At 71.9% G+C, this 54268-nt stretch carries 57 protein-coding genes and 7 pseudogenes; 39 read left to right on the top strand and 25 right to left on the bottom strand.

From position 1 onward, the window contains the following. Window positions 1-28: 28 nt before the first annotated feature. Window positions 29-793, top strand: coding sequence for a carboxypeptidase regulatory-like domain-containing protein (locus ACQY0Z_RS06420; RefSeq protein WP_439811949.1), 765 nt, complete (start codon window positions 29-31; stop codon window positions 791-793). 84 nt (window positions 794-877) lie between these two features. Here the strand turns inward: ACQY0Z_RS06420 and ACQY0Z_RS06415 are convergent, their stop codons facing one another. The 3 genes and pseudogenes from ACQY0Z_RS06415 to ACQY0Z_RS06405 all read right to left on the bottom strand — a co-directional run. After that, on the bottom strand, window positions 878-1249 hold the full coding sequence (locus ACQY0Z_RS06415) for a DUF6479 family protein (protein ID WP_189897714.1): 372 nt from the start codon (window positions 1247-1249) through the stop codon (window positions 878-880). Between the two features lie 243 nt (window positions 1250-1492). Next, window positions 1493-1618, bottom strand: a pseudogene (locus tag ACQY0Z_RS06410) (ArsR family transcriptional regulator); the annotation flags it as partial. 198 nt (window positions 1619-1816) lie between these two features. Further along, window positions 1817-2130, bottom strand: a pseudogene (locus tag ACQY0Z_RS06405) (cytochrome P450); the annotation flags it as partial. A 142-nt stretch (window positions 2131-2272) separates the two neighbouring features. Here ACQY0Z_RS06405 and ACQY0Z_RS06400 point away from each other — a divergent pair. The 3 genes from ACQY0Z_RS06400 to ACQY0Z_RS06390 all read left to right on the top strand — a co-directional run bounded on the left by ACQY0Z_RS06400 (window position 2273) and on the right by ACQY0Z_RS06390 (window position 3948). Further along, window positions 2273-3001, top strand: coding sequence for a TetR/AcrR family transcriptional regulator (locus tag ACQY0Z_RS06400; RefSeq protein WP_439811948.1), 729 nt, complete (start codon window positions 2273-2275; stop codon window positions 2999-3001). 125 nt (window positions 3002-3126) lie between these two features. Continuing rightward, window positions 3127-3507, top strand: coding sequence for a MerR family transcriptional regulator (locus ACQY0Z_RS06395; RefSeq protein WP_254588204.1), 381 nt, complete (start codon window positions 3127-3129; stop codon window positions 3505-3507). A 237-nt stretch (window positions 3508-3744) separates the two neighbouring features. Beyond that, entirely contained in the window at window positions 3745-3948 is a 204-nt protein-coding gene (locus ACQY0Z_RS06390) for a cold-shock protein (RefSeq protein WP_006134583.1), read from the top strand. A 133-nt stretch (window positions 3949-4081) separates the two neighbouring features. Here the strand turns inward: ACQY0Z_RS06390 and ACQY0Z_RS06385 are convergent, their stop codons facing one another. Both ACQY0Z_RS06385 and ACQY0Z_RS06380 read right to left on the bottom strand, forming a co-directional pair. Beyond that, window positions 4082-4972: a serine hydrolase gene (locus ACQY0Z_RS06385; protein WP_254588205.1), complete on the bottom strand. Its 891-nt coding sequence runs from the start codon at window positions 4970-4972 to the stop codon at window positions 4082-4084. Continuing rightward, complete coding sequence (locus ACQY0Z_RS06380) at window positions 4969-5934, bottom strand: LysR family transcriptional regulator (RefSeq protein WP_347225587.1); 966 nt, start codon at window positions 5932-5934, stop codon at window positions 4969-4971. The genes ACQY0Z_RS06385 and ACQY0Z_RS06380 overlap by 4 nt, the downstream gene beginning before the upstream one ends. Window positions 5935-6019: 85 nt before the next feature. Between ACQY0Z_RS06380 and ACQY0Z_RS06375 the strand changes: the two genes are divergently transcribed. Then, window positions 6020-7648 (top strand): penicillin-binding transpeptidase domain-containing protein, encoded by a 1629-nt coding sequence (locus ACQY0Z_RS06375; protein WP_439811947.1) that lies wholly within the window; start codon window positions 6020-6022, stop codon window positions 7646-7648. A 34-nt stretch (window positions 7649-7682) separates the two neighbouring features. Next, the gene (gene bla / locus ACQY0Z_RS06370) at window positions 7683-8597 is read left to right on the top strand and encodes a class A beta-lactamase (protein ID WP_439811946.1); all 915 of its coding nucleotides are present in this window, start codon (window positions 7683-7685) and stop codon (window positions 8595-8597) included. Window positions 8598-8607: 10 nt separating this feature from the next. On the opposite strand, the gene ACQY0Z_RS06365 is transcribed toward bla, so the two are convergent. After that, window positions 8608-8928, bottom strand: coding sequence for an antibiotic biosynthesis monooxygenase family protein (locus tag ACQY0Z_RS06365; RefSeq protein WP_028959568.1), 321 nt, complete (start codon window positions 8926-8928; stop codon window positions 8608-8610). A 54-nt stretch (window positions 8929-8982) separates the two neighbouring features. Then, window positions 8983-9711 carry an SCO2400 family protein gene (locus tag ACQY0Z_RS06360; RefSeq protein ID WP_439813404.1) on the bottom strand — a complete coding sequence of 243 codons (729 nt, stop codon included), beginning with the start codon at window positions 9709-9711 and terminating at the stop codon, window positions 8983-8985. 126 nt (window positions 9712-9837) lie between these two features. Between ACQY0Z_RS06360 and ACQY0Z_RS06355 the strand changes: the two genes are divergently transcribed. Further along, a complete protein-coding gene (locus ACQY0Z_RS06355) occupies window positions 9838-10059 on the top strand; it encodes a hypothetical protein (protein WP_439813403.1) in 222 nt (73 codons plus the stop codon). Between the two features lie 474 nt (window positions 10060-10533). On the opposite strand, the pseudogene ACQY0Z_RS06350 reads toward ACQY0Z_RS06355, so the two are convergent. Next, window positions 10534-10773: pseudogene (locus tag ACQY0Z_RS06350) on the bottom strand (SCO2400 family protein); the annotation flags it as partial. A gap of 306 nt (window positions 10774-11079) precedes the next feature. Between ACQY0Z_RS06350 and ACQY0Z_RS06345 the strand changes: the two are divergent. The 5 genes from ACQY0Z_RS06345 to ACQY0Z_RS06325 all read left to right on the top strand — a co-directional run bounded on the left by ACQY0Z_RS06345 (window position 11080) and on the right by ACQY0Z_RS06325 (window position 15235). Beyond that, entirely contained in the window at window positions 11080-12210 is a 1131-nt protein-coding gene (locus ACQY0Z_RS06345; RefSeq protein ID WP_381726890.1) for a sugar ABC transporter substrate-binding protein, read from the top strand. 95 nt (window positions 12211-12305) lie between these two features. Next, on the top strand, window positions 12306-12512 hold the full coding sequence (locus ACQY0Z_RS06340; protein ID WP_439811945.1) for a DUF4287 domain-containing protein: 207 nt from the start codon (window positions 12306-12308) through the stop codon (window positions 12510-12512). A 66-nt stretch (window positions 12513-12578) separates the two neighbouring features. Continuing rightward, complete coding sequence (locus ACQY0Z_RS06335) at window positions 12579-13526, top strand: RNA polymerase sigma-70 factor (protein WP_439811944.1); 948 nt, start codon at window positions 12579-12581, stop codon at window positions 13524-13526. A 101-nt stretch (window positions 13527-13627) separates the two neighbouring features. Beyond that, a complete protein-coding gene (locus ACQY0Z_RS06330; RefSeq protein ID WP_439811943.1) occupies window positions 13628-14842 on the top strand; it encodes an NAD(P)/FAD-dependent oxidoreductase in 1215 nt (404 codons plus the stop codon). 102 nt (window positions 14843-14944) lie between these two features. Further along, window positions 14945-15235 (top strand): SCO4225 family membrane protein, encoded by a 291-nt coding sequence (locus tag ACQY0Z_RS06325; RefSeq protein WP_189897698.1) that lies wholly within the window; start codon window positions 14945-14947, stop codon window positions 15233-15235. Between the two features lie 232 nt (window positions 15236-15467). Here ACQY0Z_RS06325 and ACQY0Z_RS06320 read toward each other — a convergent pair whose 3' ends face one another. From ACQY0Z_RS06320 to ACQY0Z_RS06300, 5 genes are all read right to left on the bottom strand, one after another. After that, a complete protein-coding gene (locus ACQY0Z_RS06320) occupies window positions 15468-17540 on the bottom strand; it encodes an ATP-binding SpoIIE family protein phosphatase (RefSeq protein ID WP_254587992.1) in 2073 nt (690 codons plus the stop codon). Window positions 17541-17626: 86 nt separating this feature from the next. Continuing rightward, on the bottom strand, window positions 17627-17878 hold the full coding sequence (locus ACQY0Z_RS06315; protein ID WP_347225582.1) for a hypothetical protein: 252 nt from the start codon (window positions 17876-17878) through the stop codon (window positions 17627-17629). Between the two features lie 119 nt (window positions 17879-17997). Continuing rightward, a complete protein-coding gene (locus ACQY0Z_RS06310) occupies window positions 17998-18582 on the bottom strand; it encodes a TerD family protein (protein ID WP_189897693.1) in 585 nt (194 codons plus the stop codon). A gap of 103 nt (window positions 18583-18685) precedes the next feature. Further along, window positions 18686-19450: a polysaccharide deacetylase family protein gene (locus ACQY0Z_RS06305; protein ID WP_439811942.1), complete on the bottom strand. Its 765-nt coding sequence runs from the start codon at window positions 19448-19450 to the stop codon at window positions 18686-18688. Between the two features lie 236 nt (window positions 19451-19686). After that, a complete protein-coding gene (locus tag ACQY0Z_RS06300; RefSeq protein WP_033276627.1) occupies window positions 19687-19857 on the bottom strand; it encodes a hypothetical protein in 171 nt (56 codons plus the stop codon). Between the two features lie 135 nt (window positions 19858-19992). Between ACQY0Z_RS06300 and ACQY0Z_RS06295 the strand changes: the two genes are divergently transcribed. Further along, entirely contained in the window at window positions 19993-20166 is a 174-nt protein-coding gene (locus ACQY0Z_RS06295) for a CsbD family protein (RefSeq protein ID WP_189897690.1), read from the top strand. Window positions 20167-20332: 166 nt separating this feature from the next. On the opposite strand, the gene ACQY0Z_RS06290 is transcribed toward ACQY0Z_RS06295, so the two are convergent. Next, on the bottom strand, window positions 20333-21049 hold the full coding sequence (locus ACQY0Z_RS06290) for a translation initiation factor IF-2 (RefSeq protein ID WP_189897688.1): 717 nt from the start codon (window positions 21047-21049) through the stop codon (window positions 20333-20335). Window positions 21050-21210: 161 nt separating this feature from the next. Between ACQY0Z_RS06290 and ACQY0Z_RS06285 the strand changes: the two genes are divergently transcribed. The 5 genes from ACQY0Z_RS06285 (at window position 21211) to ACQY0Z_RS06265 (ending at window position 27209) form a co-directional block, all read left to right on the top strand. Next, entirely contained in the window at window positions 21211-22119 is a 909-nt protein-coding gene (locus tag ACQY0Z_RS06285; protein ID WP_439811941.1) for a polyphosphate polymerase domain-containing protein, read from the top strand. After that, window positions 22116-22799 (top strand): DUF4956 domain-containing protein, encoded by a 684-nt coding sequence (locus ACQY0Z_RS06280; protein WP_439811940.1) that lies wholly within the window; start codon window positions 22116-22118, stop codon window positions 22797-22799. Before ACQY0Z_RS06285 ends, ACQY0Z_RS06280 begins: the two co-directional genes overlap by 4 nt. Continuing rightward, the gene (locus ACQY0Z_RS06275) at window positions 22799-24673 is read left to right on the top strand and encodes a CotH kinase family protein (protein WP_439811939.1); all 1875 of its coding nucleotides are present in this window, start codon (window positions 22799-22801) and stop codon (window positions 24671-24673) included. Before ACQY0Z_RS06280 ends, ACQY0Z_RS06275 begins: the two co-directional genes overlap by 1 nt. Before the next feature lie 203 nt (window positions 24674-24876). Continuing rightward, entirely contained in the window at window positions 24877-25629 is a 753-nt protein-coding gene (locus ACQY0Z_RS06270) for a response regulator transcription factor (protein WP_189897681.1), read from the top strand. Beyond that, the gene (locus ACQY0Z_RS06265) at window positions 25626-27209 is read left to right on the top strand and encodes a HAMP domain-containing sensor histidine kinase (RefSeq protein ID WP_439811938.1); all 1584 of its coding nucleotides are present in this window, start codon (window positions 25626-25628) and stop codon (window positions 27207-27209) included. Before ACQY0Z_RS06270 ends, ACQY0Z_RS06265 begins: the two co-directional genes overlap by 4 nt. A 10-nt stretch (window positions 27210-27219) precedes the next feature. Here the strand turns inward: ACQY0Z_RS06265 and ACQY0Z_RS06260 are convergent, their stop codons facing one another. Beyond that, the gene (locus ACQY0Z_RS06260) at window positions 27220-27984 is read right to left on the bottom strand and encodes a DUF3152 domain-containing protein (protein ID WP_189897677.1); all 765 of its coding nucleotides are present in this window, start codon (window positions 27982-27984) and stop codon (window positions 27220-27222) included. Between the two features lie 258 nt (window positions 27985-28242). On the opposite strand from ACQY0Z_RS06260, the gene ACQY0Z_RS06255 reads away from it, so the two are divergent. The 6 genes from ACQY0Z_RS06255 to ACQY0Z_RS06230 all read left to right on the top strand — a co-directional run bounded on the left by ACQY0Z_RS06255 (window position 28243) and on the right by ACQY0Z_RS06230 (window position 33238). After that, complete coding sequence (locus ACQY0Z_RS06255; protein ID WP_189897675.1) at window positions 28243-28935, top strand: response regulator transcription factor; 693 nt, start codon at window positions 28243-28245, stop codon at window positions 28933-28935. A 53-nt stretch (window positions 28936-28988) separates the two neighbouring features. After that, a complete protein-coding gene (locus ACQY0Z_RS06250; protein ID WP_189897758.1) occupies window positions 28989-30470 on the top strand; it encodes a sensor histidine kinase in 1482 nt (493 codons plus the stop codon). Then, window positions 30467-31012: a hypothetical protein gene (locus tag ACQY0Z_RS06245; protein WP_254587331.1), complete on the top strand. Its 546-nt coding sequence runs from the start codon at window positions 30467-30469 to the stop codon at window positions 31010-31012. The genes ACQY0Z_RS06250 and ACQY0Z_RS06245 overlap by 4 nt, the downstream gene beginning before the upstream one ends. Before the next feature lie 100 nt (window positions 31013-31112). Continuing rightward, entirely contained in the window at window positions 31113-31820 is a 708-nt protein-coding gene (locus ACQY0Z_RS06240) for a formylglycine-generating enzyme family protein (RefSeq protein WP_439811937.1), read from the top strand. Between the two features lie 88 nt (window positions 31821-31908). Next, window positions 31909-32592, top strand: coding sequence for an 8-oxoguanine DNA glycosylase OGG fold protein (locus ACQY0Z_RS06235; protein WP_381727666.1), 684 nt, complete (start codon window positions 31909-31911; stop codon window positions 32590-32592). Between the two features lie 142 nt (window positions 32593-32734). Then, window positions 32735-33238, top strand: a complete 504-nt coding sequence (locus ACQY0Z_RS06230) for a lamin tail domain-containing protein (RefSeq protein WP_028959550.1) — start codon at window positions 32735-32737, stop codon at window positions 33236-33238. A gap of 437 nt (window positions 33239-33675) precedes the next feature. Here the strand turns inward: ACQY0Z_RS06230 and ACQY0Z_RS06225 are convergent, their stop codons facing one another. Continuing rightward, a complete protein-coding gene (locus tag ACQY0Z_RS06225; RefSeq protein ID WP_439811936.1) occupies window positions 33676-35544 on the bottom strand; it encodes a TerD family protein in 1869 nt (622 codons plus the stop codon). Window positions 35545-35600: 56 nt separating this feature from the next. Next, complete coding sequence (locus tag ACQY0Z_RS06220; RefSeq protein WP_439811935.1) at window positions 35601-35741, bottom strand: hypothetical protein; 141 nt, start codon at window positions 35739-35741, stop codon at window positions 35601-35603. Window positions 35742-36272: 531 nt separating this feature from the next. On the opposite strand from ACQY0Z_RS06220, the gene ACQY0Z_RS06215 reads away from it, so the two are divergent. The 4 genes and pseudogenes from ACQY0Z_RS06215 (at window position 36273) to ACQY0Z_RS06200 (ending at window position 39067) form a co-directional block, all read left to right on the top strand. Continuing rightward, a complete protein-coding gene (locus ACQY0Z_RS06215; RefSeq protein ID WP_189897666.1) occupies window positions 36273-37211 on the top strand; it encodes an SRPBCC family protein in 939 nt (312 codons plus the stop codon). Beyond that, window positions 37208-38383 (top strand): zinc-dependent alcohol dehydrogenase, encoded by a 1176-nt coding sequence (locus ACQY0Z_RS06210; RefSeq protein ID WP_439811934.1) that lies wholly within the window; start codon window positions 37208-37210, stop codon window positions 38381-38383. The genes ACQY0Z_RS06215 and ACQY0Z_RS06210 overlap by 4 nt, the downstream gene beginning before the upstream one ends. Window positions 38384-38434: 51 nt before the next feature. Next, window positions 38435-38707 (top strand): annotated as a pseudogene (locus ACQY0Z_RS06205) (type II toxin-antitoxin system RelE/ParE family toxin); the annotation flags it as partial. Between the two features lie 9 nt (window positions 38708-38716). Next, entirely contained in the window at window positions 38717-39067 is a 351-nt protein-coding gene (locus ACQY0Z_RS06200; protein ID WP_019524234.1) for a helix-turn-helix domain-containing protein, read from the top strand. A 723-nt stretch (window positions 39068-39790) separates the two neighbouring features. Here the strand turns inward: ACQY0Z_RS06200 and ACQY0Z_RS06195 are convergent. Continuing rightward, a complete protein-coding gene (locus ACQY0Z_RS06195; protein ID WP_189897663.1) occupies window positions 39791-40546 on the bottom strand; it encodes a GntR family transcriptional regulator in 756 nt (251 codons plus the stop codon). 80 nt (window positions 40547-40626) lie between these two features. Here ACQY0Z_RS06195 and ACQY0Z_RS06190 point away from each other — a divergent pair. Together ACQY0Z_RS06190 and ACQY0Z_RS06185 are read left to right on the top strand one after the other, a co-directional pair. Then, window positions 40627-40904: pseudogene (locus ACQY0Z_RS06190) on the top strand (hypothetical protein). A 315-nt stretch (window positions 40905-41219) separates the two neighbouring features. Beyond that, window positions 41220-42011, top strand: a complete 792-nt coding sequence (locus ACQY0Z_RS06185) for an IS5 family transposase (protein WP_189905111.1) — start codon at window positions 41220-41222, stop codon at window positions 42009-42011. Here ACQY0Z_RS06185 and ACQY0Z_RS06180 read toward each other — a convergent pair. Continuing rightward, window positions 41968-42513: a hypothetical protein gene (locus ACQY0Z_RS06180; RefSeq protein WP_439811933.1), complete on the bottom strand. Its 546-nt coding sequence runs from the start codon at window positions 42511-42513 to the stop codon at window positions 41968-41970. The two genes, ACQY0Z_RS06185 and ACQY0Z_RS06180, sit on opposite strands and share 44 nt — an antisense overlap. 574 nt (window positions 42514-43087) lie before the next feature. Here ACQY0Z_RS06180 and ACQY0Z_RS06175 point away from each other — a divergent pair. The 4 genes from ACQY0Z_RS06175 to ACQY0Z_RS06160 are packed head-to-tail and all read left to right on the top strand — an operon-like array spanning window position 43088 to window position 44625. Continuing rightward, window positions 43088-43357 (top strand): hypothetical protein, encoded by a 270-nt coding sequence (locus tag ACQY0Z_RS06175; protein ID WP_189897660.1) that lies wholly within the window; start codon window positions 43088-43090, stop codon window positions 43355-43357. Beyond that, window positions 43326-44057: a GntR family transcriptional regulator gene (locus ACQY0Z_RS06170; RefSeq protein WP_189897658.1), complete on the top strand. Its 732-nt coding sequence runs from the start codon at window positions 43326-43328 to the stop codon at window positions 44055-44057. The genes ACQY0Z_RS06175 and ACQY0Z_RS06170 overlap by 32 nt, the downstream gene beginning before the upstream one ends. Next, the gene (locus ACQY0Z_RS06165) at window positions 44054-44359 is read left to right on the top strand and encodes a hypothetical protein (RefSeq protein ID WP_189897656.1); all 306 of its coding nucleotides are present in this window, start codon (window positions 44054-44056) and stop codon (window positions 44357-44359) included. Before ACQY0Z_RS06170 ends, ACQY0Z_RS06165 begins: the two co-directional genes overlap by 4 nt. Before the next feature lie 14 nt (window positions 44360-44373). Beyond that, window positions 44374-44625, top strand: a complete 252-nt coding sequence (locus ACQY0Z_RS06160) for a hypothetical protein (RefSeq protein ID WP_189897654.1) — start codon at window positions 44374-44376, stop codon at window positions 44623-44625. 6 nt (window positions 44626-44631) lie between these two features. Here ACQY0Z_RS06160 and ACQY0Z_RS06155 read toward each other — a convergent pair. Continuing rightward, a protein-coding gene (locus ACQY0Z_RS06155; RefSeq protein ID WP_439811932.1) for an IS5 family transposase occupies window positions 44632-45467 on the bottom strand; the annotation gives its coding sequence in 2 pieces (ribosomal slippage) (window positions 44632-45117 and window positions 45120-45467; 834 coding nt in all). A gap of 398 nt (window positions 45468-45865) precedes the next feature. On the opposite strand from ACQY0Z_RS06155, the pseudogene ACQY0Z_RS06150 reads away from it, so the two are divergent. Further along, window positions 45866-46313: pseudogene (locus tag ACQY0Z_RS06150) on the top strand (tyrosine-type recombinase/integrase); the annotation flags it as partial. A 47-nt stretch (window positions 46314-46360) separates the two neighbouring features. Here ACQY0Z_RS06150 and ACQY0Z_RS06145 read toward each other — a convergent pair. Further along, window positions 46361-46672 carry a hypothetical protein gene (locus ACQY0Z_RS06145; RefSeq protein WP_189897650.1) on the bottom strand — a complete coding sequence of 104 codons (312 nt, stop codon included), beginning with the start codon at window positions 46670-46672 and terminating at the stop codon, window positions 46361-46363. A gap of 803 nt (window positions 46673-47475) precedes the next feature. Between ACQY0Z_RS06145 and ACQY0Z_RS06140 the strand changes: the two are divergent. Both ACQY0Z_RS06140 and ACQY0Z_RS06135 read left to right on the top strand, forming a co-directional pair. Further along, a pseudogene (locus ACQY0Z_RS06140) lies at window positions 47476-47838 on the top strand (pyridine nucleotide-disulfide oxidoreductase); the annotation flags it as partial. 310 nt (window positions 47839-48148) lie between these two features. Continuing rightward, a complete protein-coding gene (locus ACQY0Z_RS06135) occupies window positions 48149-48682 on the top strand; it encodes a DUF5994 family protein (protein WP_007453348.1) in 534 nt (177 codons plus the stop codon). Here ACQY0Z_RS06135 and ACQY0Z_RS06130 read toward each other — a convergent pair. Beyond that, window positions 48650-49045: a DUF5994 family protein gene (locus ACQY0Z_RS06130; protein ID WP_203550461.1), complete on the bottom strand. Its 396-nt coding sequence runs from the start codon at window positions 49043-49045 to the stop codon at window positions 48650-48652. The genes ACQY0Z_RS06135 and ACQY0Z_RS06130 overlap by 33 nt on opposite strands. 315 nt (window positions 49046-49360) lie before the next feature. On the opposite strand from ACQY0Z_RS06130, the gene ACQY0Z_RS06125 reads away from it, so the two are divergent. Together ACQY0Z_RS06125 and ACQY0Z_RS06120 are read left to right on the top strand one after the other, a co-directional pair. After that, window positions 49361-49951 (top strand): DUF5994 family protein, encoded by a 591-nt coding sequence (locus ACQY0Z_RS06125; RefSeq protein ID WP_033276641.1) that lies wholly within the window; start codon window positions 49361-49363, stop codon window positions 49949-49951. 5 nt (window positions 49952-49956) lie between these two features. After that, window positions 49957-50238 (top strand): hypothetical protein, encoded by a 282-nt coding sequence (locus ACQY0Z_RS06120; protein ID WP_033276642.1) that lies wholly within the window; start codon window positions 49957-49959, stop codon window positions 50236-50238. Here ACQY0Z_RS06120 and ACQY0Z_RS06115 read toward each other — a convergent pair. The 3 genes from ACQY0Z_RS06115 to ACQY0Z_RS06105 form a co-directional block, all read right to left on the bottom strand. Then, window positions 50235-51275 (bottom strand): fatty acid desaturase family protein, encoded by a 1041-nt coding sequence (locus ACQY0Z_RS06115; protein ID WP_189897649.1) that lies wholly within the window; start codon window positions 51273-51275, stop codon window positions 50235-50237. The two genes, ACQY0Z_RS06120 and ACQY0Z_RS06115, sit on opposite strands and share 4 nt — an antisense overlap. Before the next feature lie 100 nt (window positions 51276-51375). Next, window positions 51376-51897 (bottom strand): DUF5994 family protein, encoded by a 522-nt coding sequence (locus tag ACQY0Z_RS06110; RefSeq protein ID WP_037640747.1) that lies wholly within the window; start codon window positions 51895-51897, stop codon window positions 51376-51378. Between the two features lie 393 nt (window positions 51898-52290). Then, window positions 52291-54018, bottom strand: coding sequence for a SpoIIE family protein phosphatase (locus ACQY0Z_RS06105; protein ID WP_439811931.1), 1728 nt, complete (start codon window positions 54016-54018; stop codon window positions 52291-52293). Between the last annotated feature and the right edge of the window lie 250 nt (window positions 54019-54268).

Here is a 54268-nt window from a genome sequence, read left to right as displayed (position 1 = left end):
CCTCCGGCGTACAGGGAGCCCCTCCACGATGAACAGGTCCAGCAAGGCAGCGGCCGCCGTGTTGACGGCGGCCGGGATTCTCACGGGCGGGTGGCCGGCCGCCCCGCCTTCCGCGGCGGCAGGCGAGCGCGTGCTCTGGGGGTCCGTGACGATCCCGCCCGGACGGGACGGCATCGTCGAGGCGTCAGGGCTGTCCGGTCCCGTGCTCGGCCTCGGTTCCAGCCTGACGCTGACCGCTCCGGCCGGGGCGAAGGCCACCGCCGTACCGCTCACCGTCGCCGGCTACCGGGGCGAGGTGGCCGCCGACGGCCGTACCGCCGCGTACACCGCCACGTCGGCGGAGAGCCCGTGGCGGACCGGCACCTTCCCCTTCGTCCTCGCGGTGCCCGCCGACGCGGTGCCGGGGACGCGGCTGGACGGGTGCTTGATGCGGCTCGCGGACGCGGAGGGGGTGACGCGGGCGAGCGGGGGGTGCCAGGTGACGGTGGGGCTTCCGTCGCCGGTGCTGTCCCGGCCCGAGTCGGGGGTGCCGCTGGGGTACCGGCCGGCCGCGTCGGGCACGGCGTACCCGGGGGCGCGGGTGACGGTGTCCGACCAGGACGGGAACGAGGTGTGTGCGGACACGGCGGGGGCGGACGGGTTGTGGAGCTGCGCTCCCGGCCGTGATCTGCCCGCGGGGGCGAACCGGTTGCAGGCGACGGCGACGCTGAACGGCGTGTCGGCGTCGAGCGAGCAGATTCAGATCACGGTGGGTCCACCGACCCCGGAGGCGTCGACGGTCCCGCCCCGCTGAAACGGCGCGCGAACGGCAGGTCAGGGCGCCCAGCCTCGGGAACCGCCGGTCGGCCAGGCACCCGTGCCTTCCGGAACCGGCACCTCACACGTGACCCGGCCCCCCGCTCCCGAACGCCCCGCTGGACCCCGGCAGCCACCGTTTCCTCTTCTGGTCCTTACCGGTCCTCGTACTCGCGTGATGCAACTCGTACGGCATCAGCCGCGAGCCGCTGCGCGGCGTGAGCGGTATCTCGTCCGGCTCCCGCATCTCCCGCATCTCCCGCACCGCCCCGCCGTCCGGCAGCTTCGGCTGCTCGTCGGGCTGGGGCCGGGGGGACTCCTGGTCCATGTACCGCATTCCCACACGGACGGCCCAGACCAGGCCACCTGCCACGATGATGCCGCCGATGAAGGCCGCTGCCACGGCCCACTGGTGGGTGTCGGCGGCCAGCTGTACAAGCGTTGCCGTGTTCATGTTTCCGAGTATGGACCAGGAAATGTGATAAAGCTCCCGCTATGTCCGAATCGGCGGCGCCACCCGCTCGGCCCTCCCCGAGGGGCGGCGCCCCGCACCGGGTGGCAGGCTGCGGCCAGAGGAAGGCCGGGACGGGCCGTCGCGTCCCCACGTGTGCAGCTCGGGGCCCGGCCCCGGCCTTCCCGTCTCCGCCGGTTCCGGCTGCGTACGCGTCCCGGCGACCGGCTCCCGAGCCTCCGCCGCCCGCCAGATGCCGATCTCGCGCGGCAGCGCGCTGACGTACGTGCGGTTCTCCACGAGCGCCGCCACGATCCGCATCCGGTGTGGGTTTCCCAGCGCGGTCAGGATCTTGTGCAAAGCGTCACCCATGGGGCGCCGGCGGCGGGACCTCGGGCTTCTGACACGTCTCGGGGTCGGACGGTGGACGTCTCGGGGTCGGCTCCGGGAGGCCCCGAGAAGTGCCGTGTCAGCCGAGGTGCACGGGGAGTGCGGTGAGCCCCCGCAGTAGCGTGCCCGCCCGCCAGGTGAGCGACTCCGGATCGGCGTCGAGGGCGAGATGAGGGTGCCTTCGATGCGGGGGCGCAGCGCGGCGATCCGGCCGGGAGTGAAGTGGTTCGCGACCACCGCCGCAGCCGGGTGTGGTGCGGCGGGTCGCTCTCCAGCGTGTTGCGGCCGACCGCGTGCCCGCCGTCGGACTCCCAGCCGGCCGAGGGCCGGATGTCGTTCCGCAGCCGGGGATCCGTGAGTGCCGTCCGTACCGCCTCCCGGGCCACCACCGGCCGGGCGCCCCCGCTTCCGGGGACGTGCACCCGGTGCACCGGCCCCTCGGCGCGGAGGGCGGCGAGCCGCTCGAAGGGGAAGGGTGTCGGCGCCCACTCCAGGGGCGCCGGTCCGTCGGTGCTGTGAGCGCGCGCGGTGCGGTTCTCTCCGCTCGGCGAACTGTGAAACGGGGAGCAGTCCCCACTTGTCGCCGGGACGATGGCGTCCGCCCGGGGAGCGCTCCCCGGTTCGTGCGGAGGATCCATGAGCGTCGGTGAGGGACCCGAGGGGTCCGGTGCGCCCCGGCTGCGGCGGGACGCGCGGCGGGACCGGGAGCGGCTGGTGGAGGCGGCGCACGCCGTGTTCGCCGAGCAGGGGCTCGAGGCGCCGCTGGACGTGATCGCGCGACGCGCCGGGGTCGGCAACGCGACGCTCCGCCGGCACTTCCCCACCCGGGCCGCGCTCGTGGACGCCGTGTTCCGCGACCCCCTCACGGGGACCATGGAGGCGGGTGAGCGTGCGCGCCGCGCGCCCGACGCGTGGGCCCGTCCGGCGGAGTATCTGGACGCCGTGTTCGCCACCCTTGCGGCCGATCGCGGCACCAACGACCTGATGACCACCCGTCTGCCGGACGTCGAGACGCTCGGCGCCGTCCACGCGCACAACCGCGAGACGGTCGACGTGCTGCTGGAGCGCGCCCGAGCGCAGGGCAGCGTCCGCGCGGACGTCACCACCGAGGACCTGCTCTTCGCCCTGGCGGCACTGGGCCGCGCCGTGCCGCCGCTGGCCGTCGCCGCCGGCCCCGACGCCTGGCGCCGCCCCCTGGCCCTGTTCCTCGAAGGGCTGCGCGGCCCCGCGGCCGGGCCCCGCCCGCGGCCGGGACGGCCGCTCGACGAGGAGGAACTGGGTCAGGTGCTCGGGGAAAGGGGCCCGCACCGGGCCCGCCCCCCGGACGGGTCAACCGGCGGGGTCGCCGCGCGCGGCAGGCCGTAGGCGAGGGCGGCCGAGGACATCTGCACGCGCCACGACAGATTTTCCGTCGAGGCGACTAGAGTTTGACGGTGGGGAACCTGTCCCCGTGGCGGACCGTGACCGCTGTGGTCCGCGGAAAGGTGCGTATGCCCTCGGAAAGTCAGCCGTACGCCGACGGCCGGCAGCCGGACCAGGACCGGCCGCCCGTCGCCGACCGGCTCGACGACGACCACTTCCCGGCCTACACCATGGGCAGGGCCGCGGAACTGGTCGGAGCGACTCCCGCGTTCCTCCGCGCTCTCGGTGAGGCGCGGCTGATCACCCCGACCCGCTCGGACGGTGGTCACCGGCGCTACTCGCGCCACCAGCTGCGGCTCGCCGCCCGCGCCCGCGAGCTCGTCGACCAGGGCACCCCGGTGGACGCCGCGTGCCGGATCGTGAGCCTCGAGGACCAGCTGGAGCAGGCCGAACGGATGAACGAGGAGCTCCGCCGGCAGGGTGCCGACACGGTCCAGGGACACCGCTGAAAATCTGTCCCGGCCGGCGCAGAATTTCCGTCGCGCCCGCGCGAAATTCCTTTCGCTAAACATGCCGTCCGGGTTTATCCAGTGATTTTCCTCGCTTGCCGAGAACATTTTCCGTGCTAGGCTGACGTCAGTTGCAGTTGTGGTTGCCAGTTTGAACCGGTTCTCCGGGCAGGTGATCATCGCGACGATGTAGGGATTCGTGAAGTGCGATTCCCGCACTGTCTCAGGAGAAAAATTATGGCCACCGGTACGGTCAAGTGGTTCAACTCGGAAAAGGGCTTCGGCTTCATCGAGCAGGACGGCGGCGGCGCTGACGTGTTCGCCCACTACTCGAACATCGCCACCTCGGGCTACCGCGAGCTCCAGGAAGGCCAGAAGGTGACCTTCGACGTCACCCAGGGCCAGAAGGGCCCGCAGGCGGAGAACATCGTTCCTGCCTGACCTTCCTGACCTGCACGCAGGTTTGGATGAGCGGGTGCTCGCACGTTACGTGCGGGCACCCGCTTTTCGTTTGTTCACGGACATCTTTTCCGTACGTTTTCCGCCGCTTCCCGCGTGACGATCGCCGTCACGATCAGCGGGACGAGCGGAACGCCCTCGCCCGCAGCGCGTCCACCGCGATCCGCGCCGCCGTGCCGATCACCGCGTCGGCCGCCGGAAGGGTCGCCGCCGTGTGCGCGGTCCGGGTGAAGACGGCGACCGCGTAACGGCCCCCGTCGGGATACTCGACCACGCCCACCTCGTTGCGCAGGGTCGGCAGACTGCCGGTTTTCCCGGCGACATGCACGTCGTCGAAAGGAAAACCCGAGGCCAGACGGTGCGGCCACACCTGAAGCCCCATGATCCGCCGTATGGCCGCGCCATGCTCCGGGGTGCACGCCTCGTCCCGCCACACCGCGCCCAGCAGCCGGGTCATGTCCCGCGGGGTGCTGCGGTTGGTGCGCTCCGGGTCCAGCGCCCGCAGCCGGCTCACCACCCGTGGATCGGCCAGCGCCCGCGCGCCCTCGGGCCCGGCGTCCTCCTTCACGGTGGCGAGCATCTCGCCGAAGGAGTGCACGGCCCGCGTCCGCGTGAGGCCCAGCCGGGCCGTCGTCGCGTTCACCGCGTCCAGACCCACCCGGCGCAGCAGCAGATCGGCGGCCGCGTTGTCGCTGACCGCCATCATCAGATAGGCGAGGTCACGCAGGGACATCCGGGCCGCGTCCAGCATCGCCGCCACCCCCGTCGGCCCCGCCGTCCGTTCCTCCGGCCCGCACTCCACCTGCTCGGCCAGGTCCAGCGCGCCCCGCGCCGCCTGCTCGTGCAGCGCGACCAGCAGACACAGCTTGTGGACGCTCGCCGTGCACACCGGCTGGTCGGCCCCGGCGTCGAGCTGCTCGCCGGAGTCGATGTCGAGGGCGTGCAGCCAGCCGGTGACCCCGGCGTCGGCGAGGGCCGCGTGGATGCGGGCGACGGCGTCCGTCACAGCCAGTACTCCGATGCCGGTCGCAGATGCAGGGGACGGGCCGGCACGTCGGGGACCGCGCCGGCGGCGGTGCGCAGGGCGTGCGTGGCCGCCTCCGCGAACGCCTGCACGGCGGCGTCACCACGCCCCTTCGGCCAGGCCGCGGAGTGCCGCAGCGCGGGCGCCCCGCCGGTCAGCGGCCGCCACACGACGTCCGCCTCCCCGTTCCCCTGCCCCGACGGGGCCGCGTCACGCGGGCACAGCGCCACCGCCCCCGAGGACAGCACCAGGCCCCGGACGAAACTGGCGCCCTGGCCGTGACGTACGGCGGCGGGGGTGAAGCCGCCGCGGGCGCAGGTGGTCAGCAGCTCGTCGTAGAGGGCGGGGGCCGCCGTGCGGGGGAAGAGGATCAGGTCGCGGCCGGACAGCGCGGGCAGCGGGACCTCGTCCAGGCCGGCCGCCGTGGCGGCGGGCAGCAGCACGCCCAGCTCCCTGCGCAGCACCGGGCCCAGCTCCAGACCTGTCACGTCGCACGGGTGGTGGACGACGCCCACGTCCAGGTCGTGCGCCGCGAGCCGGTCGAGCTGCTGGGCCGTGGACAGCTCGTGCAGCTCCAGCTCCAGTCCCGCGTGACGGTCGCCGAAGTCCGCGAGCAGGGCGGCCACGGTCTCGCCGGAGAGGTCAGGGGGCAGTGCGGCGCGCAGCAGTCCCGTCTCGCCGTCGCGCACCCGGCGGGCGGCGGCGAGGAACGACTCCGTGCGGGACAGCACCTCCCGCGCCTCCGCCAGCAGCAGCGTCCCGGCCTCCGTGATCCGCACCTGACGGCTGGTGCGCTCGAACAGCCGCACGCCCAGCTCCCGTTCGAGCCGCTGCACGCGCTGCGAGAGAGGGGGCTGGGCCATGCCGAGACGGGCGGCGGCGCGGCCGAAGTGTGACTCTTCGGCAACAGCCACGAAGCACTCCAAGTGCCGCACCAGGTCCACGACCAGTAATCATATCGAGTATTTATCAGTCCATGATTGATAGCGGACTTGGACGGACGGCCCCTGACGCTGCTGTGGTCGGGGCATGAACACGTTTCCCGACTTCCCCCCTGTCCGTCCCCGCCGTCGTCCTCGCACGGCGGTCAAGGCGCTCGTCGCCGTCTCGGCGGTCGCCGCGGTCGCGGTCGGCGGCGCCTGGGCCGCCGGGCTCGGCCCCTTCGCGGACGAGTCAGGACCCGACCCGGAGGCGGTGGCCGAGGCCCGCGCGTTCCTCGCCGACTGGGCCGCCGGACGCCTCCCGGACGCCGCCGCCCGCACCACCGGGCCCGACCGCGCCCAGGAGGTGCTGAGCAGCTTCACCTCCGGGCTCGACATCGAGAAACCCGTGCTCACGGCAGGGGAGCCCGTGGAGGACGAGGAGTCCGGCGGGCACGCCGTCACCGTGCCGTACACCGCGCGGATGCCCGTCACCGGCCTCGGCACCTGGACGTACACCGCCGAACTGCCGCTGCGGGAGCGGGGCGGCGAGTGGAAGGTGGACTGGCGGCTGTCGCTGGTGCACCCCCGGCTCAGCGGGACGGAGAAGTTCCGCCTGGAGCGGGAGGAGGCCGAGCCGGTCCGCGCGAACGACCGCGCCGGCCGCACCCTGTCGGCGGCCGCCCATCCCTCCCTCGGGCCGGTCCTCACCCAGCTCGCCGGCTCCACGCCCGGCGGAGGCCCGCGCGGGGCGGTGCTCCTCGTCGACCGCGTCACCGGGGAGGTCCGCCGCACCGAGGCGACCTTCGGCTCCGCCACGCCGAAGGACGGGGGGCCCCTGCGCACCACCCTCGACGCCCGCTGGCAGGCGGCCGCCGAGCAGGCCCTGGAGAAGGCCGGCGGGAAGAACGCGGCGCTGGTCGCCCTGCGCGTGGACGACGGTCAGATCCTCGCCGTGGCCAACTCCCCGGCGGACGGCTTCAACCGCGCCGTCTCCGGCACCTACGCCCCCGGCTCCACCTGGAAGATCGTCACCAGCAGCGCCCTGCTGCTGAAGGACGCGGTCGCCCCGGACGACGTCGTGGACTGCCCCCGCTACCTCACCGTCGGGAAGCGGTTCCAGAACGTGGAGACGTCCGCCCACCCGGGCGCCACCTTCCGCAAGGCGTTCACCGAGTCCTGCAACACCGCCTTCATCGGCCTGCGGAGCCGGCTCGGCGACGGCGAGCTCGGGGAGGTCGCGAAGCGGTACTTCGGGGTCGGCCAGACCTGGCACGTGGGCGTCCCCTCGTACGACGGGTCCGTGCCCGAGCCGCGCGACGCGACGGAGAAGGCCGCGTCGATGATCGGGCAGGGCCGGGTGCAGGCCAACCCGCTGATCATGGCGTCGGTCACCGCGACGGCCGTCTCCGGCCGCTTCCACCAGCCCGTCCTCGTCGCCGGCACGGAGGACACCACCAGGACCGAGCCGCTGCCGCCCCGCGTCGTGGATCAGCTGCGCACGCTGCTGCGCGCCACGGTCACCGAGGGCACCGCGCGCGCCCTGGCCCCGCTGGCCGGTGAGATCGGAGGGAAGACCGGCACCGCCGAGGTCTCCGACGCGCAGGATAACAACGGCTGGATGGTCGCCCACCGCGACGGGGTCGCCGTGGCCTGCGTCGTCGAGGAGGGCGTCACCGGCAGCGGCTCGGCCGGACCCGTGCTGCACGCCCTGCTCTCCGCCGCGCCCCGCTCCTGAGCCACGCCCCCACGATCGAAGGAAACGTCCCGTCATGACCGCCCGTCTCTCCCGCCGCTCCCTGCTGCTGACCGCCGCCCTGGCCCCCGTGGCGGGCTGCGCCACCGACGCCCCGGACCGCGCCCCGGCCGCCGGAGCCTCCCCCGGCAGCGGCACACCGTCCCCGGTCAGCCCCCGGAACCTCGCCGCGCTGGAACGCGAGTACGGCGCCCGGCTCGGGGTGTTCGCCGTCGACACCGGCACCGGCGCCACCGTCGTCCACCGCGCCGAGGAGCGCTTCGCGCTCTGCTCCACCTTCAAGACCCTCGCCGCCGCCGCGGTCGTGGACCACCGCCCCGGCGCCCGCCTGGACGAACGGATCCCCTACGGCACGGCCGACCTGGTGCCGTACTCGCCCGTCACCGAGAAGCACACCGGGGAGGGCATGACGCTGCGGCAGCTGTGCGACGCGGCCGTCCGCTACAGCGACAACACGGCCGGCAATCTGCTGCTGCGGGACATCGGCGGCCCGCGCGGCCTCACCGCGTACGCGCGCCGGCTGGGCGACCGGGTGACCCGGCTGGACCACATCGAGCCCGAGCTGAACGGCAACCCGCCCGGCGACCCGCGCGACACCACCACGCCCCGCGCGATCGCCGCCGACTACCGAGCCCTGGTCCTCGGCGACGCGCTGCCCGCAGCCGGGCGCGCCCTGCTCACCGACTGGCTGGTGCGCAACACCACCGGCGACCGCCGCATCCGGGCGGCCGTGCCCCGCGGCTGGCGGGTCGGCGACAAGACCGGCGGCGGCGAGTGGGGCCGGGGCAACGACGTGGCCGTGCTGTGGCCGGACGCCGGTGGTGCGCCGCTGGTGCTGTCGGTGCTGACGGAACGCCCCGACCGCGCCGCCACCCCCAGCGACGAGCTGGTGGCGGAGGCGGCGCGGCGCGTGCTGGACGTATGGAGGTGACGTCCGCCGGTCAGTCCTGGCGGGGCGCCGCCTGCTGGACCACCTCGAAGGACCACAGGGTGGCGCCGGTGGCCGCCGGACGCGGCTTGTCGCCCTGCGGTCCCGCGTGGGCGGCCTGGCCGCGCCCGTCCCTCCAGCGCTCGAAGTCCTCCTCGCTGCGCCAGCGGGTGTAGACGAGATAGGTGTCGGTGCCCTCGACCGGGCGGAGCAGCTCGAACCACTCGAAGCCGTCCGAGCTCTCCACCGCCCCGGCCCGCGCGGCGAACCGCTTCTCCAGCGTCTCGCGCTGGTCCTCCGGCACGGTGAGTACGTTGATCTTGACGACGCTCATGCCGCGATTGTCCCGCAGCCGCCGTGCCGGCCGCCGGTCGGGGCGGCGGCTCGGTCAGCCGAGGCAGATCACCAGCAGGCAGAGGCGCGGGTCGCGCGGCTGCTCGGCGGTGGGCGGCGGGGTGCTGGGCGCCGGCTGCGTGGCCTCGTCGTCGCCCTGGCCCGAGCCGCCGTCGCCGCCCGTGTCGCCGCTCCCGCCGCCGTCGTCCGAGGAGGGCGGGGGCGAGGAGGGCTGCGCGGGCGTCGTCGAGCCGCCGGAGCCGGGGGCTCCGCCGCCGGTGTCCTGGCTCGTCCCGGACCGGTCGCCGGAACGGGAGACCGACTCGGACGCGTCCGAACGTCCCCCGGTGGGCACCTCGGTGGCGGCGGCGCCGTCGGTGTGGGTGCCGGACGGCGGCGCGGTCGTGGTGGGCGCGGCCTCGGGACGCGCCGGGCTGCGGCGGCCCTCGGCCTGCGGCGGCGCCGCCGAGCGCTCCGGGGCGACGGACGGGGTGCCGGCCGTGTCGTCCGTGGTGCCGCCGGCGCCGCCCATGCCGTGCAGGTCGGGCGCGGTGGCGGCCTGGGTACGGTCCGTGCCGCCCCGGTCCGTCGAGGCGAGGGTGATGCCGCCGCCGACGAGCGCCACGGCCGTGGCGACCAGGGCACGCCGCTGCGTCTTCTTCCACCGCGCCAACTGCCGCCGCCGCGCGGCACGCCCGGTACCGGCGCCTGCCGGCAGGGCGGCGCGGTCGCCGGTCTCCTCGGGGTGCGCGCCGGCGTCGGGCCGCGCGGGCGCGGCGAACACGGCGGTCTCGGCCCGGCGGGCGGGGAGGACGGAGTGTATGCCGACGGCGGGGGTGGCGGCGGGGTCGGCGGGGCGCGGGGTGTCGCGGAACCGCGTCGTCTCGGCGGGACGTGCGGTGCCGGTGGGGTGCGGGGTCGCACCCGGTCGTCCGGTGCCTACGGGGCGCGGGGCCTCGTACGACTGTCCCGTGCCGACGGGGTGCGGGGCGTCGCCCGCCCGCCCAGTACCGACGGGGTGCGGGGCGTCGCCCGCCCGCCCAGTACCGACGGGGTGCGGGGCGTCGCCCGGCCGTCCGGCGCGGACGGGGTGCGGTTCGCCGCCCGGCCGCCCGGCGCCGACGGGGCGTGAGGCCTCGTGCGGCCGTCCCGTGCCGACCGGACGCGGGGTTTCCCCGGGCCGTCCCGCGCCGACGGGCCACGTGGTGTCGGCGGACCGAGGGATGTCGAGGGGCCCCGTCGCGCCGATGGGCTGCGCGGAACCGGCGTGCCGTGCGGCCTCGTTGGTCCGCGTCGCTCCGGTGGACCGTGCAGTGCCTGAGGGGCGCGGGATCGCACCCGGCCGGGCGTTGGCGGGGTGGGAGGCGTCGCCCGGTCGTCCGGCGTCGGCGGGCCGCGGGGCGTCGCCCGGCCGTCCGGCGTCCGTCGGCCACGTGGTGTCGATGGACCGTGCGCCGTCGCGGGGCCCCATGGCCCCCGCGGATCCCATGGCCCCGGCGGGCCGCGCAGTTCGCGCGGAATCGACCGGCCGCGCAGGGCCGTTGGGCCGTGCGGAGCCGGCGTGGCGTCCCGTCTCGCCGGGCCGCGAGGTCTCCCCGGACCGTGCGGAACCGCCGGGCCGCGCCGCCTCGTTGGCCCGCGTCGTCTCGGCGGACCGCGCCGGAGCGGTGAACCACCCTCCCTCCGCGGGCCCTTCGCCGGCGGCGCCGTGGGCCGTGCGTGCCGCCTGTCCGGGGACGCGGTGGCCGCCCACCACGCCGGGGGCGATGTCGGGAGCGTAGGCGCCGCAACCCGGGCAGACCAGGGCGCCGTTCAGATGCCGGCGACACGTGGAGCAGTAGTCCATCCGCTGTCTTCCTGAGGTGTCGTACCGGGTGTCCGCGCAGGCGCGGCCGGCCCGGTCCGGGCAGGGGACAGCCACGCTAACCACGCCCATGCCGCGCTGTGTGCAGTCTCTGTGCCGCTCCTGCGCACATTCTCGGCGTGCCAGGGGAGAAGGTCGTGAGCGCACGTGCCGCACCACCGCACAACGGACACACTGCTGAGCAACGTTCTGGGCCCGGCCGGACGTCGGCCCCGACGCCGTACCGCGTGCCGCGTCGGCCGTCCAGCTCCACCCCATGCCGCACGCCCCGCCCGGAAGGCCCCCACTGTGAAGCCCCGTACCACCGCTGCCGCCGCACGCCGTTGTGCCCTGCTGCTGACCGCTTCCCTGACGGCCCTCTCCCTCACCGCCTGCGGTGCGCTCGGATCGGAGGACGACGAGACCCCGGACGCGCGCGCCGACTACGACATCACCGTGGGCCTGCTCCTGCCCGACCGGGACACGGCGCGGTTCGAGAAGTTCGACTACCCGCTCATCAAGGAGCGCATCGCCTCGCAGACGAACAAGCAGGGCGAGGTCGTCTACGCCAACGCCGAGGGCAGCAAGGAGAAGCAGAGCGAGCAGTTCCGGCAGATGATCGGCCGGAAGGTCGACGTCATCCTCGTGGACGCGGTGGACGCGGCCGCCGTCGCGCCGGACGTGCGCCTGGCCAAGCGGGCGGGCATACCCGTCATCGCCTACGACCGGCTCGCCGAGGGCCCGGTCGACGCGTACGTCTCGCACGACAACGAACTCGTCGGCCAGGTGCAGGGACGCGCCCTGGTCAACGCGCTCGGCGAGCAGTCCCAGAAGAAGAAGGTCGTCATGATGAACGGCGAGCCCGCCGACCCGAACACCGCGCTGTTCAAGAAGGGCGCGCTGGGCGAGCTGAGCGGGGCGGTCGACATCGCCGCGTCGTACGACACCAAGAAGTGGCTGCCCGAGGTCGCGGCGGAGAACATGCGCAAGGCCATCAAGGAGGTCGGCGCGGGGAACGTCGCCGCCGTCTACTCCGCGAACGACGGCATGGCCGGCGCGGTGATCGAGGAGCTGCAGAACGCCGGCCTCAGCCAACTGCCGCCCGTCACCGGGCAGGACGCGGACCTGGAGGCGGTGCGGCGGGTCGTCTCGGGCACGCAGTACATGACGGTGTACAAGTCCTTCCTGCTGGAGGCGACGGGGGCCGCGGACATGGCGGTGGCGAAGGTGCAGGACCGGGCGATCCAGTTCGACGCGCTCGCGCGGGACACGATCGACAGCCGCTCGCAGAACGACATCCCGGCGATGCTGGTGCCGGTGGTCGCGCTCACCCGGGAGAACATCGAGGACACGGTGATCGCGGACGGCGTCTACTCCGTCCAGGACATCTGCACCCCCGCGCACGCGGACGACTGCGCGGAGATCGGCCTCACCGGCTGAGGTGACGCAGGTCACGGCAGTGCTCCGCTCAGTTCTCGTCCTTCCTCCGGTCTTCATGGCGTAGGTGTCCGCGAGCGGAGGAAGGACCGGTCGTCATGAGCGCACAGGTGAAGGGCCCCGCCAGTTATTTCCCGTCGATCGAGAAGAAGTACGGCCGCCCCGTGGCCGAGTGGAAGGAGCTGATCCGCTCCTCGCCGCTGACCCGGCACATGGAGCTGGTCACCTGGCTCAAGACCGAGCACGGCCTGGGCCACGGGCACGCGAACGCCCTGGTCGCCCACACCCCCGCGGAGAAGGGGTGACCGCGGGGCGCGGCGGCCGGGCGTAAAGGCGGGCGCGGACGCGCGGGGCGTGCCTAGGATCGCGGCATGTCTGCGCCCACGAGCGACGTGAACCGGTTCCTGGCCGCCAAGCCCCGTCTCGAGGCCATCGCCTACCGGCTGCTCGGCTCCGCGAGCGAGGCCGAGGACGCCGTGCAGGAGGCGTATCTGCGCTGGCAGGCCGCGGACACCGGGCGGATCGAGGTGCCCGAGGCGTGGCTGACGAAGGTGCTCACCAACCTCTGCCTCAACCAGCTCACCTCGGCCCGTGCCCGGCGCGAGACGTACGTGGGGCAGTGGCTGCCCGAGCCGCTGGTCGCCGGGGACCCGATGCTGGGGCCCGCCGACACCGCCGAGCAGCGGGAATCGGTGTCGTTCGCGATGCTCGTGCTGCTGGAGCGGCTGTCGCCGGACGAGCGCGCGGTGTACGTGCTGCGGGAGGCGTTCGGCTACCCGCACAGGGAGATCGCCGAGATCCTCGACGTCAGCGAGGCCGCCAGCCAGCAGATCCTGCACCGGGCGCGGAAGCATGTGGCGCAGGGCAAGGCGCGGCGGGAGATCGACGAGGCCGAGGCGCGGCGGATCGTCGAGGAGTTCCTCGCGGCCGCGACCAGCGGGCGGACCGAGCCGCTGGTCGCGCTGCTCACGCGGGACGCCGTCGCGGTGGGCGACGGCGGCGGGAAGGTGCCGGCGCGGGCCAAGGCGTTCGAGGGCGTCAAGGCGGTGGCCACGTTCCTGCGCGGTCTGTTCAAGCCCGGTCCCGGCAAGCGGGCCGTGGCGGGCGGGTCGCCCGAGCTGTACGCGACCACCGCGAACGGCGATCCGGCCGTGGTGGCGGTCGTCGACGGCCGGGTGATCGGGGTGATGTGCCTGGAGGTCACCGAGGACGGCATCGCGGCGGTCCGCAGCCAGGTCAACCCCGACAAGCTGGAGCGCGTGACGGAGCGGTGGGCCGCCGTCGACCACGGGGAGCCGCTGATGAGGGACGTGTACTGACGCACACGAGGTTGGTGTGATGTAGGTCACATGGTGAAGGTGTCAGGGTTCGGCGGGCTGCCCGGTTCAAGGGGCGAACCAGTCGACGACAGGAGCCTGCCATGCAGCACCGCATCATCGTCCTCGGAGCCGGATACGCCGGAGCCTCCGCCGCCGGACGCCTGGCCAGGCGGCTGCACCGCGACGACGTCTCCCTCACCCTCGTCAACGCCGAGCCCGACTTCGTCGAGCGGGTCCGCAACCATGAGCTGGCCACCGGCCGTGAGCTCCCGCACCGGCCGCTGGCCGACGTGCTCGCCGGGACCGGCGTCGCGCTGAAGGTCGCCCGGGTCACCGCCGTCGACGTCGACCGCAAGGTCGTCGCCGTCACCGGCGACGGCGGCGCCGAGGAACTGGCGTACGACACCCTCGTCCACGCCCTCGGCAGCCGCTGGGACGACCACGGCGTGCCGGGCGCCGCCGAGCACGCGTACGAGATCGCCGGGCGGGCCGGCGCGCTGCGGGTGCGCGAGCGGCTGGCCGGGCTCACCGCCGGGCAGCCGGTGGTCGTGGTGGGCGGTGGCCTCACCGGCCTGGAGGCGGCGACCGAGATCGCCGAGTCGCGTCCCGACCTGGAGGTCACCCTCGCCGCCCGCGGAGGCCTCGGCGACTGGCTGTCGCCCAAGGGGCAGGGGCATCTGCGGGCGGTGTTCGGCCGGCTCGGCATCACCGCGCGCGAGCACGCCGAGGTCACGGCCGTGGAGGACGGCCGCGTGGTCACCGCCGACGGGACGGTCCTGCCGTCCGCGCTCACCGTGTGGACCGCCGGGTTCGCCGTCCACCCGATCGCCCGCGCCACGACCCTGGAGGTCGGCGACAGCGGGCAGATCGTGGTCGACGACACCATGCGGTCGGTCTCGCACCCGGACGTGTACGCGGTCGGCGACGCGGCGCTGGTGCGGGGGCCCGGCGACAAGCCGCTGCGGATGTCGTGCGCGACCGGCACGCCTACCGCGTGGCAGGCCGCCGACGCGATCGCGGCCCGTCTCACCGGCGGGAAGATGCCGCACGTGCCGCTGCGGTACTTCAACCAGTGCGTCTCGCTCGGCCGCAAGGACGGACTCATCCAGTACGTGACCGCCGACGACCGCGCGAAGAACGCGGCACTGACCGGCCGCTTCGCGGCCCTCTACAAGGAGATCATCTGCAAGAGCGCGGCCTGGGGAGTCGCCCACCCGACCCTGGGCATCCCCAGCCGCCGTCGCCGGATCACGCACCCCGCCCCGGCCGAGTCCACGACCGCGGCCCCGGCCCCGGCACCGGAAACAGCGGCCTGACCACGCCTCAAGGCCCGTGTCCGCGGCGGGCCTTGGGGGGTGTAGGCGCCCGGCCCCGGGGAACAAGGACAGCCCCACCACCGCCAGGTGAGGAGTCCTCCCATGCCCGGACGCCCGCTCCTGAACCGCCTCTACGGCGACGCCTTCGCCCTCACCTACCTGGCCGTCTGCGCCGCCCTGACGGTCTGGGCGCTCGCGGCCGGCACGGCCGAGCACGAGGACGCGTCCCTGGCGGGCGTGATCCCGGTCCTCGCCACGGCCCCGGTCAGCATCGCCGCCCTGGCCCTCCCGGGCGGCGCGCCGACGTTCGTACTGGCGGTCATGCTGGGCGCACTGGTCAACGCGGCGGCCATCACCTGGTGTTCACGCCGCCTGCGAGGCGGGAAGCGCTGACGTGAGGGACGGCGGGCCACACCGGCAGCCGGCCCGCGCGCGCCGCCGTCAACTGCGTTGCACCTGGCACATGTGCCCAGGCACGACGGACACGGCAGCCTGCGCCGGCGCGCGCTGCAAGGCGCTGTTGGGCGGCGGTCTGTTCGGCGCCGTGGTGACAGCACCCGCACCCGGCGACGGAGTCGCCCGCGCATCGAGGGGACGGCCGGTGTCGGCCGACACGGCGGTCCCCTCAGACCGCCGCCGTGTCGAACACGTCCATCCCCGCGAGGACGTCCTCCGGGGTCTCCTCGCCCAGGCGTTGTTCGGACCAGATCGTCTTGTCCTCGCGGCCGTGGCGGACGCCCCAGTGGGCGCTGAGGCGCATCACGATGTAGAGGCCCCGGCCGCCCTCGTCGCCGGTGCGGGCGTGGCGGAGGTGGGGGCCCGCGCTGCTCGCGTCCGTCACCTCGGCCAACAGGCGTTCCCCGTCGTGGATGAGGCGCAGCCGTACCGGCCCCTCGCCGTGCAGGATCGCGTTGGTGACGAGTTCGCTGACGATGATCTCCGTGGTGAAGGCGCGCTCGGCGAGGTCCCAGGCGGCGAGCTGCTGGCCGACGAGGCGGCGGGCCGTGCCGACGACGGAGGCGTCCGCGGGCAGCGTCCAGTCGGCGACCCGGTCGGGCGGCAGGCACTCGGTGCGGGCGAGGAGCAGGACGGCGTCGTCGTACCGGGAGGGCGCCATGCGGTAGAGGACGGTGTCGCACAGCTCCTGGAGCGGCCGGGACGGGGTGGCCAGCACGTGTTCCAGGCGGTGCACGGCGTCCGTGTCGCCGTCGCCGTCCCCCTCGGAGCCCAGCAGCCCGTTGGTGACGTGCGCGATCAGGCAGCCCGGCGGGAGCTGGGTGACCGCCGGGGCGAACGCGGCCCCGCCCTCCGCGCCCAGCGGCGGGCCGAGCGGCACGTCCACGTCGATGGGCGAGCCGTCCGGGTCGACCAGGATCGGCGCGGGGTGTCCGGCCCGCATCATGACGCAGCTCCGGGAGACCGGGTCGTAGACGGTGACCGCGCAGGTCGCCAGGTAGGGGTGCGTCACACGCGAGTCGGTGAGCTGTCCGGCGACCTCGTCCAGGTGGGTCAGCACCTCGTCGGTCTCCAGGTCCTGCAGCGCCAGGGTGCGCAGCGCGACCCGGAGCTGCCCCATGGTGGCCGCCGCCTCGATACCGTGCCCGGCGACGTCCCCGACGACCAGCGCCACCCGCGTCCCGGACAGCGGGATGACGTCGAACCAGGCCCCGCCCGCGCTCTCCGGCAGGTACACATGCGCGGTCTCCACCGCCGAGAGCCGCGGGGTCACGCCCGGCTGGAGCCGCCGCTGGAGGGCGGACGCCACCGCGTGCTCGCGGCGGTAGCTGCGCGCGTTGTCCAGGTGGACGGCGGCGGTCGCGGCGGCCTGCCGGGCCACGTCCAGGTCGGCCTCCTCGAAGGCGTCGACCCGGCTGCGGAACAGCGTCAGCAGCCCCAGCACCGTGTCCCGCGCGGTGAGCGGCGCGACGATCATGGAGTGGACCTTCCGCCCCAGCAGGGCGAAGCCGTCCGGGTCCGTCTCCAGCCACGGGTCGTCCGGGGTGACCTGCACCAGCCGCTCGCGCGCGTCGCTGAGGGCCTGTGTGAACGGCGTCGGGAACGGGAAGGGACGGCTGTCGCCGGTGCGCCGGGACGGCTCGACGGAGTCCGGGGCGGCGAACGCGACCCGGCGCAGCGGCACGGACGTCGGCAGGGGACCGGACGGGGGCGCCGCCCCGGTGGGGTCGTCGTCGAGGAGGTCCACGGCCGCCGCGTCGGCGAAGGCCGGGACCAGCGCCTCGACCAGGGCGTCCGCCGTGGCCTGCACGTCGAGAGTGGAGCCGACGGTCCGGTGCACGGTGCTGAGCACGGCGAGGCGGTCGGCCGCGGCCTGCCGCTCGGTCACGTCCTCCACCACGCCGACCACTCCGGGGCCGTCACGCAGCGGGAACAGCGACAGCTCCGCGGCGAGCGTCCGGTGCGGGTCGGACGGGGACCGTCCGCGCAGCAGCCGGCCGCGCACCGGCTCGCCGGTGGTGAGCACCTCGTCGATGAGGTGGTCGAGCTCCGGCTCCATGCCGGGCGCGAAGTCCCGCACGTGGTGGCCGACGACGTCGTCCACGGGAAGGCCGTGCACGCCGCGCGCGGACGGGTTGTACCGGACGACCTTGCGGTCGGCGTCGAGAACGAACAGACCCTGGGGCGAACCGGCGAACAGCGCGTCCAGCACCGCGGCGTCGTCGACGTGGCCGTCCGGCACGGCACACTCCCTTCGCGGGGTCATCCCCCTCCGGGCCTTCTCTCACCTTCTCGCATCACCCGCGCGCGGCAACTCGGCCGGACGGGTCAGCGCGTCCGCAGCACCGGCACCGCCACGTCGTCGCTGCGGTGCGCGCTGCGCCGTACGTCGTCGACGAGCACGTCGGCGAGGCCCTCCGCGTCCAGGTCGCCGGCGTCCTCCGGCCGCACGTCCACCGTCGAGCTGGAGACGGCGGCCGGCCCGCTGCGCGGCAAGCTGATCGGGCTGCCCGGCCGTCCCGGCTGGGGCGTCTGGTACGCCGTCGCCGACACGGGCGTCGACCGCCTGGGACGGGTCACCGTGCACGACACCGAAGGCCGGGTCCACACGCCCTTTCCCTGACGGGGGATGGCGGGGGAGGGCGGCCACGACACCCCCCAGCCGGTGTCGTGGCCGCCCGTGTCTCTTCCGTACCCGCTTACTTGCTGACGGCGAACCGCATCAGGGCGTGCTCGTCGCCCTGCTTGATCTTGCCGGTCTCGTTGATCACCTGGAGCTTCCAGCTGTTGCCGACCTTGACGGCCTTGGCGACGGCGCAGCCGTTGTCCTGGCTGAGCATGCTCGGCCAGATGTCGGCGACCTGCTGGGTGCTGCCGCCGGTGGCGTCGTAGACCTTGAAGCTGATGTTGCGGGCCTTCTGGAAGGAGCTGCCCTTCTTGTAGGCGGCCGCGACGAACACGATCGAGGTGATCGCGCCGGGCAGGCGGGAGAACTCGACGGTCACCGTCTCGTCGTCCCCGTCGCCGTGACCGGTCTGGTTGTCGCCGCTGTGCAGGAGGGAGCCGTTGCCCATCGGGTCGAGCGAGTCCAGGCCGGCCAGGCGGACCGGGTCGCTGCCGGACATGGCGATGGCGATCAGGTCGAGGTCCGTACCGGTCTTGCGGCGCAGCTTGCCGAGCACTCCGCCGCTGGAACCGGCGGTCGGGTCCCAGGAGACCCCGATGGAGAGGTGCGTGACCCCGTCCAGGTCCGCGGGGCCGTCTTCCTTGGTCAGCGTGATCATGAACGAGCCATCCTTCGTCGACGGGTGTACGGCCTTGAGTCTGCCTGGCGCCGCTCCATCCTGAACAGGCGGGTCTGCCCTGAAACGCGATCGTTGCGGGTGCTCAACGCACCGGGAAACCGAAGGAGTAGCCCTGCTCCTTCAGCCAGGGCAGCACGCGGCGCAGCGCCTCGACGGTCTGCGCGCGGTCGCCGCCCGCGTCGTGGAAGAGGATCGTCGGGCCGTTGGGCAGCTCCCGCTGCACGGTCTCGACGATGGAGTCGGCGCCCGGCTGCTCGAAGTCCTTGGTGTCGACGTTCCAGCCCAGGGGGCGCATGCCGCGGGAGGCGGCGACGGCGCGGCTGTGCGGGGTGAAGGCGCCGCCGGGCGCCCGGTAGTAGAGGGGACGGACGCCGCCGGACGCCTCGGTGATCACGCGCTCGGCGTCGAGGATCTCCTTCGACTGGTACGCCTCGGACTTGCGGTCCATGGAGGTGTCGTGGGAGACGGAGTGGTCGCAGAGGACGTGCCCGTCCGCGACGATCTCCTTGACCAGGCCGGGGTGGGTCTGCGCCTGGATGCCGGTGAGGCAGAAGGTGGCCTTCACCCCCTCCTCGCGGAGCAGCTCGAGGACCTGGGGCGTCCAGCGGGGGTCGGGGCCGTCGTCGATGGTGATGTTGACGCCGCGCGGGCCGGCGTCGGAGGCGTGCGCGATCGTGGGGGAGACCCGCTTCACGGCGGCGGGCTTCGCGGACGCGCCGGCCTGAGGGGCGCCGCTGACGTCGGCCTGGGCGGTGTACACCGAGGCGCCGACGGCGAGCATCGTCACCCCGAGGGCGGCCCCGACCACCTTGCCGTACCAGCCCCGTCCACCGCTGTGCCGCGCCATGACCCGCCCCGCTTTCCTGCTGCCGCTCGTCTCCTGGGTCCCGGACTTCTCCGTGAACCACTGGGCAGGACGGGAGACGGACGTCCCCGGATGCGTCCGTTACGGAGCACGGACATGTCCGGGGACGTTCGCGGACAGAAGCGGGGACGCCTGGGCGGGCGCCTGAGCGGACCGGGGGCCCGGTCACCATGGTGACCGGGCCCCCGAGGGGTGGTGCGGCGTCGCGGTGCGGCGCGTCACCAGCGGTACCAGCGGCCTCGGCCGCCGCCCGCGTTGGTGGAGCGCATGACGAAGCCGAGCAGCCAGATCACGAGGACCGCGATGGCGATCCACCACAGGACCTTCACGGCGAAGCCGGCGCCGAACAGGATCAGGGCAAGAAGCAGAACGAGCAGCAAGGGAACCATAGTTAACGACCTCCTGCCGCACCGTTTGCCCTCACTCCGCAGCCGCACACCTCGCAGCCACCTTGTTTGTGAAGGAGGGGTGAGGGCACTCGTGGGGCCACGACACAGTGCCGAACCCTACGAGGAGGCTGTTCCGTGAGTGCCGGTGAGAAGGCCAAGGCGAAGACCGAGCAGGCGCAGGGCAAGGCCCAGGAGGCCGTGGGCCGCGCCACCGGGAACGAGCGCATGGAGGCGGAGGGCCAGGCCACGAAGAGCAAGGGCGACGCCCGCGAGGCCAAGGAGAAGACCAAGGACGCGTTCAAGCACTGACACGCTTCCGACACGCCCGCGTGGGGCCGCCCCGGTGCGCAGCCGGTACGGCCCCACGCGGGCGTGTGCGGTGCAGGTGCGCCGGGTGGCGGAAGCCCCCGAGGAAAGCCGGTGCTTCTTCGTGATGCGCCCGCGGGGCGATGGCCGCTCGACGAGTCGAGTGGGCTCAGTGCGGCGGCGGCGCCGGGTGCAGCGCGTCGTCCACCGAGCAGCCTCCTTCGCCGGGCATGCGCCGGACGCGGGGCGGGGTCCAGGTGCTCGTTCCGCCGGGGGCGACGACGGCGAGGACGCAGTCCACCGGTTCGTGAGGGTCGGCCGGTGGTGACAGGACGATGCCGACGCGTCCGTTCTCCGTCTTCACCTCGGTCGTGATCGACGGGTCCATGTCCAGCGCGGCGAGCGCCCGACGTACCTCGGCCTCGTCCACCCGGCCGCCCTCGGGCACCCGCGGCAGCTTCTCCTCCAGTGCCACCTGCGGCACCTCGGGCGGCGGGCCGAAGCCGAGCGGGAGGCCGCCGGGGCAGGCGACGTCCCGGGCCTCCTCACCCCACTCCGCCCCGGGCGACACCCGCAGGGCGAAGCAGCGCCGCACGGTGACCTCCTCGACGTCGAACCAGCCGTTGTACGCCGAGCCGGACGTGCGGACGACCAGTTCCACCCCGTCGCCCTCGTGCGTGGACGTGCCCTTGACGCGCAGCACCTCCACCGTCGACGCCGGCCGCCCCACGGCCTCGGCCGTACGCGGACGCGGACCGTGGAGCCGCTGGCCGGCGTGCGTCGCCGTCTCCCGCGCGGCGTCGGTCGCCTCCTCCTCGGACGACCGGATCACCCCGCAAGCCGTAAGGGCCGGCAACACCGGGGCGAGCAGCACGAGTCGACGCATGCGCCCACCCTTTCGCGCACTCGTCCGCCGGACATCCGTACGCCTACTCGGATTCATATCCAAGACTCCGGGAATCGACCCGTGTTTTTCATCGACTCCTCATCCGCCGTTGGTTGCGTGTGCGAGTCCGTTCGGTCCGAGAGTGACGAGTGAGGAGGCGCATGGTGTTCCTGTCGAAGGCAGCCCCGGCACAAGAGGGTCAGGCGGTCGGCGAGGAACCGTTGCACGTGGCCAGCAGGCTGCACGCCTTCAACCGGTTCGAGCTGAAGTACTTGGTCCCGGTGGAGCAGGCGGCCGAGATCCGGGACGAGCTGGCCGAGCGGATGGACCGCGACGAGCACAGCCCGGTCGGCGGCTACGGCGTGTGGAGCCTGTACTACGACACCCCGGAGCTGCGGTTCTACTGGGAGAAGATCGAGGGCCTGAAGTTCCGGCGCAAGCTCCGCATCCGGCACTACGGCGACCTCGCCGGCGTCACCGACGACTCCCCCGTCTGCGTCGAGATCAAGCAGCGGGTCAACCGGGTCACCCAGAAGCGCCGCATCACCCTCCCCTACGGCACGGCCCGCCGGCTGTGCGACGACCGGGAGCTGATCGAGCACTCGCCGAAGGAGAGCGCCTTCGTCCAGGAGGTCCTCGAACTGGTCGTGCGCCTCAATCTGCGGCCCGTGGCGATCACCGGCTACCAGCGCGAGGCCCTCGTGGGCCGGGACGCGGACACGGGTCTGCGGGTCACCTTCGACCGCCGGATCCGCGGCCGTGACCGGGACTTCCACTTCGGGGTCCCGACGCCCGAGAACCGGTTCACCATCCCGCCGCACATGGCGGTCATGGAGGTCAAGGTCAACGAGCGCACCCCGCACTGGATCACCGACCTGGCCGCCCGCCGCAACCTCAACCTCGTCCGCATCTCGAAGTACGTGCAGTCCGTCGAGGCGTTCGGGCTCGCCCCGCGCTCGGTGTTCCACATCGACGAGTCGGACTGCCCCCCGCCCACCCCCACCGACGAAACGCCGCTCGCCCAGCGGCCGGCGCGGCCCACCGCGTCCCCGAAGGCAGGAACCCCGTGAACTTCGATCTCCAACTCCAGGAACTCAGCGGCACGTTCAGCGTGGCCGACGTCGTCGCCGCGATGGCGCTGTCGTTCATCCTGTCCACGCTGATCGGCTACACGTACCGGTACACGCACCGGAACGTCTCCTACAGCCAGTCCTCCGTGCAGACGCTGGTCGTCGTCGGCATGGTCGTCGCCCTGATCATGCTGGTCGTCGGCTCGAACCTGGCCCGCGCGTTCTCGCTGGTCGGCGCGTTGTCCGTGGTCCGTTTCCGTAACGCGGTGAAGGAGACCAGGGACGTCGGCTTCATCTTCCTGGCCATGGCGATCGGCATGGCCTGCGGCGCCCGCTTCTACACGCTCGCCGCGGTCGGCGCGGTCGTCATCTGCGCCGTCGTCCTGGTGATGTTCAAGTTCAACTGGTTCGCGCTGAACGTCCAGCGTCAGGTGGTCAAGGTCCAGGTCCCCGCCGGGGACGACCACACCCCGCAGATCCGTGACGTCCTCATCAAGTACACCAGCGAGTTCGAGCTGGTCAGCACGGAGACCATCCGCGGCGGCGCGCTCACCGAGGTGTTCTACACGGTGCGGCTGAAGAAGGGCGCCGAGCCGGGCGACCTGGTCGCGGCCCTGCAGGAACGTACGGCGGGTCAGCGGGTCACCGTGCTCACCGGTTACGACACGACGGACCTGTGATGAGCGGCGGGACGAGCGCGCGGCGCGGGCGACGGCTGCGTGACCGGCTGCCCGTCCGGCTGCGCCACCACTGGAAGCCGGCCGCGTCCCTGGGCGTCGGAGTCGTCTGCCTGGTCTGGGCGTTCGGCGACGCGCGGGTCTCCCCGTACGTGACGTCGTCCTCGCGGGCCGAGGCGGACATCATCGTGGACGACGTGCGCGGCACGGTCGACCTGTACGACGCCTCGGTGCCGCACTCCATCGAAGTCACCTATCGCCAGGACGACTTCGACAAGATGATGAAGGAGTTCAAGGAGGACGGCACCAAGGACTACATCGAGGCCGACCTCGTCATCGACGGAGTCGCCCTCGATGATGTGGGGCTCCGCCTCAAGGGCAACTCCACCCTCCAGTCTCTGCGCGGCGACAGGGGCATGCCCGGTGGCGGCCGGGACCTGCCCGAGGGCGCGCAGGAGGCACCGGGCCGCGCCGGCGCCGAAGGCGGCGCCGGCGGGCCCGGCGGCACAGGCGGCGCGGGTGGCGAGGGTGGCGCGGACGGCCAGGGTGGCACAGGAGGCGCGGGTGGCGCGGACGGCGAGGGTGGCGCAGGCGGCGCGGGAGGTGCGGCCGGTCCCGGCGGCATGGGCGGCGGGATGACGCAGTACGAGCTCTCCGCCGAGAAGCCCGAGGAGCTGCCCTGGCTCGTCAAGATCGACGAGTACATCGAGGGCCGCGCCTACCAGGGCGAACGCGAGATCTCCCTGCGCCCCGGCGTCGACGGCCAGGTCCCGCTCAACGAGGCCCTGTCCCTCTCCCTCACGGACGAGAGCGGCCAGAAGGCCGAGCGCTACAGCTTCACCCGCTTCACGGTGAACAACCGCCCCACCGTCACCCGCCTGATGGTGGAGGCGCCGGACACCGAGTACGCGGAGGAGGTCGCGGACGGCAACGGCGTCCTCTACAAGGCGCGTGCGGGCAGCAGCTTCACGTACCGCGGGGACGACCCCACCGAGTACGAGAGCGACTTCAAGCAGCTCAACAAGAAGGGCAGCCAGGACCTCGAACCGGTGATGCGGCTCATCAAGTGGGTCGACGGCGCCACGGACGAGGAGTTCGCCCGCGACCTCGACACGTACGTCGACGTCGAGTCGCTGGCGTCGTACGTCGCCACGCAGAACCTCCTGCTGAACTTCGACGACATGGCCGGGCCGGGCAAGAACTACCTGCTCTGGTACGACCTGGACACCAAGAAGTTCTCCGTCCTGGGCTGGGACTACAACCTGACGTTCAGCGGCGACGCCACCGCCGGGCCGGACGACTCCGTCGGCATGGGCGGGGGCGGGATGCGCCCGGGGGCCGGGAACGGGGGTGCCGGAAACGGGACCGAAGGCGGGACGGCCACCGGCGGGACCGGCGCGCAGGAGCCCCCGGCCGGCGGTGCGATGCCGTCCGGTGTCCCGGAGATGCCGCAGGACGGCATGCCCGAGGGGCTTCCGGAAGGCTTCCCGGAAGGTATGCCGGAGGGCTTCCCCGGCGGTACGGCCGGCGACGGCGGCACCGCGGCGGACGGCGGCACCGGTGACGACGACGGCGCCGAAGCAGGCGCAGGCCCCGGTGCCGGACGCGGCGGCGGCCCCGGTTTCGCCGAGCACCCGCTGAAGACCAGGTTCCTGGCGTCCGACGCCTTCGACGAGGTCTACAAGAAGGCGTACCGCGAGCTGTACGAGACCTTCTACGCCTCCGGCACCGCCGAGAAGCAGCTGCGGACCCTCGCCGAGCAGGCCCGCGCCGCCGGGGCGGACTCCGACGAGCTGGACACCGCGGTGACCCGGCTCACCACGACGGTCACCGAACGCGCCAAGGCCCTGGCCGCGGACAAGGACGTGACCGGCTGAACCCCCGGCGTCCCGGACCGCTCCCTTCCCCCCGAGGGCGTGTCCGGGACGCCGGGCCATATCCACCCGGTGTTCACAGCCTCGCTCCCCGCGTTCACAGCTTCGCTCCCTACGATGACGCCGCCCCACGCCGCCCCACGCCGCCCCACCGTGCCACGCCCCCGCCGCGTGCCCCGCACCCGTAGCCGCCGAGGTGTCCTCCCGTGACCGACCAGCTTGCCCACCCCCGTACGCCGACCGCCGGTCACACGGTCCTCGTCGTGGAGGACGACGCCAGCATCCGCACCCTGCTCACCTCCGCGCTCACCGCGGCCGGGTACGGCGTGCTCAGCGCGGCCACCGGACAGGAGGCGCTGGGCCTGGCCCTCGACCGCCGTCCGCACCTGATCGTCCTCGACGTGATGCTGCCCGACACCGACGGCTTCCGGCTCACCCGCGACCTGCGCGCACGGGGCGTCTACACCCCGGTGTTGTTCCTCACCGCCCGCGGTGACGTGGAGGACCGGATCATCGGCCTCAGCTCGGGCGGCGACGACTACGTCACCAAGCCCTTCCACATCCAGGAGGTGCTGCTGCGCATCCGCGCCATCCTGCGCCGCAGCAACGCCCCGGCCTCCGTCACGGGCACCGCCCCCGCCCTGCGCTACGCCGACGTCACCCTGGACGAGGCCACCCGCGAGGTACGCCGCGGGGACCGCCCCGTGCGGCTGTCGCCGACCGAGTTCCGCCTGCTGGCCTGCCTGCTCGCCCACCCGGAGCGGGTGCTGGAGAAGGCGGAGATCCTCCAGCAGGTGTGGCAGTACGACTTCTCCGGCGACACCCGCATCGTCGACACGTACATCAAGAACCTGCGCCGGAAGATCGACCGGACGCCGCCCGCCCTCGTCCACACCGTGCGGGGCGTCGGCTACTGCCTGCGCCTGCCGCGCGACGAGGCGCCGGAGAACGCCCGATGAGCCGGCGACCCCGCCTGCCCGGTCGTCCCCTCCTGCTCCGCCGCCCCCGCCGGTTCCGCCGCCCTCGCCCCCGGTCGCTGCGCAGCCGTCTCGTCCTGATCGCCTGTCTGCTGGCCACCAGCGCCGTGCTGGTCTGCCAGCTGGCGGGGCTGACCGTGCTGCGCGGCTGGCTCACCGACCAGGTGGACGACCGCCTCTCCCACTTCCGCCCGCCGGACCGCGTCACCCGGGACATGGCCGAGGACCGGCTGCGCCCCCCGCCACAGGACCACACCCTTCCCTCCGACTACCGCGTCTTCTTCTACGACGCCGACGGCGCCCTGCTGCCCACGTCCCTGGGCAGCGGCAACGGCGCGGGGCCCCGGCTGCCGGAGCGGGAGGCCGACCTGGATCTGGCCGACGGGCGCCCCGCCACCGTCCCGGCCGACGGCGACGAGGCGGACTCCGGCTGGCGGGTGCTCGCCCACGCGGGCCCCGACGGCACGCGTACGGTGGTCGCCCTGCCGCTGGACACCGTGGACGGCGCCACCACGAAACTGCTGTGGCTCAGCCTGGGACTGGGCGTCGCCGTGGCCGTCGGGGTGATCGCCCTCGGCAACGGAGCCGTCCGTCTGGGTCTGCGCCCCCTCACCCGTGTCGAGCACACGGCCCAGCGGATCACCGACGGCGCCCTCGAACTCAGCGTGCCCGTGCCCGATCCCGACACGGAGGTGGGACGGCTGGGGCTGGCCCTCAACACCATGCTCGACCGCCTCCGTACCGCGCTGCGCCGTGCGGAGAACTCCGAGCAGCGGCTGCGGCACTTCATGGCGGACGCCGGACATGAACTGCGCACCCCGCTGACCGCCGTGCAGGGCTTCGCCGATCTGCTGCTGCACGAGCCGGACATGCCGGCCGCCCGGCGTCAGGAGGCGCACGCCCTGATCGCGCGCAACGCCGAGCGGATGAGCCGGCTCGTCGACGACCTGTTCCTGCTGGCCCGCCTCGGCGACTCGGCCCCGGCCCACCGGGAACCCGTCGACCTGCTCTCCCTCACCGCCGACGCCATCGCCACCACCGCGATCCGCCACCCGGACCGCTCCATCACGCTGGAGCCCCTGGAAACAGGGGGTGCCCCGGACCCGGCCCCGGATCTCGCCGTGGTGGAGACCCCGGGCGACCCGCACCAACTCGCCCAGGTCCTCGGCAACCTGCTGACCAACGCCTGTACGCACACCCCGCCCGACAGCCGTGTCCGGGTCCGCGTGGGCGCCGCCCGCGTCCGGACGGCGGGCGCGGACTGCCTGGGCAGCGGTCCGCCCCTGCCGCCCGGCACGCCCGTGTGCGTGGTCGAGGTGGCCGACGACGGCCCCGGCATCAGGCCCGACGAGGCCCCGTACGTCTTCGACCGCTTCTACCGGGCGACCCCGGCGGCCGAGGAAGGGGAGGCGGGGACGGGCCTCGGTCTCGCCATCGCCGCGGCCATCGCCACGGCACACGGCGGCCGTCTCGAACTCGACAACCGGCCCGGTGAGGGCTGCGCGTTCCGCCTGCTCCTCCCCGACTCCACGCCGGCGCCGGACGACGACCGGCGGGGGTGACGGCCGGCTGTCAGGCGGCGGGGCCCGTGACGAGGTCGCCGTCCTCGTCGTAGGGCCAGGCGTTGGCCACGCAGCCGTTCAGGCCCTTGATCTGCTGCATCATCACGGGCGCGAGCCGCCCCTCACCGCCGCAGGTCATGTGGGAGTGGCCGAGGAAGTGGCCCATCTCGTGGTTGATGATCAGCGCGCGGTAGTCGTGGATCGGCCCGTCGAAGGTGGGGGAGCCCTCGACCCAGCGCCGGAGGTTCACCACCACGCCGCCCGGCACCTCGCAGTTGTACTCGCCCCCGGTGTCCTGCCCGATGCCGTCCCAGCACAGGGCGTCCGCCGTGGCGGGGGTGGCGATCCTGATCGAGAGGTCGTGCGGGGCGCCCGCGCCGACCAGTTGGAACGCGTTGTCGGGGTCGTGGGTCCAGCCGCGCGGGGCGCCCAGGATGTCGGCGATCTCCTCGGCCGCCTCGGACGGCGAGACGTCGAGCCCGTCCTCGACCTCTACGACGTACCGCAGCGGCCGGGACCCCTCGCCGACCGTCTCCCCGCCGGACCGCGCGGTGACGAACGTGCCGCTGCCCTGCTCGGGCACCTCGATCGTGGTGCGGGTCGGGGAGGGGGAGGGCGCCGGCGTCGGGGGCGGTGTGGGTGTGGGGGTGGGGGTGGCTCGAGGGGGCCGGGCGTCCGGAGCGCTCTGCTGCGAACTGCCCCGGTCCCGCAGTTCGGCGCGCAGGAAGGCCGCCGTACCCAGCACAGCGATGGCGAGCAGGACGGTCGGCAGCACGCGGCGCCGTCCACGGGAACGTATGCGGCGGCGGGTGGACGGCCGTCGTCCGCGGGTGCGGCGGGCGGCCGCGCGGCCGCGGGTGGGGGGTGCGGATTGCCTCTCTCGTACCGAACGCATGACAGGTCAATCTGGTCATCCCAGTTGATCGCGATGAGCCCGTGAGGTCACGGAACGGTAACGGCGGCCGGGCGTCCGGCGGTTGAAGGCGACGGGTGACCGGACCTGCCGTCCACCCGCCCTGCTTAAACTGCCGCAATGCCACGGATCCTGATCGTCGAGGACGACTCCATCGTGCGGCAGGCCGTGCGTCTGGGCCTGCGGCATCAGGGGCACGAGGTCGTCGCGGTGGAGACGGGCGAGGAGGGGCTGGAGCAGCTCCACGCCGTACGTCCGGATGTCGTCGTGCTCGATCTGATGCTTCCCGGCATGTCCGGCCTGGACGTGTGCCGCCGGATCAGGGAGCGCGACCAGGTGCCGATCATCATGGTCACGGCCCGGGGCGACGACATCGATGTCGTCGTCGGCCTGGAGACGGGGGCGGACGACTACGTGGTGAAGCCCGTGCGGGCGCGGGTCCTCGACGCGCGCATACGCGCCGTCCTGCGCCGGCAGGACGCGTCCCCGCCCGACGGCACGCGGCCCCGGCCGGAGACGCACGGAGACCTGGTCGTCGACCGCGCCGGGCTGGTGGTGACCCACCGGGGCGAGCCCGTCACCCTCGCCCCCTCCGAACTGCGCCTGCTGCTCACCCTGTCGGCGTCCCCGGGCCAGGTGTTCAGCCGCCAGCAACTGCTGGAGGCGGTCTGGGAGCACGGCTACCACGGCGACATACGCCTGGTGGACGCCTGCGTGAAGCGCCTGCGCGGCAAGCTGGGTGAGGGCAGGAACCCGCGCTACGTGCAGACCGTACGGGGCTTCGGCTACCGCTTCGGCACGGGCCGCGCGTGAACGGCGCCCGGTCCGCGGAGCCCCTCTCCGCTCCTCGCCGTCTCCACCGCGCCGTGGTGTCCCGCATCCCGCTCCCCCTCCGCGGCCTGCGCTCCCGCCTGCTGATCTCCTTCGTCCTCGTCGCCATGGCCAGTGCCCTGGGCACCGGCGCCCTCGCCTTCCGGGAGGCGCGCACGGGGGTGCTCCAGCAGAGCCAGGACTCCGTGATCAACCGCTTCCGCGCGAGCGTCGAGGCCATCGCGCCCGCCGTCCCGCACACCCCCGCCGCGTCGGACCTCCAGTGGACGGTCAACCAGATCATCCACGACAACCGGCAGTCGGGCTGGCGGGTCATGGCCACCTACGGCGACCTGCGCGCGTACGCCCCCACGCCCCGCTTCACGCAGCCCAGCCCCGAGATGCTCCGCTCCGTGCGGACGCGGCGCGCGGCGGTGTTCCAGCGGATGAACGTCGACGGCAGCCCGCGTCTCCTCGTCGGCATGCCGATGACGTACACGACGGACGACGACGAGGTGCCGCGCCTCTCCGGGGTGGTGATGTACCTGGAGGTGCCGCAGACCGCGGAGGAGGGGTACGTCGAGGCGATGGTCAGCGGCATCGAACGGGCCACCCTGGTGGCGCTGTGCCTCGCCGTCGTCCTGGCCCTGCTGGCCGCGAGCGGAGTGCTGCGCCCCGTACGGGCCCTGCGCGGGGCGACGCGCAGGATGGCCGCCGGGCATCTCGACGTACGGCTGAAGGTGACCGGCTCGGACGAACTGGCCGAGCTGTCCCGCTCGTTCAACGAGACGGCGGCGGAACTGGAGCGGACGGTGGCGGAGTTGCGGCGCCTGGAGGCGCGGGGTCGCCGTTTCGTCGCGGACGTCTCCCATGAACTGCGCACCCCGCTGGCGGCGATGACAGCGGTCACCGATGTGCTGGACCAGCGGGTGGAGGGTGAGACGGGTGAGGCGCTGCGGCTGGTCAGCGAGGGGACGCAGCGGCTGAGCGTGCTGGTGAACGACCTGATGGAGATATCCCGCTTCGACGCGGGGGCGGCGGAGTTGCACCGGGACGACATCGACCTGGCCGAGTCCGTCCGCCGCACGGTCGCCTCCCGCTGGCGCCCGGAGGACGTCGAACTGCGGCTCCCCGCACCGGGCGGACTCCGCGCCCGAGTGGACCCGCGCCGGCTCGACGTGGTGACGGCCAACCTGGTCGGCAACGCCCTGCGCCACGGCGAACCGCCGGTGAGGGTGAGGCTGGAGGCGCGGGGCGGAGTCGCGGTCCTCGAAGTCACCGACAACGGCCCGGGCATCGCTCCGGACGCGCTGCCGCACATCTTCGAGCGGTTCTACAAGGCGAGCACGTCACGGGCGAGGAGCGCGAGCGGGAAGGGCGGCGGGGACGGGGACAGCAGTGGCCTCGGCCTGGCGATCACGGCGGAGAACGTGCGCCTGCACGGTGGCCGCATCAAGGCGGCGAACCGCGAGGGCGGAGGGGCGGTGTTCACGGTGGAGCTGCCGCTGGACGTGGAGGACGAGGGAGGCGGGGAATGAGGCGGCTGACTGCTACGGCGTTGCTGCTGGTGCTCACCGGGTGCGGAGTCCCGACGTCCGACGTCATCGAGGCGGGCTCGCCGGCGAGCGGAATGCCGGGCCCGGCCCCGACGGAGGCCGCGGCGGAACCGGCGACGGTCCCCCTCTTCTTCCTGACGGAAGGCGAGCTGACGGCGTACCCGCGCCCGGCAGGCGACGCGGCCGACCTGACTTCCCTGATCCGCCTGCTCCTGGAGGGCCCGAACGAGAAGGAGGGGGCGACGTCCGCGACGACGGACCTCCCACGCCTGGCGGGCGCCCCGTCGGTGACGCTGACGGACGGCGCCACGATCACGGTAACCCTCCCGGACACCCCGACACCGGTGTCCCGCACGGCGCTCCTCCAACTGACCTGCACGATCCACTACGCCGCGACGCCCTTCCCCCAGCCCTCGGGTGAGACTCCCCGCCTCCGGGTGACGGGCACGGGCTGGACACTGACGTCCCCGACAACGGCGTGCCCGGCGAAGCCGTGGGCGGAGACGGGGGCGTTCGACCGCTGAGGCGGCCCGGTGTCAGTGCCCGTTGCTGGCGTCCGGCGCCATGTGGTCGAAAGAGACGGTGGCCGGCAGACCGGCGTGGCGGCATGTTCCTTCAGGAGTGGTGTTCCGGGAGGTGCCGGGCGGGGCGTTCCGCATGGGTCTGTCCGACGAGGAACTGGACGCGCTGCGCGCGATAGACGAGGCCGAAGCCTCGGACGAGTCCCTTGAGCACTTCCTCGCCGCTGCCGGGCTCATGCGCCCCGTACGGGAGGTGAGGGTGGAGCCCTTCCTGCTCGCCCGCCACCCGCTGACGGTCGCACAGACACGGCACTGGCTGCCCGACTACGAGGACGACTTCGCCGAGTCCGGCGACACCGTGGCCCGCGTGACGGACGACCACCTGAACGCCGTACCGGCGGCTTTGCCCTTCCGGCTCCCGAGCGAGGCGGAGTGGGAGTACGCGGCCCGCGCGGGCACGACCACGCTGACCTTCCGCGGCAACGAGATACCGGACGAGGACGAGATCCTGCTCGCCTTCGCCGACGAGAAGCGAGTGGCCGCGTCCGAGAACGCCTTCGGGCTGTCGGCGATGGGGTGTGCGAACGAGATGTGCGCCGACGTGTGGACACCGAACTTCGAGGATGCACCGTCAGACGCAGGCCCCCGCACGGGCGACGGCCCCCGAGCGGTCCGCGGAGGCGGCGGCGACCTCTCCGCATGGCAGGGCTGTGACGAGTGGCTGCTCATGCTCTCGGCATTCCGAGCGGAGTACGACATGTTCACAGCGATCCGCCCAGCGGCCCCCCTGCCGGTCACGGGCGACAGCTAGGCCCTCACCTCACCGCGCAGAGCAACACCCGCACGACGTCACGCCATACGCTGTGTCCGCTGAACGCCGTCATGGCCAAGGGGGGACTATGGAGGAGCAGCTTCGAAAGCTCGTCGACCGCTACCGCGGCTGCGAGCAACGGCCCGTACGCTTCCGCCCGAAGACGTGGCGCGCACGACTCGAGGCACACGGTGCCGCGCACGTACTGGATGTCGGCGTCGCCTGTACGACAGGGACGAGCGGCGACCGTCTCATCGACCGGGGTGACCTGGCCCGCCTCCGTGACGCCGTGGACGACGACCCGGGGAGTCTGCGCGACCTGTTCGTGGCGGTGATGATCTGGGGCTCCGGCACCACGAACGGACGCGGACCGCGATACACGGACGCGGCATTGTCCGACGGGCGGCTGCCGGACGTGCTCCGGAGCACGCGGGAAGCGGTGCGGGAGGGGGACCTGAGCGAGGCGTACCGCCGCTTCGGCCTCAAGGGGGTTCGGCGTTCCTTCTTCACGAAGTGGTTCGCAGCCGTGGACGACCGCGACGGTGGAGAGCGGGCCCTGATTCTCGACAACCGAGTCATCCGGTCGCTCAACGCCCTCGGCTGGACCAGCTGGCAGGCCGCCGGCACCCGCCGCTTGCCCCTCCGGTACGCCGCATACGTCAGTGCCATGCATGGATGGGCGCCGTCGCTGGGGGTGCCGGCGGAACGGTTGGAGTGGATCCTCTTCGAGGTGAACGGCCACATCGACGAGGCATGCAGCCGTACGCCCTGACGCGAACGTGAAACGGCTGCTACACCCGGGCTCCGACCACACCTCACCGCCCGACTGTCACAGGTTCTTCACATCAACATCATCATATGAACACCTTAGGTATGCTCCGGATGCTTCATCCGCACCACTGAGGGGGGACCTCATGCTCATCCGGCGCACCCTGACCGCTGCCGCGACCACCACCGCCGTCGCCGCGCTCGCGCTGACCGCGGCGATACCGGCGCACGCCGCCGAGTACTCCTCGGCGCTCAAGATCAAGGGCATTCAGTACGACGCCCCGGGACGGGACTCCAACAAGTGCTCCGGCGGGAACACGAAGAACGAGTACCTGACGATCAAGAACTACTCGAAGAAGTCGAAGATCAACCTGAAGGGCTACAAGGTCAAGGACAAGGCCGGCAACACCTTCGTCTTCAGGTCGAACCACATCCTCGAGCCGGGTGACTACGTCCACCTGCGCGGCGGCCGGGGCACCGACTCCGACGGCAAGAACGTCGTGTACCGCCAGAACTGCAACTTCATGTGGAACAACGACAAGGACACGATCTACCTCTACAAGCCGGGCGGCTCGCCCTCCGACATCCACGCCTACACGAAGAAGGCGCACGACAAGGACGGCAACGGGTACATCAAGTACCACGGCTGACGGCACACCGAGGGCCCGGAGGGGCCGGCCCAGCACCTACGGGCCGGCCCCTCGTGCCACCATCTGCCGGACGACCGGGACTCGGTCCCCCTTGATCAGCGGCTCGGCTTCATGACGTGCCCGAGGGCGATGAGACCTACGCCGATGACTGTGACGGTCGGGTGGTTGAGTCCGCTGAGCGCAACCAGCAACGCACCGGCTCCCCATAACCTCGGCTGCCGCACACTGCGTTGCAGCCACCGGCCTGGCACACGGCCCAGCAAGAGACCGTGAATGCCCAGCACCGCGCATGCTGTCCACAGCGTGAACACAGCCACGGCTCCAGCCAGCACCACGGTCGAGAACGCCGTCCCCACCGCTCACCCCCCCATGTGGTCAGCCGGACGCACCGCCGGGTGCCGGCGGTACTGACGTACCTGCGGGCGTGACCACGACGCTCAGCCGGCGACGTCGACCCCGTACCCGCGGGCGAGGGCGTCGAGCCCGTGGTCGTAGCCCTGCCCGACGGCCCGGAGACGCCACAGCGGGCCACGGCGATAGATCTCGGCGAGGAGCAAGGTGCGTTCGGTGGTGGCGGCGTCCAGGGTGGCCCGGGCCACGGGCGCCCCGTTGCTGCCGGGTGCCGCGCCGACCTGGATCGCGCCGACCGTGCCGAAGGTGGCGGCACCGTCGATGGCGGCGGCGACGACGATCTTCCGCGTCGCGGGCGGGAGGGACGCCAGGTTCAGGGCGATGGTCTGCTCGGCGGGCCCACCGGTGAGCAGACGCACCGTGCCGGCGGGGTTCTCGGGGGCTCCGTAGAACACGAAGTCCTCGTCGAAGGCGACCTGTTCGTCCTCGTCGAGGAGGAAGGCGACCACGTCGATCTCGCAGTCGGACTGCGGGGCCCAGCCGGCGGTGACGTACCACTCCGGCGCGGGGCCGCCGTGCGGCATGGGCAGATCGACGACACCGCCCCTCGGCAGCACCTGCGGGTCCTGCTTCCGGGAGGCCGACGGGGACCGGTCCGCTGTGGTGGGTGCGTCCAGCCAGTGCGGCTCGCGCACAGGGAGTTCGAGGGCGTTGATGCGCTTCATACGGCGGTCCTTCTCCCCGCCCGGGAGGAGTACGACGTCGGTCACGCTGGCGGAGAGGTTGATGGCAGAGGACCCGCCCAGCTCGACGACCCGGACGCGGGCGGCGACGGCGTCGGCGTGGACACCGCCGAGCACGAGCACCCGATGCCCGGCGAGGGGCTTGTCCGCGGCGCGGGCGGAGGGCTGCGGGCGGCGGGGTGAGGGGACGGCCGCCACGGGTTCCGGCGCGGCGGCCTTGTCGGAGGCGGGCACCGCTTCCGTGACCGAGCCCTGGTCTCCCCGCGGGGCGGAACGCGCGGCCGAAGCCTCGTGCACGTCCCCCGGCCGTACGTCGTCGAGCAGCCGGAGGAAGGTCGGCTCGTCGATGACGGGCACGCCTTCGGCGAGGGCGCGTCGGGCCTTGGCCGAGGTGGAGGTCGGGTCGTTGGTGACCAGCACACTGGTGTGCCGGCTGACGGAGGTCATCATGTTCAGCCCGGCGGCGACGGCCCGCCCGACCAGCTCGGCGCGCGCGTGGGCGGTCTCACCGGTGATGGCGACCTTCATCCCCTGCCGGAGGGGTCCGCCGGGCGTGAGACGGCCCGGGTTGCGGTAGGCGCAGGGCGTCTTCGGCGGGCTGGGGGTGAACTGGGACTCGGCGCGGGGCGGGCAGGTCACCAGCGGCAGGGGTAGGTCGAGCCGCGCCGCTTCTCGCAGGGAGGCCCGCAGCACGCCGGCGAGCACGCGGGTGTCGTCGAGTGCGTCGTGGGCGCGCTGCCGGGGGATGCCGTAGTGGGCGGCGAGGGTGCCGAGCTTCATGTCGTCGGTGGGCGGGTCCACCTGGCGGTTCAGGGCGACGGTGCACAGCCGCTTCGACACCGGGAGCCACATCCGTGCACGGGCGAACTCGTGGGCGAGGAAGTCGTGGTCGAACTGGGCGTTGTGGGCGACGAGCACCCGGTCCTGGAGCATCGCCCCGATCCGCCCGGCCACCTGGTCGAAGGCGGGCGCGCCCTGCAGCAGCTCGGGGGTGAGTCCGTGCACGTCCACAGGACCCGGGTCGCACCCGGGACTGACGAGCGTCGAGAACTCCCCGGTCTGCTCACCGTCGGGTCCCATCGTGATCACGGCGACGGACAGCACCCGGTCCCGCCGCGGCACGAGCCCCGAGGTCTCCACGTCGACCAGGGCCCAGTCGTAGGCGTACTCGCCCGTGACGGGCACATCGGGAAGAGGGGAGACGAGACTCATGGCGCACAGCATGATCCGATATGCGGCGGTCCTTCAACCTAGATGGTGATATCCGCTCAGGGGCGTCCCGCGCAGGTCCGGGCCGAGTCGAACAGCCGGCGCTCGATCTCGTCTGCGCCGACGTCCCGCCCGAGCCGCTCGCCCTCCTCGGCGGCCCAGCGGACCATGATGCGGTCGGGAATATGCGGTTGATCCACACGATGAGTGACTGTTTCGGCCGTCCGTTGGTGGGGACCCGCACCGCACGCCGCCGGAGCACCGAGGCTTCGTCCGGCGGACCGGGTGAAAGAACCGGAATGACGTGGTTCAAGGGCCCGCACAGTCGTTCAAGGGCCCGCACATGGGAACCGGCCAGGCGCCGGCAGGAAGTACAACCGGGCGCTGCGGGACCTGATGGCCGGCGAGAAGGCGACGCCGAGCTTCATCGTCTCCCCCGAGCTGGGCCTGGACGAGGCCCCCACCGCCTACGGACACTTCGGCGCCCGTGACGAGGGCTGGACGAAGGTGGTGCTGTACCCCCGACGGACACAGCAACGGCGACAGGAAGTAAGCGACGACCGGTATCCGGCCCGGTTCCGGCCCGGGGCCGGGCGGGCCTCCTTCGGCGGCGGCAGGCTGCCGGGGATGCGGATCACGCGGACACGGACATTGCGGAGCCGTCCACCACGGGTCCTCCCGTCCGAAGTGGCTCGTCTCCCGGTCACCCTCCGCGCACGTGAGGAGCACTGATGACAGCAGACACCCGCTCCACCTCCCGCCTGCGAAACGATCCGCTCGTACGCGGCCTCGGCTGGGCCAGCGCGCTCCTGGGCGTGCCCCAGGTCGCCGCCCCGGCGGGCTTCGCGCGGGCCCTGGGCGTGGGCGACGCCCCCCGGCACCGGTCGGCCACGACCGCAGTCGGCGTGCGCGAACTCGCGGCGGCGACCGGGCTGCTGGGACGGCCGCATCCCGTCTGGCTCTGGGGCCGTGTCGGCGGCGACCTCATGGATCTGACGATGCTCGCCCGGGCCTTGAAGAACCACAACGGTCGCGGCCTCGGACGCACCGTCGCCGCGACGGCCGCGGTCACCGCCATCACCGCCACGGACGTCTATGCGGCTGTGACCCGCACCCGTAGGAGCACCCCCATGGAACTGACCGCGGCCACCACCGTCACCCGATCCCCGGAGGAGGCGTACACCCTCTGGAAGGACCTGGAGCGCCTCCCGGACTTCATGGCGCATCTGGACGAGGTGCACGTGACCGGCCCCCGCACCAGTCACTGGCAGGCCAGCGCACCGTTCGGCAGGACAGTCGAATGGGACGCCGAGATCACCCAGGACGTCCCCGGCCAACTGATCGCGTGGCGGTCGGTGGGCGATGCCGACATCGACAACTCCGGCGAAGCCCGTTTCGTGCCGGCCCCCGGTGGCCAGGGCACGGAGATACGGGTGTCCCTGCGCTACGAACTGCCCGGGGGACCGCTGGGCAAGGCGGCGGCGCGCTACTTCGGCGAGGAGCCGCACCAGCAACTGGACGACGACCTTCGCCGCTTCAAGCAGGTCGCGGAGATCGGTGAGGTCGTCCGCTCCGAGGGCGCACCCGGCGGCAAGCGCGCCCGGGGCGAGTTCCCGCAGCACCCTGCCCGGCCGCTGACCGAGGACGAACTGAAGGAGGCCCTGGCATGAAGGCCACCTGCTGGACGGGACGCAACACGGTCGAGGTGCAGGACGTCCCCGACCCCTCGATCCTGAACAGCCGCGACGCCATCGTGAAGATCACCTCGACGGCGATCTGCGGCTCCGACCTCCATCTGGTCGACGGCTACGTGCCCACCATGGAGAAGGGCGACATCCTGGGCCATGAGTTCATGGGGGAAGTCGTCGAGGTCGGCCCCGGCATCAGCGACGGCACAGTGCGCGTCGGCGACCGGGTCGTGGTGCCCTTCCCCATCGCCTGCGGCGCTTGTGCGTCCTGCCGCGCGGAGCTGTATTCGTGCTGCGAGAACAGCAACCCCAACGCGGGCATCTCGGAGAAGATGTTCGGTCATCCCACCTGCGGCATCTACGGGTACTCGCATCTCACCGGCGGCTTCGCCGGCGGCCAGGCCGAGTACGCGCGGGTGGTGCTCGCCGACACCAACGCCCTGAAGATCGAATCGGACCTGACCGACGAGCAGGTGCTCTTCCTGTCCGACATCCTGCCGACCGGTTACATGGGCGCCGACATGTGCGACATCGAGCAAGGCGACGTCGTCGCCGTCTGGGGCGCCGGGCCGGTCGGCCAGTTCGCCATGGACAGCGCCCGGGTCCTGGGAGCGGAAAAGGTCATCGCCATCGACAGGGAGACCTACCGCCTCGACATGGCCGCCGCCCAGGGCTACACCACCATCGATTTCGAGGACACCGACGTACGGTCCGCCCTGCTCGAACTCACCGGCGGCCGCGGCCCCGACAAGTGCATCGACGCGGTCGGCATGGAGGCCACACACGGCGCCTCCCACGTCCAGTTCTACGACCGTGCCAAGCAGGCGGTCCGCTCCGAGACCGACCGGCCGCACGCCCTGCGCCAGGCCATCATGTCCTGCCGCAGCGGCGGCGTGGTCTCGGTCGTCGGCGTCTACGGCGGGACGATCGACAAGTTCCCGGCGGGTGCCTGGATGAACAGGTCACTGACCCTGCGGACCGGCCAGTGCCACGTGCAGAGGTACATGCGACCGCTGCTGGGCATGATCGAGCAGGGCAAGATCGACCCCACCCGGATCATCACCCACCGGCTGCCCCTGACCGAGGCACCGACCGGCTACGACCTGTTCAAGAACAAGAAGGACCACTGCGAGAAGGTCGTCCTCACGCCGTGAGGGAAGCACCGATGCGCTGCGGGGACGCTCACCCCGCAGCGGCCGTGAGCCCAGGCCGTTGTCGCTCTGCGTGACGCAGGCCCCACCCTGGGGCGTCCCCTCGTGGACCGGCTGAAGGGATCGGAACTGCATCACCTCAAGGAGCTGAGGCCGGGGTCAGGTGGCCGGTCCGAGATCCGGATCATCTTCGCCTTTGATCCGACTCGTTCAGCCCTGCTACTCCTCGGGGGAGACAAGGCAGGAAACTGGGAGCGCTGGTACCGCGACAACGTTCCTCTGGCTGAACAGCTCTACCGCGACTACACCGGTGACACGGAGGACTGAGGAGTAAGCATGCCCAAGAAGACCCCGCAGGACTGGGAGACCCTGGAGCAGGAGCTGTACTCGGCCGGTGTGGATCCCGCTGAGGTGGAAGCCGGTTCACGTCGACTGCTGGCGGAAGCCCGTGGTCATCAACTCGCTGAGACGCGCAAGCAGTACGGGCTGGCCCAGAGGGATGTGGCTGCCCGTATGGGTGTGAGCATCGCTCGCGTGTCCCAGATCGAGCACGGCGAGGGCGCCACTCTCGATGTCATCGCACGTTACGTCGAAGCGCTCGGTGGCAGGTTGGACTTGGTTGCCGACTTCGGTGATCACACGCTGCGGATGCCGGCAAGTGGTGATCAGGGCAGTGCGGCGGCGTAGTCGGCCCGAAAGCTTTGTGTGCGGTGCATGCGACGCACCGTCCGGCAGCGTTTTCCGGGGAACATCAGGCTGAGGGCTCTCCCGTTCGTTCTTGCATAGCTTGACGTGAAACCGCAGGTCAGCGGTGTGCACTGGCGTGAGGAGCAGTGGTTGACGGGCCTCAATTGAGCACCCGTTCCCTCCGTGTGCCCCATCTTCGAGTGCACGAGGGTACGAAAAGCACCGAAGAGTCAGAGACGAAGAACAAACCCCAGGTCGCTGACCTGGGGCTTCTCATGGAGCGGGTGACGAGAATCGAACTCGCGCTCTCAGCTTGGGAAGCTGAGGTGATCTACGGGCAATTGCCCGGCTGACCTGGGCGGGAGCGCCGCCGGCGTCCGATTGTGCGTTGGACCGGTACCCGGTGTTCCCCGTGGTTCCCCGCACGATCTGGCACGGATCTGGCACGTCCGCCTTCTACGGACGGCAGAGCCGGACTCGTTGATGTCAGCGTTGGATGTCAACGAAAGAGCCCCGGAACTGGGCATGCCTCCAACGGTTCCTCGGGCCGGTCCGCCCACCTCCACCACGTGTGCCGATCGGCGCACCGCCAGAGGGACCGGCAAGATCTCTGGCCGTCATCGTCCCGTCCGGACAGCACGAGACCGCCCCACTTCAGGGGCTGGCTGCACTCGGGACAGGGCGGGGAGTCGTCGGCCATACGACGACCCTAAGTGGGGCCGTCTATCGGTTGATCGGAATCTCGTAGACGATCTCGCAGAGCGTGGCGGGCACGACGATGTCCGCGGTCTCCACGGGGCGGCCCTGGTCGCTGTAGTAGGTCCGCCGGATGTGCGTGATGAGCGCGCCCTTCTGGATGCCGAGGAGTGAGGCCTCCTCGGCGGTCGCCTGCCTTGGCTCCGGCTGCTCCACGGCGTGGCTGACGGTGACGCCGATCTCCGCCATGCGGTTCACCACCCCTGCCCCGGCGTGCGGTCCTCCCTCAGGGAGGACGACGAGCGTGCCGCCGGTGAGGTCGTACGGCTCCCAGCTCGTCGACAGCTGCACCGGCCGGCCGTCGGCAAGGAACTCGTACGACGTCCGCACGCACAGCTCACCTTCGGCGATGCCGAGACGCGTGGCGATCTCCGCCGGTGCCGGGACCTTGGCCTCGGTCCGGCTCTCCCAGTCACCCTGCCTGCCCACGGCCTTCATGTCCGCCCGGAACGGGGAGCCGCTGAGCTGTTCCCGCGCGGACGACCGGACCACGCGCACGCGCTGCCGTGGCTCGGCGACGTAGGTGCCGGAACCGGCGCGGCCTTCGAGTACGCCTTGGGAGATCAGCAACTCCTGCGCCCGGCGGACCACGTTGTCGCCGACGCCGTACTCCTGGCCGATCTGGGCGCGGGAGGGGAGTCGGTCCCCCGGTTCCCACTCGTGCTCCGCGATCCGCCGCCGTAGCTCGTCGGCGATGCGGAGATAGGGCGGTTGCTCAGACATATGGAAAATCTAGTCCACTAGCTCTAATCTAGTTAACTAGCTTCACTCAAAGTGATCCCCGCTAACCGGAGGACTGCCCTGTGCCTGCTTCCAAGGAGCGCGCGGAGGCCATCGCAGCCCGGTTATCGGCCGTCGGGCTCGCCACGCGCGTGGAGGAGCGCGACGACTGCACGGCCATCGAGGCGGAGGTGCCGGAACCACTCTCCGCCGAGTCATGGCGAGCGGTTCTGAAAGCGGTGGCCGATGCCGACCGCTTCGGCCTCCTCGCCACCAGTTCGAACGACCGCACCCTCTGGGCGGTCGTACGCAAACGGTCCCCGCGACGGGCGATGTCGGGGGACCGGGTCATCAGCGATAGGGGCTGAACACCGTGCTCAATCGTATCCGCGGTACCGTCTCGCGCCTCAGAAGCCGTTGTCGTACCGTTCTCGGGACTTGGTGATCGAACGGTCGTCCCGATCGGGTGGTCGTGGTGTGCTCGGCGCATGAGAGGAGGGCCTCCTGAACAGCTCGCTGGTGTCGAATCACCGAGCATCAGGAGGCCCTGGTGTCGCAGTCTTGCGTGCCGATGCCTGTGCAGTCCACCGCGGGCACCCGGGAGTGTGACTGTCTGGCTCACCGGTTCGGAAACGCTGTCGACCATGCGCTGCACGAGCGCCGTTACCCGAGTGACATGACGGACGCGGAGTGGGCGGTGGTGCGGCCGCTGCTGCCGGAGCCTGGCTGGATGCGCGGCCGGGGCGGGCAGCCGGAGGCGTACTGCCACCGGGCGATGCTGGACGCCATCGCCTATCTCGTGGACAACGGGATCAAGTGGCGGGCGATGCCGGCCGACTTCCCGCCGTGGGACCGGGTCTACGCGTTCTTCCGCCGCTGGCGCGACCACGGCCTGGTCCGGGAGTTCCACGACCGGCTGCGCGGGCAGGTCCGCGAGAAGGCGGGGCGGGATCCCCGGCCGACGGCCGGGGTGATCGATTCGCAGTCGGTCAAGGCGGACGCTGTGGTCGGCGCCGACAGTCGTGGCTTCGACGGCGGGAAGCTGGTCAACGGCCGCAAACGGCACGTCGTGGTCGACACCCTCGGCCTGCTGCTCGGCGTCATGGTCACCGGCGCGGATGCCGGCGACCGGGCCGCCGCCCGCGTCCTGCTGGAACAGGTTGCCGCTGCCCACCACCGCCTGGCCCTCGTCTGGGCCGACGGCGGCTACACCGGCAGCCTCGTCGAGCACTGCCTGGCCACGTTCGCCCTGGTGGTGGCGATCGTCAAGCGCAGCGACAACGTGAAGGGGTTCGTGGTGCTGCCCAAGCGGTGGATCGTCGAGCGTCTGTTCGCGCACCTGATGCGCAGCCGCCGCCTGGCCCGCGATTTCGAGCGCCGTGTCACCAGTGCCGAGGCGATGATCTACTGGTCGATGACCGCCCTCATGATCCGTCGCCTGGCCCGGCCGCACCGGGAGCGAGGGTGAACTGTCCGGGAGTGGGCTCGGCCAGCCAGCCCCGGGCGACCAGGCGTTTCGCCTTCGACCGCAATGCCTTCACCCGTGCCGGCACCACGTCCATGCCGAACCCCGCGGCCATTTCCTGGCACGTCACAGGCCCCTGCTCCAGACGGGCCCGGTCCGCGACTGCTTGAACGATCCGCTGGTAGTCGACCGACAGCACCGACGAGGCCATCCCCGCACGCCACACCGGCACCTGCGATTTCGGCCGGGCCGCATCACGGGATGTCGGCCACCCGCCCGCTTCCCGCGGACCGGCAGCGTCCTGAACGCCGGCACCGGCGGCTCCGGCGGCTCCGGCGGGAGCCAGAACCGTGTCGACCCGCCGCCGGGCGATCAACCACTCCCGCAATTCCTCCTCGGCCGCGGCCAACTCGGCCTGGACGCGGTCGGCTTCCTCACGAAGCCCGTCGACCCGGCGTCGAGCAGCGTGTTCCTGTTGTTCCAGCAGTCCGATGATCGAGGGCATTCACGGCCTCCCACGGAACGACAACGTGACAGGCCACTACTTTCACGGACCTACCGCACCCATCCACGACCTGCGGAAACCCACTGATCACACTCGGAAAGACAACAGCTTCTCAGGGAGCGGTACCTCCACAAGGGCCGGCACCGCCGCTCCGAAACCCCTGCGCGGCCGGTCGCCGTGTACCCGGAAGTCGGTTACGGCGCAGTGCTGTTCCTGCATCGGCACTGCGAGCACACGGGCGTTCTCGTGGGGGAGGAGACGGCGCTCGTCCGCCCGTACGTAGTGGCAAGTGAGGCGCGAGCACGGCACCGCTCGGAGGCCGTGAGGTGCGCTCCCCTCGCCGGCCCTTGGTACGCCTCGGCGGGTGACCGCTGATGCCTTCCCGCCAACAGCCCCACAGCACCCAACCCGTCCCCGACTCCTACCGGTCGACCTCCTGCTGCATCGGCACACACAACGCCTGCGCGGAGTCGTCTCCGCTCACCGCACCGGTCGACGTGCCGGTGATCTATGAAGCCTGCGCCTGCTCGTGCCACACCATCGCCAAGTCCTCAGTACCGACAGAGGCGGCACGGTGAGGGGGCCGGCACTCAGCGGCGCGGTGCTCTCCCCTGTCGAGATCACCTCGGCCAGCGTGCAGCTCGGCGACGTCATCCAGGTCGGGGGCCAGCAGTGCCGGGTGACCGACCTCTTCCAACTGCCCGGCGGAGCTAAACGACTCGTGTTCGACTCGGGCGAGCTGCTGACCATCCACACGGGGACCCGGCTCATCGCCCTGCGGCTCGTGCGAGTGAGAGGCGGTGATCCCACCCGTGCCCTCGCGACGCGACGCCATCGCCGATGACCTCCGGGACCGGATCGTCACCGGCCGACTCAAGCCCGGCGAACGCCTGCCCTCCGAGGCGCACCTGGCCGCGCAATACATGGTGAGCGCCCCGACGCTACGAAGCGCCCTCGCCGTACTCCAGGCGGAAGGCCTCGTCGAGAAGACTCACGGTAAGGGGAACTTCGTCCGCCGTCCGCTCCACAGGATCACGTACGTCGGCGGGAGGCGAACTCCGGACGCGCACAGCATGGATCTTGCACCCCTGAGCGTCACCGTCCACACCACCAGGGTGCGGGCCTGCGGGTATCTCGCGTCCCTGCTGAAGATGCCGACCGGCAGCCCTCTGGCCGAGATCCTCTGTCTCGCCCATGAGGACGAGAGACCTCACAGCCTGGCACGCATCTACGTCCCTTGCGACCTGGCGCCGGCCGCCGTGCTCCGCGAGCCACTTCCGTACGAGGCGCTGGTGACGCGACTGACGGAGCTCCGCCCGCCGCCGACTGAGGTCCGGGAGGAGATCAGCGTTCGCCTCCCGACATCAGAGGAGGCGTCCACCCTCCGGATCAGCTCTGCCCTGGCAGTCCTCGCCGTCACCCGCCAGACGGTCGACACCACTGGACGCGTGGTCGAGGCGGCCCTCCTGGTGCTGCCCGGAGACCGCGCCGACGCGGTGTTCACCACTCACTACGTGATCGACGAGAGGCCGACGAAAACATGACGACGTCGAACGAACTGCGGCTCCTCCCCTGGACGGGACCTGATGGCAAGCCGTGCTTCCTCAGCACCGATGACAGCGGCGGCTACATGTCCCGCCTGGCCGACAACATCGAGTCAGTACAACTCGGCACGGCAACCGAACTCCTGGACTACGCGATCGACATGCTCACCGCCGACATGACCCCGGACGACATGCGGCTTCTGGCGAAGAACCTGACCGGAGCCCTGAGGGACACGCTCCGCGTGGCAACCAGCAGGGGTCACCGTCTGAGCAGCCGGTCTACTGATCACAGGTCCGGCTGACCAGCGGTGACGCGGTGACACCGAGGGAGGCCACCCAGCACGACGACGGCGAAGGCGCTGACCTCATCCACGAGGTGCTCGCGCTTGCGCTCGTCACTGCCAGGAACAAGCTCCAAGATCTCAAGCACTCGGATCAAGGAACGCCACAGGAGCGTGAGCAGCTCACAACCGTACTGTCGGCGCTCGAAGGCGCACTCATGCTGGGCTTGACCCTCGGCGCGTACACCGAACAGCCACTTCCCCCAGCCGAGCTTCCTGCTGCCTAAGAGGTCCTAACAAAGGCGTTGGACGTGCCGGTGGGTGATCAGGCAGGTCGCGAGGCCCAGGAAGGCTTCGTGGATGTCGTCGCGCCGTTCCCAGCGGACGCGTAGGCGCCGGAAGCCGTGCAGCCAGGCGATGGTGCGTTCGACGACCCACCGGTGCACTCCGAGCCCCGAACCATGAGGGGTGCCGCGGCGGGCGATCACCGGCTTGATGCCCAAAGCCCACACGAGCCGACGGTACTTGTCGTGGTCGTAGCCACGGCCGCCGAGCACCACGTCGGGCCGCCGATGCGGCCGCCCGACCAGGCCCGCAACGGACGGGACCTTGGCGAGGAGGGGCAGCAGTTGCGTGACGTCGTTACGGTTGCCGCCGGTCAGCGACACCGCGAGCGGGACGCCCTGACCGTCGACGAGGACGTGGTGCTTGCTGCCCGGACGCGCACGGTCGACCGGGCTGGGTCCGCTTTTGGGCCTCGTCGAGCGGCCCGCACATGGCTGGAGTCGATCACCGCCCGAGACCAGTGGAGCTGCTTCGCAGCCCGCAACTTCTGTAGCAGGACGACGTGAAGGCGGTCCCACACGCCGGCCTCGTTCCAAGCGGCCAGCCGCCGCCAGCACGTCATGCCAGAGCCGAAGCCGAGCTCCTGGGGCAGGTACTCCCACTGGATGCCGGTGTGCAGGACGAACAGGATCCCGCACAGAGCCTGCCGGTCAGGAACCCTCGGCCGCCCGGCGACCAACTTCGGACCCGGCTCCGGCAACAACGGCTCGATCAGCGACCACAGTTCGTCCGACACGATCCACGGACGAGAGTTCCTCTTCCCCACGAACAGAGCAACGAGCATCTGAGCCGACAGTCACACCATCAGCGACTTCTGTTAGGACCTCTAAGAGAGGCCGGTACCAACAGCCCGCACACGCTGGCCGTGTGAACGCATCTGATCCGGGACCAGAACGGCGCAAAGCCTCAGGGGAACCCTGGGGCTTCGCTGCTATGGCTAGGGGCGCCTGGCCGGGGGGCGCACCGGTTCCATGAATGAGAGCTGCTGCGGCGTCCTGAAGCCGGAACGGCACAGGTCACTGATGCAGGCTTTGCGATCTGGTCTCATCTTTATCAGGTCGATCCTGGGGTCTCTGATCGCCTGCGCCAACTGCCAGGTACGCCCCGGCTAGCCGACCGTCAGGGTTCAGCACTGACCGCCGATCTTCGTGGCTGTTGGTGTCAGCCGATGGTGTCAGACAGGAGCGGCGTATCGCGACCGTCGCCCAGGTGGATGCCCTCGCTGAAGCGGTAGGCATGCGGTGGCGGCTCATGGTCTACCTCGGCGCGTATGGTCCGATGCGACCGGAGGAGTTGGCCGGCCTCCGGCGCCGGGACGTCGACCTCGACAAACTTCGCGTCCACCTTCGGGCGGAAGTGGCGGCGGGCGCGAGAGGTCGTCGGGATGCCCGTGGGCTTCCGGTTCTACGACCTCCGCCACACCGGGCACGCGCTTTCCACGCGCTCCGGTGCCACCCTCAAAGACACGATGGTCCGTGCCGGGCAGTCCTCGGAGAAGGCGGCGCTGATCTACCAACACTCCGACGACGAGCGACAGCAGGAAATCGCTGCGGGACTCGACGCGACTGTCCGCAAGGCACGTCAGGCTGCGCGGGAAGCTGCGGCCGTGCCGGACACGCCAGAGCGCTGACTCGCCAGGGGGCAGGGCTTTGGGTGCCTGGGGAGACAAGAGGGTAGTCAGATGCTAGCGAATGCGGATAGCAGAGTGTCGGTTCGAAGGTGGAGTTCAGGCGTCTCGATCCCTGTGACACTGACGGACATCACCTCGCTGCCGACAGAGCGGGCGAAGCTGACTTCCAGGGTGGCGCTCATGCCGGCGAGCGGATACGAGTACCAGCCGTCGGACTTCTCGTCGTCGGTGTCCCGGACACAGGTTTCGATGGTGTCCCAGTCGGTGTCGTCGAATGCATAGCCGACGTAGCGGGACAGCAGCTCCACGAAGGCACGCAGGTTGCGATCCATGATCCATCCGGCGATCTGCTTGCTCATGTCCTCCCCCAGCGATCCAGGCAATCAGTGTTCTGGCACGCATCTGGCCCGCGGCGAGTGATCACAGCGGACAGCAAAACGGCCCAGGTCTCTGACCTGGGCCTTCTTCATGGAGCGGGTGACGAGAATCGAACTCGCGCTCTCAGCTTGGGAAGCGAGGGCGCTTCACGGGTGAGACCACCTCTCACCTGCGGCTACGTATTCTGGAGCGGGCTTTCGGCTACCTGTTCCGCGCCGCTGTTTACCGTTGTTGTCCGGTCGTATGGGCACGCTGTGGGCACGAGGCTGGTCGGCGCTGCTTCGCGGAGGGCCGCTGGGCACTTGGCGATGAGGAATGCCTGGCGGGGGAGCACTGCTGCCACGGTGACTTGCGTGTGCACACTCCTAACCGAGGATGCCAAGATCACAAAAAGCGTCTCTTTGGGTACAGACTTCGATCTTCGCCGCAGGCAGCCTGGGGTTCTGGGCGAGGAGGCGGCCGATGTGGTGGATCGGGATGGGGCTCGGAAGCGTCGCGGGTGTTGTGGTCCTGCGCGTTCTGCTCCGGCAGGTCCGGGGGCTGTTGCTGGACATCGGTGACTTGGTGTGTGCGTGGACCGAGGTTTTTGTCGAGTATCGGCAGCAAGGCGGGCCGAGGGGGTGGATGCTGCGCTGCCCGCTATCGGTGTTCCGGCGTCGCAGAGGCTCCGAGGCGCTTGCGTAGGCTCAGGTAGACGATCAGCGTGATGCCATGGTCGGTCTGAGCGGCCCCGTCTTCGCGTGGTGGACGGTACCGGTGTGACGGTCGACGACGAAGATCGCGCTCCGACCTCGCCCACGACACCGAACTGACCTGGGTGACCCAGCGTCCGCCCCGGTACCTTGCCGACGACATCGACGGCCGCGCCCTGTTCGACGCGGCCACCGCCCGACGCCGTGCCCTCGGCGAGGGCCGCACCGACACGGGAGGCGTCGCCTCGCTGGGGGACATCGTCGCCGTACCGCCGGTGCGCGAGGCCCGGGAGGCCGGGCGGCTCAAAGCGTCGCCCATGTTCGCCCGCATCGACCGTGACGGCGTCGCCTGGGCCGACGGCACGCGCGCGCCCGCCGACGCCGTAATTTGGTGCACCGGTTACCGGCCTGCCCTCTCGCACTTGCCACCCCTGGGTCTGCGCGGCACGCGCGGTTGCCGCCTTCGGCGCGGGGCTGCGGTCCGCGGTTGGTCAGCGCGTTCCTTGCGGTGGGGGGAGTACGTCGTGGTGGCGGGCGTTGGTATTGCGCCGACGCAGGTAGCGGTGCAGTGCCTGGGTTTGTCGCGGGGCGGCTGCGGTGGTGGTGGGTGGGGGAGGAAGCACAGCTCGACCTTGTTCTTCTACGCGTATGCGGCGGTGACGGTGAGTGCCCCGGTGATCGTGGAATCCCGGCCGTCGTCGGCCGAGGAGTACCGTGAAACCAGGAGGCTTTCGGTTTGCCGTCCCCGGTAGGCAGGCGAGTGCGATGTCCGACCCCGACCCCCCGCGGGTGAGCAGGCTCCTGCCCGACGCTGTGCATCAGGCGGTTTCGCGACCTGGAACCGCGGTGGTGCGGCTTGAGACGACGCATGACCGGAAGGGTGCGCTCGACGGGGCGTGGTGGCCCCGCTCCCGCGACATCGCCGGTGAACTGCCCGGCCTCGTCTCCGCGCTGTCCGAGTACCTCGGGCCGATCACACGTGTCGGTCTGGACACCGACGCCTGGGACGAGCTGCCGACGCGGCTGACGATCGACGGTCGTGTCGTCCGCATCGACTCCTTCCCGGTCGGAGACGACACCGTTCTCATCACCCGGGGCAGCAATGATCTCTTTTCGCTGCTGGTGGTTCCGCCGCACACCGCGGCCGACGCGGCCCGCGCGGCCATGGCCGCGGCCGTGCGCGCCGGCAGTCAGACGTCGGCGGAACAGATCCTCATCGACACCGGCACGGAGCGTGTGGGTCCGGGGCATGCACGCGCCGCTGCGCTACGCCACGGCCGCCATGAGCCGGGCTGCTGACGACGCGCTCGTCGGGGGCGGCACCACGAGGAGATCCCAGCGGCCCGCGGTGTAGGACTGCAGCAGGATCCTGTGCGGGTTGAGCACCTCGGTGAATCGGTCGACCGCCACCTCGTAGCCGTTGACGACGACCAGGCCGTGCGGGAGAGGCTGCCAGTGGCGGGGATTGACGGCCACGTGGGTGAGCCGGCCCCACAGCGGATCGATCACGTCGGCCAGTTCGCCGAGTTCTCGTGCCAGGTCGCGGGTCCGTGGCCACCAAGCGCCGTCCGGACGGCCGAAACGGCTGGCGGATCCGAGGACGAGGCGCGCGGCACGTGAGCGGAACGGTGCCGCGTGCGGACGCAGCTGAGTGGAGTTCATGATCATGAGGAAGAAGCCTGACTGCGGGCCTGCGCTGGCTGACGGAGCGCCCGGTGGTTGGGTGACCGAGGACGGGACCGGCGGCGCCGGTGCACGAAAGCCCTCGAAGTCCTCAGGCTACTCCTCGACGAGCCCCGACGAGAGGCTTCGGCCTCATCGGGTGGGCTGCTCCCGGCGTACGGCCTGCTCGGGCGCCGCGAAGAGTAGGCTGGAGGTACCGGGAACACTCCGCGCACGGACATTTCGCGTCTGTGCCGTTTTCGGTGATCGAATACGCCGGGTCGGCTCAGGCCCGCCCGGGGCAGGGTTCGCGTCATGACTGCGACCGTCTCCCCTCCGACGACGTCCGAAGACCGGCGTCCCATGTCCCCCGTACGCCTCTCGCTCGCTCCCGCCGGTTCGGCACCGCTTCTGCTGGACGGCGCCTGGTGGCCACGCTCGCGTGATCTCGCCGCCGAACTGCCTGCCCTGGCGTCCGTTCTCGATCCGCTGTGGGGGCGGGTCACCCGGGTCACGGTGAACCCCGCCCAGTGGCCGGTCGTCCCGCGCAAGGTGCCTGTCGCCGGGCACGTGGTGAAGGTGGGCTGGTTCCGCTTCGAGCAGGACGAGCACGAGTTGCTGCTGCTCTCCTACCACGTGGGCCGCTGGAACCTGCTGGTCGTTCCCCCGCAGACGCCTCCGGCCGCGGCCGCCTGGCTGATGGCCGCTGCGAGCGACCCGCGCCGGATAGCGACCGCGAGCAGCCTGCTGGCGGATGCCGCGCGTCTGACGGTGACCGCCGAGGCCGACCGCACCAGGGAAGCGGTGTGGGAGTCCGAAGGAGGACATGGAGCCGGTGCTTCCGTCACTTCTCCATGGCTTCGAGTCGCCGTCGCCACACCGGAGGACCGGCCGGAAAGGGTGTGAGGGCCATGGACATCCTGGTGACGGTGTTCGTGCTGCTGGCGGTGATCGCGGCAGGCGCGTTCCTCATCCACCGGCTGAACTCTCAGCACGGGGACAGAAGCGCCGCCTTCCACTACGGCCGCAGCGGTGTCGTCGCACCAGACCGGAAGACCGACGAAGGGCCGGCGGTACGCCGACGGTCCCCGGTTGCCAACGACGGCGGCGAGCGCCGGGGCTCCTGGTACGGCGGACGCGGACGGCTGCGTCCTGGACGCCGCCGTACCCACGGCGGCGTCTCGCCCCGCTAGGTGGGGACGCGGGTCCGTCGGAGCGGGGCGCCGGCGTCGTGGAGGCTGGTGAGTGCCAACCGGTAGGAGGCGACCAGGCCCGTTTCCGCGTAGTCGACGCCCAGGTCCCGGCAGTACCGCCGGACGATGGCGCGGGCCTTGCGCAGGTTGGGGCTGGGCATGCTCGGGAACAGGTGGTGCTCGATCTGGTGGTTCAGGCCGCCGAGCGCCAGGTCGGTGAACCGGCCGCCGTTGACGTTGCGTGAGGTCAGCACCTGGCGGCGGAGGAAGTCGGGGCGGTCGTCGGCCGTCAGGATCGGCATCCCCTTGTGGTTGGGTGCGAAGGCCGAACCGAGGTAGACGCCGAACAGGCACTGGTGGACGGCGAGGAAGGCGATCGCCATCCCGGGCGGCAGGACCCAGAACAGGGCGGCCAGGTAGACGGCGCAGTGCCCCAGGAGCAGAGCGCCGTCGACCGCCCGGCGTTTGAGCCGGCGGTTGGCCATGGCCCTGCAGCTCGCCACGTGCAGGTTGAAGCCCTCCAGCGTGAGCAGGGGAAAGAAGAGGAACGCCTGCCAGCGGCCGAGCAGGCGGGGCAGTCCGGTGGCGGCGCGGGCCTGGTCCGGGGACCAGACGAGCAGGTCGGGTCCGATGTCGGGGTCGAGGTTCTCGGTGTTGGGGTTGGCGTGGTGACGGGTGTGCTTGTCCTGCCACCAGCCGTAGCTCATGCCGATCGACGCGCCGGCGATCCGTCCGGACAACTCGCTGGCCCGGCGGCGGCGGAACACCTGCCGGTGGGCCATGTCATGGGCGACCAGGGCGACTTGCCCGTACATCACGGCCAGGAACGCGGCGATCGCCAGTGTCCAGCAGGAGGCGCCGACGAGGATGAACGCGGCCCATCCGGCGGCGTAGAGCCCGGTCACGGCGGTGATGCGTAACGTGTAGTAGCCGGGGCGGCGCCCCAGCAGTCCGGCGTCCGCGATCTTCTTCGACAGCCGGGCGAAGTCGCTGCCGGGAGTGTCGGAGCGCGTGGCGGTGGTGGTGGCCATGGTCATGAGGACGTCTCTCTCAGAAGCGGGCGGATGACTCGGGGCGGCCCCAGGGCGAGTTGGGCGCGGGGAGCGGGTGCGTACATGGACGTGCCCGCGGCGGCTCCTACCACCGAGGGGCCCGGGTGCCCCGCCCGGTGGGCCCCACACGGCCGTGGGGACCTGCCGCCGCCGTCGGGGTCGGGGGCCGGGCTTCTCCGTCGGCGCCGGGCCGCCGGTCGTCCAGGGCGGCGGCCGTGAGGAGAGCGGCTGCTTCCTCCGTCGCGTCCGGCGGGATCACCTGCAGATCCCAACGGCCGAGCCCGGGGGAGAGCAGGACGACCCGGTCCGGAGCGTGCGGAGAGGCGGGGGCCTTGTGCAGGCGGACGACCTGGTTGGCGACGAACATGCGCCCCGGTGCCGCCGACCAGGCCGCGGCGTCCACGGTGACGCCGGTGATGTCGCCCCACGCTCTCGGCAGCGCGGCGAGCATCTTCGGGAGCTGTGTCAGAAGATCGCGGGAGTACGGCCACCACACCCCGTCGATCCGGCGCGGCAGCGCGCCGTGTGGCGCGAGACGCAGGCGGACGAGGGGCAGGGGCGGGGGCGGAGGCGGGGTGGACGGTGCGGTGGGGACTGTGGTGATCACGTGGGTTCTTTCTGACGAGGTGGTTGCCGGCCGGTTCGGCAGGGCACGGCGGCCGACGGTCCGCGGGCTGTCGGGCAGCGCCGGACGTGGCCGGTGGATCCGGGTGCTGGAGGTCGTGCCTGGCCGCTCTTGCCGGAAAAAAACGCCGACGACCGCCGCGAGTTCGCGGGAAGGGAGTCGGCGGGCGTATGCGGGGTGAAGGGGGAGACCCTTCCGCGTGACGAACGCCGGTGGATACCGGGGTGGAGCCGGTCCGCCACCGGCGTGCCTGATGCCCTCGGTCTCCTCAGACTACTCCTCGGCGCGTAAAGGCGGCGTGACAGCAGGTCATCAGTGGCGTGGCAGATGGTGGGCGCCTCCGCGGCACCGGCCCGGTCCGACGGCCACCACGTCTCATGGCGGCGGTACACGCAGGGCGAGCAGAGCCACGTCGTCGGTGCTGCCGGGCGGCAGGTGGGCGAGGACCTTTCCGCACAGCCTGTCCAGCGGTTCGTGGACGAGAGTGAGGGCGTGCCGGAGCAGCCGGTCCAGGCCCGTGTCGAGGTCGCTGCCCGGTGTCTCGACGAGCCCGTCCGTGTACAGCAGCAGGGTGGAGCCGGGCTTCAGGGGATGCGTGGCGTCCGGTCGGTCCGCGTCGCCGACGGATCCGGTGCCGAGGAGCAGCCCCTGGCCGGCTTCAAGAAAGCATGCGGTGCCGTCCGGGGAGAGGAGCAGCGGGGGCGGGTGCCCCGCGCTGGTCCAGCGGAGCGTCCACGGTCCCGTGTCCGGGTCGCCCTCGACGCGGGCGAGGATCAGGGTGGCCAGCGGGACGGTGGTGATGACCGGCATGGCGGCGTCGAGGCGGTCGACGACGGCGCCGGGCGGTCCCGTGTGGTCCCAGGCCAGCGAACGCAGAATGCCGTGCAGTTGGGCCATACCGGCCGCCGCGGTCAGGTCGTGGCCCACGACGTCACCGATGACCAGGGCGAGCGCGCCGTCCTTCAGGATGAAGGCGTCGTACCAGTCCCCACCGACCTGCGAGCCCGCAGGTGCGGGCTGGTAGCGGGCGGCCAGCCGGAGATGGCCGTGCTGCGGCAGCGGGGCGAGCAGGTTGCGCTGCATCGCCTCGGCGACGGCGCGCTGACGGCCGTAGCGGCGGGTGTTGTCGATGACCACGCCGACCCGGCGGCCGACGTCACTCACTGCCGCCAGGTCGTCCTCGTCGAAGGGATGCGCCGGGTCGGTGCGCACCACCGTCAGCGCCCCGGTGATCCGGTCCCGGGCGCCGAGCGGCACCGTGATGGCGGAGCGCGCACCCACCGCGGCCAGGAAGCCACTGTGGAGAGCCACCAGAGGCGGATGTGCGGCGGCCGGGGTGACGGCAGCCACCCGGTCCTGGAGCACGGATTCGCCCCCGGTCAGCGCACGGCCCAGCGGCGAGTCCTCCCCCTCACCGGCTCCCTCCGCGCCGAGTACGCTCCGGCCCTGGAATCCGGCGTCCCGTCCCTCCGGACCGGTCACCGTCACCCGGTGGACCTCGCCGGAACCGGTCCGCAGGTCCACCGCGGCCCAGTCGGCCAGACGGGGCACGAGCAGCCGCACCAGGCGGGCCAGCGCCTCGTCGGTCTCCAGAGTCTGCCCCAGGACGTCCGTGATCTCCGCGACCAGGGACAGCCGCTCGTTGAGGTCCTCCAAGGCGCGCGTGCGCGCCGTTCGCTCCCGATGGACGCGGCGGTCCCCCGTGGCGTCCGTGAACAGCAATGCCATGCCTTGCACGGAGCCGTCCTCCGTCAAGGGGGACGCGGACCAGGAGACAGCCAGCAGACGACCGTCACCGCGCAGATACGTGCCGCCCTCCCCTCGCGCCCCCTGCCCCTCGGCCAGCGCGTGGAGCAGTGGGCACCGGTCTCGCGGCACCTTGTTGCCGTCCGCGTCCCGGTGCAGCAGATCGTGTGCGTCGGCGCCCCGCATCGCGGCGGCGGTGCGGCCCAGCAGCCGCTCGGCCGCCGGGTTCGCGGCGATCACCCGTCCGGCTGTGTCCAGCACCAGCACCGCCGTGCCCAGCCGCTCGACGACCTGCCGCCAGAAACCCGGTTCGTCCGCCGGCCACGGCCCCACGTCACCACCCACCGCATCGCGCACGGACCCTCCAGTGGCTGCCTTCCCGTCGATGGTGCTCCGACGCGGCCCTGCTCGCACGGCACCGGGGCAGTCGGCGCACACCGCGCGGGCACGGCCCACGGGCCAGCCAGGTATGTCCGGACCAGGGGCAGTCGTCATCCCGCTGTCTGTCCAGACGCAGTGTCTCCCGGGCGGTTGGTCGGCTCGTCTCCGGCGAGCCGTACTCAGCGCCGTCCTCGCCCCGGTCCGCGAGGAGCGCAGCTCCGCCCGG

This window comes from Streptomyces sp. P9-2, from assembly GCF_051903975.1.
In the GTDB taxonomy this organism is placed as follows: Bacteria; Actinomycetota; Actinomycetes; order Streptomycetales; family Streptomycetaceae; genus Streptomyces; species Streptomyces cellulosae.
The sequence above is the reverse complement of the archived record's forward strand: the minus strand, read 5'-3'. Positions and strand labels throughout refer to the sequence as shown.

Coding starts and splice junctions, on each gene's coding strand:
- ACQY0Z_RS06120 (WP_033276642.1), top strand. CDS start 49,957: ATGGACATCCTGGTGACGGTGTTCGTGCTGCTGGCGGTGATCGCGGCA.
- ACQY0Z_RS06310 (WP_189897693.1), bottom strand. CDS start 18,582: ATGATCACGCTGACCAAGGAAGACGGCCCCGCGGACCTGGACGGGGTC.
- ACQY0Z_RS06285 (WP_439811941.1), top strand. CDS start 21,211: ATGGTGTTCCTGTCGAAGGCAGCCCCGGCACAAGAGGGTCAGGCGGTC.
- ACQY0Z_RS06125 (WP_033276641.1), top strand. CDS start 49,361: ATGACTGCGACCGTCTCCCCTCCGACGACGTCCGAAGACCGGCGTCCC.
- ACQY0Z_RS06395 (WP_254588204.1), top strand. CDS start 3,127: ATGCCCTCGGAAAGTCAGCCGTACGCCGACGGCCGGCAGCCGGACCAG.
- ACQY0Z_RS06210 (WP_439811934.1), top strand. CDS start 37,208: ATGAAGGCCACCTGCTGGACGGGACGCAACACGGTCGAGGTGCAGGAC.
- ACQY0Z_RS06115 (WP_189897649.1), bottom strand. CDS start 51,275: ATGACCATGGCCACCACCACCGCCACGCGCTCCGACACTCCCGGCAGC.
- ACQY0Z_RS06185 (WP_189905111.1), top strand. CDS start 41,220: ATGACGGACGCGGAGTGGGCGGTGGTGCGGCCGCTGCTGCCGGAGCCT.
- ACQY0Z_RS06215 (WP_189897666.1), top strand. CDS start 36,273: ATGACAGCAGACACCCGCTCCACCTCCCGCCTGCGAAACGATCCGCTC.
- ACQY0Z_RS06300 (WP_033276627.1), bottom strand. CDS start 19,857: ATGGTTCCCTTGCTGCTCGTTCTGCTTCTTGCCCTGATCCTGTTCGGC.
- ACQY0Z_RS06165 (WP_189897656.1), top strand. CDS start 44,054: ATGACGACGTCGAACGAACTGCGGCTCCTCCCCTGGACGGGACCTGAT.
- ACQY0Z_RS06195 (WP_189897663.1), bottom strand. CDS start 40,546: ATGTCTGAGCAACCGCCCTATCTCCGCATCGCCGACGAGCTACGGCGG.
- ACQY0Z_RS06245 (WP_254587331.1), top strand. CDS start 30,467: ATGAGGCGGCTGACTGCTACGGCGTTGCTGCTGGTGCTCACCGGGTGC.
- ACQY0Z_RS06330 (WP_439811943.1), top strand. CDS start 13,628: ATGCAGCACCGCATCATCGTCCTCGGAGCCGGATACGCCGGAGCCTCC.
- ACQY0Z_RS06180 (WP_439811933.1), bottom strand. CDS start 42,513: ATGCCCTCGATCATCGGACTGCTGGAACAACAGGAACACGCTGCTCGA.
- ACQY0Z_RS06265 (WP_439811938.1), top strand. CDS start 25,626: ATGAGCCGGCGACCCCGCCTGCCCGGTCGTCCCCTCCTGCTCCGCCGC.
- ACQY0Z_RS06290 (WP_189897688.1), bottom strand. CDS start 21,049: ATGCGTCGACTCGTGCTGCTCGCCCCGGTGTTGCCGGCCCTTACGGCT.
- ACQY0Z_RS06145 (WP_189897650.1), bottom strand. CDS start 46,672: ATGAGCAAGCAGATCGCCGGATGGATCATGGATCGCAACCTGCGTGCC.
- ACQY0Z_RS06375 (WP_439811947.1), top strand. CDS start 6,020: ATGAACACGTTTCCCGACTTCCCCCCTGTCCGTCCCCGCCGTCGTCCT.
- ACQY0Z_RS06400 (WP_439811948.1), top strand. CDS start 2,273: ATGAGCGTCGGTGAGGGACCCGAGGGGTCCGGTGCGCCCCGGCTGCGG.
- ACQY0Z_RS06255 (WP_189897675.1), top strand. CDS start 28,243: ATGCCACGGATCCTGATCGTCGAGGACGACTCCATCGTGCGGCAGGCC.
- ACQY0Z_RS06230 (WP_028959550.1), top strand. CDS start 32,735: ATGCTCATCCGGCGCACCCTGACCGCTGCCGCGACCACCACCGCCGTC.
- ACQY0Z_RS06335 (WP_439811944.1), top strand. CDS start 12,579: ATGTCTGCGCCCACGAGCGACGTGAACCGGTTCCTGGCCGCCAAGCCC.
- ACQY0Z_RS06135 (WP_007453348.1), top strand. CDS start 48,149: ATGTCCGACCCCGACCCCCCGCGGGTGAGCAGGCTCCTGCCCGACGCT.
- ACQY0Z_RS06415 (WP_189897714.1), bottom strand. CDS start 1,249: ATGAACACGGCAACGCTTGTACAGCTGGCCGCCGACACCCACCAGTGG.
- ACQY0Z_RS06235 (WP_381727666.1), top strand. CDS start 31,909: ATGGAGGAGCAGCTTCGAAAGCTCGTCGACCGCTACCGCGGCTGCGAG.
- ACQY0Z_RS06275 (WP_439811939.1), top strand. CDS start 22,799: ATGAGCGGCGGGACGAGCGCGCGGCGCGGGCGACGGCTGCGTGACCGG.
- ACQY0Z_RS06225 (WP_439811936.1), bottom strand. CDS start 35,544: ATGAGTCTCGTCTCCCCTCTTCCCGATGTGCCCGTCACGGGCGAGTAC.
- ACQY0Z_RS06340 (WP_439811945.1), top strand. CDS start 12,306: ATGAGCGCACAGGTGAAGGGCCCCGCCAGTTATTTCCCGTCGATCGAG.
- ACQY0Z_RS06390 (WP_006134583.1), top strand. CDS start 3,745: ATGGCCACCGGTACGGTCAAGTGGTTCAACTCGGAAAAGGGCTTCGGC.
- ACQY0Z_RS06305 (WP_439811942.1), bottom strand. CDS start 19,450: ATGGCGCGGCACAGCGGTGGACGGGGCTGGTACGGCAAGGTGGTCGGG.
- ACQY0Z_RS06130 (WP_203550461.1), bottom strand. CDS start 49,045: ATGAACTCCACTCAGCTGCGTCCGCACGCGGCACCGTTCCGCTCACGT.
- ACQY0Z_RS06420 (WP_439811949.1), top strand. CDS start 29: ATGAACAGGTCCAGCAAGGCAGCGGCCGCCGTGTTGACGGCGGCCGGG.
- ACQY0Z_RS06365 (WP_028959568.1), bottom strand. CDS start 8,928: ATGAGCGTCGTCAAGATCAACGTACTCACCGTGCCGGAGGACCAGCGC.
- ACQY0Z_RS06200 (WP_019524234.1), top strand. CDS start 38,717: ATGCCCAAGAAGACCCCGCAGGACTGGGAGACCCTGGAGCAGGAGCTG.
- bla (WP_439811946.1), top strand. CDS start 7,683: ATGACCGCCCGTCTCTCCCGCCGCTCCCTGCTGCTGACCGCCGCCCTG.
- ACQY0Z_RS06325 (WP_189897698.1), top strand. CDS start 14,945: ATGCCCGGACGCCCGCTCCTGAACCGCCTCTACGGCGACGCCTTCGCC.